This is a genomic window from Mesorhizobium sp. M0045 (assembly GCF_040323385.1).
Taxonomy (GTDB): Bacteria; Pseudomonadota; Alphaproteobacteria; order Rhizobiales; family Rhizobiaceae; genus Mesorhizobium.
Window position 1 is genome coordinate 1 of the sequence record NZ_JAMYUY010000026.1, and the last position, 56,588, is coordinate 56,588.

Sequence of the window (56,588 nt, forward strand, 5' to 3'; positions counted from 1 at the left end):
AAAGTTCGGGTTTTTTGTGTGCTTCTTTTTCATAAATTGGGGGGGTTTTGGGGGGTCGGGGGGGGGGCCCGCCGCGCCCCCCCGGTGTTTCGGGGCGGGGCGCACCCACGGCGGTGCTCAGGCGGCCAATGCTCTCAGGCTCTCCTTCTTGTGCTCGCGCAGATGATCCATGTTGAGATAGCGGGTCGCCTCGAGCCAGTTCTCGTGGATCTCGACCGCCAATGCCCGAACCAGCCGCAGGCAGCTCCGCGGGTTGGGGAAGATGCGAACGACCAGGGTGCGCCGCTTGATCTCCTGGTTCAGCCGCTCCAGCATGTTCGTCGACTTCATGTGCTTGTGGTGGGCAAGCGGCAGCCGATAGAAGCTCAGCGTCTCCTCGATGTTGTCTTCCACCCAGTTGACCAGCTTCGGGTATTTGGCCTGCCATTTGGCGATCCACTGCGCCAGGTCGCGTTTGACCTCGGCAAGGTCGCGCCGGTCGTAGAACCATCTGAGCTCCATCAGGCAATCGTCGTCGACCTTGCGCGGCACGTAGTCGAGCGCGTTTCTGAGGAAGTGCACGTAGCAGCGCTGCCAGACCGCTTCGGGCAGCACTTCGCGGATTGCCGCCCTGAGCCCCGGATGGTCGTCGGAGACGACGAACTCGACGCCGGCGAGCCCGCGATTCTTGAGCCCCGTCACGAACTCGCGCCAGCTCGAATGGCTCTCCCGGTTGGCCAGCTCCACGCCCAGGACCTGGCGCCGGCCCTCCCAATCCACGCCGATCGCCACCAGCACCGCCTGGCTGGCGATCACGCCCGCCTCGCGAGCCCGTTCATAGCGCGCGTCCAAGATGAGATACGGATAGCTTTCCTCGAGCCGCTGCGTGAAGAACGCCTTGAGCGCCTCATCCAGCCGCATCGTCGCCTCGCTCACCGTCGAGGCCGAGAAAGAGTGGCCGCACAATTCCTCCGTCACCGCCTTCACCTTGCGGGTCGAAACGCCTTGTACGTACATCTCGACCAGCGCCGACACCAAGGCCTTCTCCGAACGCTGATAGCGCTCAAACAACTCCGTCGAGAACCGGCCCGTCCGATCCTGCGGAACGCGAAGTTCCAGCACCCCAACCCGCGTCACCAGCTTGCGCTCGTAATACCCGGACCGGTAACTCACCCGCTCCGCTGTCCGCTCGCCTTTCTCGGCCCCGATCGCCTCCGTCATCTCGGCTTCCAGAGCCTCCTGCACGACAGTCTGCAATACCTGGCGAAAGCCGTCCTCATCCGACAGCAGCAACGCTTTCAACTCGCCCCTGCTCAGTTTAACTTCTCGATTGGTCATGGCACTTCCCCTTCCACGGGAATCGGTGATTGCAACGTCACCACCGTGCCATGGCCGCTCGCCCTTCAGAGCAAGCGCCGTTCTCTCTCCAAAACTTTTTGCAGAACCTTCAGCACACTATCCCGCATGGCGCCGGACGAGCGCCTGGCGTTGCCGGGATGATGTACGCGCGGTCCCGGCGGGTTCGACCCGATAGGCTTGATCCGGCCCCGCCCCAACTCCACTTGTATGAACGGCCGGGGCCGGCCCTTTTCGAAACCAGCCCACCGCCGCGTGACGTTGTGCAGGATGATCGTCTTGACCCGTCTCGCATCTGAAACGGGTGCAAGCCTGCCGACATCCCGGCTGCTTGGTCATCCAACCTGGCTGCGAGGCATCGCCACCGTGGGGGGTGATCCGGCGGCATTGCGGATGTGGCTGGCGATGGCGGCCTGAGTTCTTGTCCATCTGCCGCATAGCGGGTGGTCAGGTGCTGGTCGCGTTTCCGGCGAGCCGAAGCATTTGTCTCTCAAGGTCACCCTTTGGAAATCCAGCACCAGCGGCTTGTCGGGACAAGATAGATGCTGTTGGGATTGGGCCGCCGCAGCCGAGAGCATCGCTTCTCCCATCCCATTGACGCCTCGGGCATTCAGCATTTCACCAGCGTTCTGAATGTCGCGCACCTCTTTGTTCTGGCTGAGTTTTGATTTACCAACCAGGCCGGTGATCTCGATCTCCAGGGCGACGATCGCCTTAACCATCGTGTCAATGAAGTCCTTCGGCGCGTCGCCCATCTTCCACGGGGCAGGCTGCGAGGCTTCATGCATGTGAGTGAGCTTCGCCACGTTACGGCGCACATAGCGCTCATCATCCCGGACAGTAATGCGTCCGTGGGCGTGGACGACGAGATAGTTCCACGTCGGCACCTGCTTATGGAATTCATGCTTGCTTGGATACCAGTTCGGCGAGATGTAAGCGTCGGCCGCACGGAAGAAAACGAGGACTTCATCGCCATTGGCAACTTCCTCCCAGACTCGATTTTTGCGTGCAACATGGCAATTGAGGAGGCCTTTGTCTCGCTTCGAGCGGTCAAGCTCGAAGGGAATGTGGTTCGCGTCGAGTGTGCCTTTGCTGTGGGTGACCAGGATACCGAGCGGATGTCTCTCGATTAGGTCAAACAGGGTGTTCTGATCGGGGACGGCAAAATGGGGCGGAACGTACAACGGTGGATCTCCTGTCGCGAATGGGCGGTCGTTAGCGAGCGGCGGTGTCTTGCGGAACGGGCCCGGGCATCTTTGTTGCCGGCGAAGAGGGCCCCGGATCTCGCTGTCCACCACGCTCAAGAACTGCCATCGAGAAGTGGGCAGGCAGATCAGATGCCGCCGCGTATGAGTGCGGTTGGTCAGTGACAAGCCGCACGCTCTCGCCTTGGCTCAAAATTACTGCGTGGGTACCCACCACGACACTTAGGGACCCCTGAGTCACCGAGATCAGCTCGCGCGTATCCGGACTATGAGCATCTGCGGAAAACACGTCGCCCGGCATAATGGCCCAGCTCCACAGTTCGAACATCGTTCGTCCCGAGATCGATGAATGAAGTTGTGCAAAGCTTCCTTTAGCGCTTGTCCAAAGCGTTCTCGTCTCTGTCCGCTCAATAGGAAGGCGAACTGTGGAAGGATGGTCATTCAACAAATCGGCCACCGAAAGCGAAAACGCCGCCGCCAGTCGGCAAAGTATGCCGATGCTGGGGTTCGCCTTGCCTTGCTCCAGCGTGACGACCGTTCCCTTGGATAAGCCGCTCAGTTTTGCCAGTCGATCCAGGGTCAGGTTTTGGTCGCGCCTCAATTGTCGGATCCGAACCGCTATCGCTTGGCCAAGCACCCGCTCGGGATCCAACGCTGTCGTAACATCGGTCATTATATTGACTTAGTGCCTCGGCTCACTTATTACGGTCAATATAATGACCGGCCTGAAATTGTGCAACTGCCCCGTTAGCGAGGAAATGACCGATGCGTTTTGAAACGAAGGCGATCCATTGCGGCCGAGCTGTCGACGCTTCCACGGGGGCGGTGTCCCTGCCGCTGCACACCAGCACGACGTTCCAACGTAGCATCGACGGCTCGTTTCCTTCCGGATTCGAATACACCCGGGATGGAAATCCGACACGCAACGCGTTCGAAATGGCCATTGCCGCGCTCGAGGGCGGAGAAGATGGCATTGCCTTCGCGTCGGGCATGGCTGCAATCGCTGCAGTCTTTGAGAGCCATCCGTCGACGGGTCGGATCGTTCTGCCGGATGACATGTATTTCGGCATTCGTTCGCTGATTGACGAGACCGACATTGGGTCTCGCTTCGACTTTGCGGCCGTCGACATGCGCGATCTGGATGCCGTGCGCGCCGCGGTCACGTCGAAGCGGACTGGCCTCGTCTGGGTCGAGACGCCGTCAAACCCGATGATCCGCGTTGTTGACATCTCGGCCATCTGCAAAATCGCGCACGAGGCTGGCGCCTTGGCCGTAGTGGACAACACGTGGGCAACTCCAGTGCTTCAACGGCCCCTCGAAGTTGGGGCGGACGCGGTCATGCACTCGGCGACAAAGTACATCGGCGGCCACTCGGACTTGATGGCGGGCGTCGTCATTGTCCCGCACTCGTCACCCCTCGGTCGCCCACTGCGGATGGTCCAGAGACACAAGGGCAGCGTCGCAGCGCCATTCGACTGTTGGCTGGCATTGCGGGGCCTGCAGACATTGTCGGTACGCATGCGCGCGCATTGCGAAGGCGCCCAGAAGGTTGCTGAGGCTTTGGCGTCTCATCCGCGTGTCGAAAAAGTACTTTTTCCTGGCCTGCAAACTGATCCGGGACACGATCTCGCTAAGCGGCAAATGAGCCATTACGGAGCGATGCTATCCTTTATCGTCAAAGGCGGAGCCGATGCTGCGATGGCCGTGGCCGGCCGCCTCGAGGTTATTGCCAGGGCGACAAGCCTTGGCGGGACGCACTCTCTGATTGAGCATCGCGCATCCGTCGAGGGTGCCAAGTCCAAGGCGCCAGGCGGATTACTGCGAATGTCAGTGGGACTTGAGCATCCTCAGGACATTATCGATGATCTGATGCAGGCCCTAGGCGGAACCTTCAAAGCGGCAGCCGAATGACGCGGGTGCAAGAACTCTGGCAGCGCTTTACGTGGCGGCTGGCGCAGCAATGCGGCCTGCTACGGCTGGGCGCCTAGATCAGGCAAAGCATCTTCGACGATGCTTAGATTTCGATCAAAAATCTCGGTCGGATGCGTTGGCGCGGAGAGACCGCACCTTGTTCAGGATCGCCGCAACCGCCGCTTCAGGCCTGCGATGCGGCTCGACCTTTTCGAGGAAACCGCCGGTATCAGCTCGGCGATCTTCTTGCGCGCGTCGAAACGGCCGAGACCGTCGAGCTCGTCCCAGACCGCCTGGCGCTCCGGCGTCACCTCCAGCCCGGCGAGAAAGTCGTCATTGTCCGTGAGGGTGACCGCCGCATTGACGGTAAGGATGTTGACCGCCGGCAGCCGGTGGCGCTTGTCGCGGCGGTGGATCTGATTTTGCATCAGCTGGCGCTCGACCACCATCTGCGTGGCGATGCCGGCATGGTCCATGCCCGGCTGCCACAAGACGTTCTTGCCGCGCATGCGCTCGAAGCGCACCAGAATGTCCTGCAGCGTGTTGTTGAGCGCATGACCCATATGCAGCAAGCCGGTGACATTCGGCGGCGGTATGACGATGGTGAAGGCTTCAGCCCCTTCCTCGGCGCCTGCGCCGGCACGAAACGTCTTTTCAAGCGAATTATGTTTTTTTGCATAGACCAACGAGTTGAACGGCGGCCCCATAAATCGCCGATGTGATAGGTCGGGCAAAGGCGTCCACCAGCTCGTACTTGTCAAGACGATGCCACCCTTGATCTTGCACCCGCCTCCGATACCAGCGATCCGCTGCGTCGTATGCTCATGCCTGTCAGGATGGGATGGGCGCTGCTAGCACCGTGGCAGTTTGACAACCCGGCCATCGGGGCGGTAGCACCGTACAAGGCCAAGAGTCGCAGGGCAGACCGCACCCCATCGGGCTGCGCGACCCAGACCAGCCGACGCCCAACTGGCACACTCATCGCGCATCAGCACCGTGGATGCGACATCTACTTTGTTGCGAGCGCGATATCGGAACTTGGTTGTGACGCAGCTGTGCGTAAGCGCACCGCTGTCAGCAAGTGAGTGAGCGAAAGAACTACGTGGTGGAGGTGAGAAGTCATGCGGCGTCAAGATTCCCCGCCCTTTGCGGCAAACACACTGATCCCTCTTCAGAATCCGGTCTTTCGTTCGATCTGGACAGCCACGCAGATATCCAGCCTTGGCTGGCTGGTGCAGAGCGTGGCTATAAGCTGGCTTATGGCAACGATTTCAGCCTCCGATCTGATGGTTGCGCTCGTGCAGGCTGCATCGACACTGCCCGCCTTCTTCTTGTCGATCCTTGCTGGAGCGATTGCAGACAGCTTCAGCCGCCGCGGCGTGATGCTTGCCGGACATTGCCTGATCGCACTGGCATCCACGGCGCTGGCTCTCTCTGTTGGGCTGGGCTTTGTCAGTCCATGGCTGATCTTGGGACTGAGTTTCTTGGCGGGATGCGGCTTTGCCTTGAATGATCCAGCCTGGCACGCCTCGGTCGGCGACATCCTGGAAAAGCGCGACATACCCGCTGCAGTGACGCTGATGTCGGTGGGGTACAACGTGGTTCGGAGCATAGGACCGGCGCTGGGCGGTGTAATTTTGGCTTTGCTGGGCCCCCTTACGGCTTTCGCCTTCGCTGCGCTGACCGACCTGGTCCCATTGAGCGCTGTCCTGCGCTCCAAGTGGCAAGTTCGTTCTTCGCCTCTTCCGCGCGAGCGGATGACGACGGCCATTCATGATGGCATGCGCTTCACGGCAATCTCCTCGGAGATCAGAGTGGCGATCGTGCGTGCAACCCTGTTCGGGCTGTCAAGCATCTCGATCCTTGCTCTGCTCCCCCTCCTGGTTCGCGACCAACTGGCGGGGGGGCCAATTGTTTACGGCGTCCTGTTGGCCGGCTTCGGCACAGGCGCCTTCATCGCGGGCATTGGCAATAGCTACTTGAGACGCATCACGTCCCAAAATCGATTGATCACGCTCGCGTCCGTTGCTTGCGCAACGTGTTGCCTTTTACTGGCTCTCACATCGTCGGTGGCTGTAGCAGCGATCGCGCTTGCAATCGCTGGCGCAGGCTGGGTTGTCACCTGGACCGGAACCGACGTGTGTGTGCAGTTGGCAAGCCCAAGGTGGGTCGTTGGTCGCACCCTGTCGATCTATTACGCCCTGACCTACGGCGGCATGGCAGCGGGCAGCTGGATCTGGGGTGCTGTCGCGCAGTACTATTCCCTGACGTGGGCTTTGGAAGGTGCTGCAGCGGCGCTGTTGCTGGTTGCAGCTGTGGGAAAGCTATTGCCGGTACGGCTATGGGAGGAATCGGATCAAGGGGCCTTCGACTTCAGGCCACCAGAACTGGCCCTCGATTTGAAGCCCAGGAGCGGCCCGATCGTGATCAAGGTGGAGTACTCGATCCCCGAGGAGAATATCGAGGAATTTCTGAGCTGCATGCGCGAAAGGCGGCGCGTTCAGAGCCGTGCCGGTGCGCGGGACTGGACCCTCCAGCGCGATCTTCAGAACTCGACTCTTTGGACCGAGACATTCCGCACGCCGACATGGACGGACTATCTTCGTCTAAACCATCGGCTAACGGTGACTGACAGGGAGGTAGGCGAGCGCCTTGCCGCTCTGCAGGTCGGTGATTCTCCTCCTCGTCTCTCACTTTCGATCGAGCGGTCGACAAGCCCCGCCCCCGGCAGCCAAGTCCAGCCTGTGCCCTTTGTATCGCGCCCGTAAGGAAACCAGTAACTTTTCTGGGCTCGGACACGGGAATGGCCGAGACCTACTCCTTCTTTCGTCGGGTCAGCCCGGATTGCCATACCTTGCGGCCGGTTAGGCGAGCATGAGGATTTGTGTGGCACGTATGTCCACCACGGGCCCATGTCCAGCCCCACCGCCTCTGCCATCAGATCGGCTTGGGCACGGGTTCAGGTCGCCTGTCCCCCTGCATCGCGGCGAGCAGCGGGGAGCAAGGGGGGCGGAGGGGTCTCCCCGGTCTGCACGGAGCGAAGCGGGCAGACGGAGGAATCCGCCAGCGGCGGCTTGCAGGGAGAGGGCCGCGCGCCTCTTTCCCCTCCCTGACAAAACGTGCCGCCAAGCACGTTCACGTCGGCGCAGCCGTGCCGCAGAGGCGGCCGCAACAAAGAAGCCCTACAAGGCGGAAGCATCGAAATGTCCGCCAGCGGCACCAATTCAGTTCGGTGCTGGAGAAAGCGGTTCAACAGGGCGGCCGTAGGAGCACCAGCATAGCGCCGCCGTCAGGCGCGATGCGAACCGACAGCCCCGACGAAGGGCGCTGATTGATCGACTGAAATTGAATCGGGTCATTTTACCAGCTGACATAATCCATGAATTTTTCACGATGCTTCAGCGCGCGCCTGGATTTTCTGCATTTAGCTGCAGCGAAGGTCCCGGTGGTGCGGTGGAAGCGAACCCGGGGCATCTTGGATTTATTGATGCAGCCATCCAGGACTGCTGCATTGCCACAGCAATGGCCACAACCTGCTAGGCGGGCTTCGAAAGCTCATGGTGGCGACTCCCGCACGCGCGCAGGACAGCCGGCATTCGCGCATCTTGGCGGTCAATCCTGCCATTCGGCCCGTCGTCTTCTTTATTCCAATCGAGATCGCAATCAGGTCCGGCCGGTCACGCGGTGAAGTGTTCTCCCTTCGAGCAGCCAGGTTGGCGCCGCTCAGCTCTTCGACGAGCGCGCCAGGACAGCATCGATCTCCGCAAATTCTTGCCAGCAGATCGTCCTCACATCATCATGCCCTTGGCTTCAACCGGGCTGGTGCCCTCCCCTTCCCGGCTTTTTGTCCCGACGCTCGGGTCGCACCTTCCGGCCGGTCAAGGCTAAAAAACTCGTTGGGGCTGAGCGCCCACTCCGGCTTCTGCCACATATTCGTCGGCGGGTTCGCAGCACCGCGGGCGCACGGGTGAGCTCGTGGGTAGGAGTGCGGATGGAAGTAGGATGCACATCGTCACCAGCACCTCAGATTGTGTGAGGTCCATGGCTCGCTCGTTTCCGCCGACGGCGGCGCGTATGGCGTCGGTATACGCACGGGGGGCCCGTCGCCTTGGCCTCAGTTTCGGGCCAATGGCAAGCCCCGGTCCGCGCGGCGCCGAGTTGGGCGGAAAGATCGACGGCGCGCAACGCCGGGCTCCTACGCGACGAGCAGGTTTTTCCCCCGGTCTGAACCCGGCCTCGACTCCAGATGCCGCAATGACCGTCGCGGCCCGGCGCGATTGATCGGGTCTCATGCCCAAAGCTGCCTCGGTGCCCAGTAGCGGCACCGCATGGCCCCACCCAGGCGCTGCGCCAGTAAAGCGTCGGCGAGCCAGCATCCGACGGTGCGTTCGAAGCGATCTCATTCGGCGGCCATGATCGCGCACGTCACCATGCCGCAGCGGAAAGCTGCCGAAGCTCGTCTGGCCAGGTCGCTGACCGCCTCGTCGTCGCGGGCGACGACCGAAATCTTCCCCACCGCAGCGAGGTTTCTCCCGTTAGAAGATCCTCAGCGGGATAGGCTGCCAGTTCACGCCCGGTCAACAGCATCCGGCCCGCGGGGGTCGACCTTGTCTCCCGGTCGTGTGAGCAGAAGAACATCACGAAGTGCGGCTTCATCCTCGACGCCGCGAGCCTGCTTCGCCGTACCACGGCCGCCGAAAGCCCTAGGCGCTGTCACCAGGCGCCAGCCCACCTCTCTAGCTGGCGGACTATCTCATCGAGCGCGCCGAGGGCCGCACCGTCAGTGATTGCAATGTCCTCAATGCGCCGCAACTGTTTGGGTCCGGGGCAGCCCTGCGCAACCAGGCCGGCACCGCCGCGTCGGCGCGGCTTCCGTGGCACCGGGAAGAGTGCCGTGGTGGCGCAGGAGGGTTTTGGCTCAGAATCATGGAACACGATGAATCATCGCGGCGCTTTTTGTAGAGCGAACGATAAGTCTTGCACGACCAGCCATTTATCCCTCGCGAGATCAATGCCGCGGGCAATTAGCAGGCGAACTCCGTCCGGACTGAGTACCTGTTTCAACGCGGGCAAAAGAAGTTGTGTAGCCATGTCACGAAATGCTTGGTCCGCTTCTCTGCCGGCCGATGGTCCATGAAATCCCCTCTGCACGCACGACGCCGGAAACCTCCTTGCCGATATGATGCTCAAGCACCGGCCGCCATGGCACCAGCGTGAACTCGCGCGATTTCTCGATGACAGCGTATTTTCCGCCGGCGAGCTCGACGGAGCGGCGGAGCGTGCCTTCTATTCGATCGCCACTCTGGGCTTCAGAATAAGGCAGACCGAGTTCGTTCGACAACTGGCCGGCCACGCGGTTCAACTCGCGTTGGCGCAGCATCGAAAGCATGTTCGCGCGATAGATGACCCGATCCTGCTCTTCCCGAGCAAGACCTTGCGCAATCAGCCACTGCCGTCGGCGGCCTTGCGCCTCTCGGACATCGCGGCCGAAACCAGAGCTGTGCAAGGCCTCCGGTGTGTCGGAAACCAGCTCTCGATCGAGCCAGGTGGCGCCGTCGAAGCTGACTTGGCTCTCCAGCAGCATTGATGAGAGCTTGTCGACGACAACAGGCTCGGCCCTCGCTCGCTGACGCTCGTAGCCCGCGACGCGGTCGAGATGGTCCGGCGCGATAGTCCATGTACCGTCCGGCTCGCGCTCGACACCACCGGTCGCCCGGCGGATCGCCTCCAGTCGCCGCACGTGCGTTTCGGCAAAGCGTTCGGTGGCCGACGGGTCATGCTTGAGATGGATATCGATGCTGTAGCGCCCGTCATGGGCCGTGGCGATCTCGGCAATTGTGCGGTCGACTTGCCTTGGCCCGGTGTCCCTCGGCGTGACCCGCACTATGCAGCCCTCTGGCGCCGGTTGGGTGGCCTCGCCTTTGCCGATATCGACATAGTGGCTTTTGCCGTCCACGCCGTCGACGACGAGGTAATGGCGGTCATTGATTTCGTCGGCCAGGCCGCGCGCAACGATGCGGCCGACGACAGGCTGCCTCTGCTCTGCAGATCGATCATGGATAACATAGTCGGCGGCACTGCGGGCGAGCCCCTTGCCGGTCAGTTCGCGGTGCATGGTCTTGATGATGTCGCCCCGCTCGCCGATGCGGCGCAGCGTCGCTTCAAGCTCGCCATCAAGGCGCCAGCGGCCCGAGCCGACTTCCTCAGCCAGACCCATCCGCTCGAGCTTGCGCAGGCGGCCCTGGTGCAGCGTCTGGCGAAACGTATCTCGCCTGGCGGGTGAGACATGCCCCTCATGGTCGCGGATGCGGAGCAGCTGCCGATCGATGCTGGTGAAGCGTTCCCGCTCCATTTCCTGGCGCAGGCGTTGCTCGATCTCGCGGTCCGTTCTCGGGCCAAGGTCGAGGCTGACCAGCTCGGCCGCCCGTTCACGGATACCAGACGAGATGTAGTCTCGCGCGATGACAAGATTTTCGCCGCGGTCGTCCTTGCCGCGGACGATAATATGGGTATGCGGATGACCAGTGTTGAAATGATCGACAGCGACCCAGTCGAGCCTGGTGCCGAGGTCTTCTTCCATCTGCGCCATGAGGCGCCGCGTGAGCGGCTTCAAGTCATCATACTCGATGCCGTCTTCAGGTGCGACGATGAAGCGGAACTGATGCCGGTCGCCATCGGCACGATCGATGAAGGCCTTGCCATCGACGCGGTCGCTGTCGGCGCTATAGAGCTCGCCAGGGTCGCCTTCGCGGGTGACGCCGTCGCGCTGGAGGTAGCGAAGGTGTGCACGTGCCCCGTCAACACCCTTGCCGGCCAGCTTAACGATACGCGCCTTGACGACGGCGCGCCGCTGCCGAAACGCCGCGTGGGGGTCGCGCGCTCTGAGAACGGCGGCAGCAGCCCCGCCGCGCCCCGCCCGGCTTCCGATGAAGCGGCCACGGCGACCGCTGCCGCCGCCGGCTCGGTTGATCGCGGCGCGGATCTGGCCGGCGAAACGCTTGCCTGCCTTCGAGCCCCGCGATCCGATTTTGCCCAGGCTCGGCTTGAACTCTTCATCCTGCATTGAGTCTCCTAGCAATCTTAAGCAAAATCAAAGGTTTGTCGGCAGCAGCTCTCCTGACTCTGAAGGCAGCCTCCATGAAAAACGATGTGCAGACAAAGACTTCGCCGCCTCCAGGAGGCGATGCCTTTATCTTGCCTTCCGCGGACCTGCCTCCCTGCCTCCCTGCCCCGCCCGACCCACGGTACCCCTGCCCTCACCTGCGATCCGGCCGGCCTGACCTTGCTCGCTCCGATCCGAGCGGCACCACAATTTGGCCATTCGGATCGGTCGCGGAAACACCGTTTCGCAGGAAAAACAGCGACTGCCCGGACGGGATTTCCGGCGCTTTTCCGGAACGGGATTTGCCGGTGAACGCGTCCATGTCGGCGGCCGAAATCCCCGCAGCCTTGAGCTGTTCCAGATACGAAACCGTCTCGCTGGGCAGCGGTCGCCCACGCTGCAAATGCTGTTCGTAGCGGTCCGGCCCAGCGTTATAGGCGGCAAACAGGCCGGGAAAGCCGAAGCGGTCATACATGGCGCGCAGATAGGCAGTGCCTGCCAGAATGTTGTCGCGAGGGTCGTGCGGATCGGCTCCCAGGCCAAGCTCTGCGCGCATCTCCTCGTAGGTGCCGGGCATCACCTGCATGAGGCCAATGGCGCCGGCGTGTGACGCGATCGGCCGTCCGTCCACCATTGTCTGCCCCCGGCTTTCGGCATCCATGACGGCATAAATCCAGGGCTGTGGAATGCTGAATCGCCGGCTTGCTTCGGCCACCAAGGGCTGCCATCGTTGGAGCTGCGGACCACGGGAGATGGCGGCCGGCTGAGCGTCGGTCGCGGCGGAACAGGCGCATGGCGCTATCGCGACCATGCCCAGCATCAGGAGGGTTACTCGGTCCATAGCGGCACGAGCCTCCCGGCAATATTTTCGGCCGGCACCGGCCCGAAATAGCGGCTGTCGAAGGAGCGGTTTCTATCGTTGCCGAGCAGGAAAAACTCGTCGGCGGCGAGCTTGCGGCAGGCATTCCACCAAGGCAGCGGACGGTGCTGCGTGTCGGTTGCCAGCCGGCGCGCGACAATCTCGCCGCCGATGATGATGGCGTCGCCGAAGGCGCAGACATGCTCGCCAGGCAGCGCGGCAAGGCGCTTGACCAGCGGCACATTGCTGGGCAGATAGAAGCGTTCGGCGGCGAGATCGGCGACCGGTTTTGGCGGGCGGACGAGCACGAGGTCGCCCCGAGCCGGTGATCCGGACGCGACGCGATAGAGGCCGACCGGCGCACTGGCCGAGGCGTTCCAGACCAGCCAGGGCGATGGGTTGTCGAAAGCGGCGAAGCCGATCAGGCTGAGGCCTATTGTGGCCACGGCGATCGTCTTGCGCGCCCGAATGCGCCGCAGATGGCTGCCGATCAGACGGATAGTGGGACGCCGGCTCATGAGCGGCCTCCCTCACCGGCCGAGCCGGAATTGTGCCCGCCATCCTCGGGCCTGGTCTCCTGCGCGCGTCCCTTCGACCAGTCGTCGAGCTCGTCGATGTGATAGCGGACATAGCGGCCGTGCTTGCGAAATTGCGGGCCACCGCCTTTGAGCCGCATCTTTTCCAGCGTGCGCTGGGACAGCCCGATATAGAAGGCTGCCTGCGCGGTGTTGAGAAACGGACTGCCCTTCTTCGCGCGGGCCGCGCGTTCGTTTTCGTCGTCCATGATGATCCTCGTTTCGTTACGGACAAGCGAAGGCGAGGATCGGCGAGCGAGATCGTTTCGGGGACGGGCGAAGAGTGGGGGGCGAGTTTTCGCCGCCCCTTCTTGAGAAGAGCCCCGCGCCGGTTGCGGCGCGAGGCTCGAAGCTGGCCGTTCAGTCGACCGGGTTCCAGATGATGGCGTATGTGTCGTCATCGTCCTGGCCGGCGGCGCGGCCGAGATTGGCGTAGAGCTTGCGCGGGCCGAACTCCGGGGCGGCAATCGACAGGCTCACATAGTCCTTGCCGGAGGTCTCGCCGGTGCGGATCCAACCGGCCCCTACTTCGACCCCTTGCGTCAGCACCCGGAAGTCGGGATGGGTGTCGGCGCTCTTTGCCTGATTGGGCACGATGTCGATGTCGGCGCGGACGCTGAGCGTCTTGAGCTGGCCCTTGTAGCCGCCGTTTTCCTGTTTGGTGACGTATCCGATCGCGGTCATTTTCAGTCTCCTTTTGGTGCTCGCCGGGGACCATTCCCCTGCGATGGCGGACCGTGATGGGCGTGTCCGGACCGCCGGAATCGGGACGGCCGCAGCGATAGCGGAGGACCCGAGCGGGCAGCTTTTTTGAAGCGAAGCGGCGCGAGGAAGCCGCCGCAGGCGGCGGGGAAAAAAGCTGCTGGCGAGGGTTTCGGGCGGGCCGGATCCGCCCATAGGTCGTCAAGCCAGCCGCAGGGGAATGGTCCCTGAGACACATGGAGACAGGTGGCGCGATCGGTGACACAAGGAGCCGGCGGCAATGCAGGGCGCCGGCTGCGCGGGCTCTGTCGGCAACCGGATCGGACAATTGGCCCCATGCGCCTGGCGCCTCGGCAAGCAACCCGGCGTGGTGCAGGGCTGCCGAAACGGGGGCGAATTGGCGTCGGGATTTCTCGCGCGCGGCACTGGCTCGACAAGACGACCAATCGGCAGCCGGCGCGCCGCGGCGCGGCGCGCGCGACCTGAGCGGCGGCACTCGAGAGAACCGCCGCTCGGGCCCTGATCGACTATTCGCGCACGAACAGCGGCTGCACTTGTGCCCACTGATCGGCGGTACGGAAGCCGCCGCGGCTGGTGTAGCTTTCGGCCGGGAATTTCATCCAGCGCGGCAGCCAGCTCTCGACCTTCTGGCGGCCATTCTCGCCCGCCAGGAAGTCGCGGATTATCTTCTTTTGCGTCTTGACCTTCTCGGCGACATTGCCGTCCGCGACCAGCTTGCCGCCGACCTCGGCGAGCATCGAATTGGCGATTTCCTTGTCGCGCAAGAGGTCGAAGAAGGCATCGTCCGGTTGCCACCATGTGCCCATGTCGACGTTCAGATGGTTGCCGAGCGCCTCGATGACGGCGCTGCCGGCTGCAAGCGTCTCGGCCATGACAAGGGTGAGAACGCGCATGACATCGTCGTCGCAGAGCGCCAAGAGGCGCGCGAACACGCCAGCGGTAGCAAAGGCGTCGCCATTGCCGCCGGCGACCACGCCGTCCTCATCCGGTGATCCGAGCAGGGCCAACACTTCGCGCCGTTTTTTGCCGAATGCAGCTTCAGCCTTGCAGCCGGCAAGGCTGGCAGTCACCGTCTCGTTGACTGCGCGCTGTGGCTCACGGCGCACCTGCCACAGGCCGGAACCGGTGAGGGCGTGCGCCACCACGAGGCGCAGCGCCACGGCGGGATGGTCGAGCATGGCGGCGCGCACGGCAGCATGGCGATGCAGATCGACATAGTTCTGCATCGGGCCGGTGAGTTCGGGGCGCGGCGGCTTGGCGGCTGTTTCTTCTTGCTCACCGCCCTCGCGGGCGCGGCGGGCTTCCTTGCGTGACAGCCAGCCCTCGTGACACTCGACCTCGCCGCGATGCGAGACAGTGATGACGACCTTGCCGCCCTTCTTCTTCGGGGTCTTCTCGTGGTCCCATGGGTGGAAATACTGGCCCGGCTCCAGCAGCACCACCTCGCTCCAGCCGTCGTTGAGATAGGTGTCGCGTCTGGCGGCAATCGCTTCGTTCTGCTTTTGCCAGAAGAGGTCGGCATCGGCGAAATAGCTGTCCTCGCCGAACAGGTCCGAGGTGATCAGGCCGGGATATTCGTCGATGGCAAACAGCGCCACCTTGGTGGGAATCGACTGGCCGCCGAACAGCCATTGCTTCAATTGAAAGCCACGCGGCGCGTATTGATCGGGATCGGCACAGAGTGCCAGCCAGTCCTTCTGCTGCGCCTTGGACGCCATGGTGAGATGGCGCACCGTCTCGGCGTCGATCTCCTCGCGGCGATAGGCTTCGCGGATTTTGGGCAAGAGGTCGCCAAGCGCCAGAATGCGTTTGACCTTCAGGTCAGTGATGCCGAAGGTCGCAGCGATGTCTGGAACGGTGCGGCCTTGCCTGACGAGCCGCGAAAACGTCTCCCATTGCGATACTTCGTCAGGATCAAGGCGGGCGAGGTTTTCGATCAGCGAGGCTTCCAGCGCATCGGCGTCGTCACCGTCCTCCATGATGGCGCAGGGCAAGGGATCGCCTTCGCCGCGCTCGTCGGCAATCGATTTCGCGGCGAAATAGCGCCGCCTGCCGGCGACGATCTCGAAGGCTTCCGGCTGGCCGTTGGGCCGCACAAGGAGAGGCACCAGCACGCCGCGCGCACCCACGGATGGCAGGATATCGGAAATGTCGGGCGCGCGTTTTCCATGGCGCATGTTGAGCGCGGAAATGTTGAGCCGGATCCAAGGGGATGTGGGCAAGCTGCATGGTTACTCTCCTTCGCTTTGGTTGAGGTTGTCCCGCCGCAGAGGCCGAAGGCCGGCGCGGCGGGACGGTTTTTGCGCCTATCGGCGCTGCTGTTCCGCCGTGTCGGACGGAAGCTCGGAACGGGGCTTTGAAAGGGCGTCTGCTGCCTGCCGCAGAAGTCGCTCGGCCTCGGTGATGTGGCGGCAAATACGGGCGGCTTCGGCATAGACGGAGAGCGGAAAGCGCGCCTGGAAATGCAGGTCGCGCTCTATGCCGAGGCCAAGCGGACCTTTTACGGATGCAAGCTCGGCCAGACTGACGCTGCCGAGTTCGGGGAAGCCGAAGCCGAGATCGCAAAGGCCGAACAGCGTGTCGCCATCGGCGTCGAGTTCGGTCAGAAGCCACGTGGCGGCACCTGTCGGATTAAACAGTTTCACAACGGGAAAATGGTCCGTTTCGGCGTCGGCGGCGCCATTGGCGAGCAGTCGTGCGCGCAGTGGATCGGTGATCAGGATCATGGAAAGACTCCTTGTCAGAACAGGTCGAGTTGATTTCTGCTGGCTTCATCGAAGAGGCCGATATCGATCGGCTTTTGCGCCGCGCGCGGACACATCGGCGCGTTCATCAGGAGGGTGAGCCGATCGCGCGTGGTGATCGGCCGGACACCGGGAATGAGCATCTGCTCGCCTTGCGGCGTCGGCTCGCTCGCGGTCAGTTGAGGATCGCGCATCGTCATGCCGCAATCCCTTCCTGCGCCTCGCCTTCGGCATCGGCCTGAAGGCCAAACAGGAAATCGGCGGCCTTGGAGGCAAGACTGGCGGCACGGAAGATCGCGCGGTTGTCCTCGCGCAGCACCTTCAGCCATGAGCCGATGTAATCGGCATGACGCACGGTCGGCTCGATACCGAGATTGCTGCACACGAAGGCGGCAGTGATTTCGGCGACCAATTCTTCACGCGCGTAAGCCTTGGAGCCGAACGAGCCGGAGAGGTCGCGAGCAAGCCGCGTTGGGTGGCCGGTCCAGTGGCCAAGCTCGTGAAAGCAGGTCCGGTAATAGTCGATCTGCTGATGGAACGCCGGCTGCGGCGGCACCTGAATGTGGTCGCTGCCCAGCATGTAGAAAGCGCGATCGCCGCCGACCCTGAAATCCGCACCGCTAGCGCGAATGAGCGTCTCGGCCTGCGGCACGATCTCGCACTGAGGCAGCGGCTCGGTGGCGGCATAGAGGTCTTCCGGAAGATTATCGCACTGCGCGACATTGAAGACGGTGAAGCGCTTCAAAAAAGGCACGGCCTGTGGTTCATCGCCCTCGTGGCGTGCGCGCTCCTTCTCGTCCTTGGGGACAAAGCGGTCGGCATGCACGATGGGCGTGCCGCGCTCGCCCTTCCTGACATTGCCGCCAAGGACGAGCGCCTGCCGGAAGGTGAGCCAGTTCTGGCTGGGATAGCTGCGCTCGATGACCGCGCCCCACAGGATGAGGATATTGATGCCGGAATAGATGCGCCCAGAGGATGCATTGCTCGGCAGGCCAAGGCCTGCCTTTGCGCTGCCCCATGGCTTGACCCATGGCACGGTGCCGCGCTCCAGCTCCGCAATGATGCGGTCCGTGATCTCCTGATAAAGGCTGGCGCCGGGGCGCCCGCCCTTGCCTGCGCCAGCCTCTGTGCTGGCGGAACGCTTGCTGTTTGCATGCATCGTCTCATCCTCCGCTCGCCAATCGCCGCGCCTTTCCCCGGAAGCGGGGTGGGCGGCGAGTCGCGACCGGAAAGGCCCGCCGTAGGAGGCGGACCGCATCCGAAGGACCGGAACGAAGAGGAGGACCCTGAGCGGCAGCGAAGGGTTGCGGGCTGCCGCGGCGGGCCTAGAAGGGAGTGCCGCCCACCCCGCGCCACCGGGAAAGGCCAACAGCAAACCCCGCCGCCCGCAAGGGCGGCGGCCGTCTCAGCCCGAAGGGCTGCCCACGCCAAGGGGCGAAGCCGAATGGCCGAGACCGCCTGAGCTTGCCGAAGAAAAGCGGGCTCGGTTCACGAGCACCTGGTGCGCGTCGTCAGGCGCGCGGGCGCCCGCCAGGACGGCAGGCCGGACAGATTTTTCGCACGGATCATCGTCAAGCGCCGCAGTTACGTCGAGAAACTCGACGACATCACCGCCGTGGCGCGGCTTCCTCCGAACAAAACCAGCGCTCGCCTTTCAACAGGTTGAGGCGCGTATCCCAGTAATATTCCTGTCTGGGATCATGATAGACGCGCTCGCCCGTTTTGTGGCTTATATTGGCTTTGATGTTGCGCTGACAGCGGCAGGGTCGATTCGAAGGCAAGAAAGCCAGCCAGGAGTTGTCTTGATAGCGATGATTGCCTACGCCCCCTCCCTCCGAAGAGAGAATGCGACGTTTGCGTGATATCCTTCACCGTCTTTAACAGCGCTTCATGGGTGCGTTGGAGAGGCCGGTAATGGTTGCTGGTGGGTGATAGAAGCGGCTGGACGATGCTCTTGTGCAGCCGTTCCGCCTCCGCCAGAAAGCGCTCGATTTCAGCCTGTGAAAGCTGCTTGGAAAGTTTGGTCCGAGCCATTGCGATCTCCGTTGAGGAATCGCCCCACCTAGGATTATCATCCCAATTGTATACTTGACGTACCAATGATCGATTCGATAAAGCAGCCGGGCAGGCCGGTACTGAAAACGAGATTACGCCGCTGATGGTCGAAGCGAGCATTTCCGTTCGTCTGGGTGCCCTCACACCGCCACGGGAGACGTTGTCGACCAAAGGATGGGCGCCAAGATTTACTCATCTATGGCAGTGGTGGGAGCAGCTTCCGTAGAGCCTTAGTATTGGCTATCAGGGTTTCGACATGGTGGTTGATGTCATGCGCTTTGACGGGCTTGTTCCTGCCCTTGTTTTCGGCGGCGCGGAAATTGAACACAACAACTTGGCCTGTTGTCTTTTCCTTGCTCCAGATTCCGTGAACCCAGTTGTTGCGCGTGCCCGACATGCCGCTGATTTTCTCAATTGCCTTTGAGATGGCGTCTCGATCGGAAGACGTATCCCACTCGGGGATCATCGCTAGGAGGAACTTAACTCGGGCTTCAAAAGTTGGAATACGATAGTAGCCGAAATGCGCCATGTTGGTCGACATGTTACAGATTGAACACATGGCATGCATGAGTGTGGTTTCAGCGTTCGCCCAAGCGACGACCATATCGCCCAATGCGGTTGCGATGTCCGAATCACTACTTAGGTTGTTGAGATCGTTGTAGGTAGCCATGTCAGAATCCCCCAAAGACAAAGACCAGGACAAGGGCGACGAGATTTTGCGACGCCTGTTGAAAACCCCTCCCGATCATAAGACCGGGAAGGGCAAGCAGCCTGTAGCGCCAGATGGCTCTAAGGACAGTGAGGGAGTGCCAGCAGGTTATTCGGCTCCACGCCGTCAGGCTCCGTCTTAAGATACTTCCGTCCGTTCGAACGCTGGCGTACGACAATCCACACGGACTCTCCTGTCGGCGCTACCGTCCAGTATTGCTCATTTTCGTTTTCGACGTTGTTTATCATCGTATCGATGTCTCGATACCAGCCGCCATCGGCAGGGCCGCCGAGGCCCTGAAGACGACGGTCTTTGTCGGCGTTATCAGGCTTGTGACAATTTACTCGGAAAGTTCCGGCCATGTAGGCCTCCTGTGATTTGCGCCACAGGAGGGCTTGACGTGAATCGCGTAACGCGCAACTTAATGGACGTGATCACTAACAAGCCCTCCAACGGCTTGGTTTCAACTTAAAGGCGACCGTGGTTCAGACGGTCGCCTTTTACGTTCTGGCGAAACTTTGATTCGCACAAGATCGTCAATCTCGTTTTGTTCTCTTTTTTCTACGTATCCACAGGAGTCGTCGCGCCTTCTGCTTAGGCGTGACCGGCTTCACCAATCCGCCGATAGATAAGGCGCTAGTCGCGGGCCATGCGAAGCAAATCCTCGGCGCGTTCTGCATCTGAGACTTTCAGAGCCATGCGGCGATGGCAGCGGAAATCAAACTCGGCAAGGTAGCGATGCAAATGCGCCTCGCCGCAATGCTGGTAGACGCCGATCATGCCGCGCTTGAAGACTGAGAACACGTTCTCAATGGTGTTCGAATGGATGGCGATCCCGTCCTCGTAGCGGACATATTCGCCGTCCGAATGCTTCGTGGTCTTGTGGGTAGCGACTCGCCGCCAGTCTCTGTGTAGAGGTTCGACGCATCGGTGTAGAGGATGGTATCTCGCGACACGTTGCGCACCAGCACGTCACGGACGGTTGCCTTGGTGGCGTCGTTCAAATGGAACATGCGAGCCTTGCCGCCGCGCTCGACCAAGCCGACGACGATGCGCTTTTCGCGACCGCCGCCCTCGCCTTTCTTGGTGAAAGGACGACCCTTACGTTGGGCTGATACGCGAGGCGTCTCGCGCTTTCCGATGTAGGTTTCGTCGGCCTCAACAGTCTTGCCGTTGCCGCCGATAGGACCAGCAGAAGCAACACCCTCTTGCATGGCTTCGCGGATGCGGTGCGCCATAAACCAAGCGGTCTTGTAGGTGACGCCAAGCATACGATGCAACTGATGGCACTCATGCCTTTCTTGGACGAAGCGTAGAGATGCGAAGCCAGCACCCATCTATGCAGGCCGATCTTGGAACGCTCAAAGACGGTGCCGACCGTGACCGTGAAAGGCAAACGGCATTCGTTGCATTTGTAGACGCCGGGGCGCGTGGACTTGCCCGCCAGCTTCGTGATGCGCTCGGGGTTGGCGTTGCCACAATGCGGGCAGAACGGGTCATGAGGCCAATGGATAGTCTCCAGATGCTCGCGGGCCTTGTCAGCGTCGTGGTAAATTTCGTTGGTCAGGTCGAAAATTGGCGGTAGCTCCTTGCATTCATTGAAAATTCGGCTTGGTACGTCAAGTATATAATTAGGATTATCATCCTATATCGGCATGGCTTGGTAAAGACCCACCCGCAGCGGAATGGCAGCTTGCCGAAGAAAAGCACGCTCGGTTCACGGTACCGGCGCGAGCCGTTAAACGCGCAGGCGCCCGTTAGCCCGCAGGCTGGACAGAATCTCGCACGGATCAGCGTCAAGCGCCGCAGTTAAGTCGAGAAACTCGATGACGTCGAGACGCCGCTCTCCACCCTCGTACTTGGCCACGAAGGATTGGGGACGATCAAGCTTCTCGGCCACCTGCGCCTGAGTCAGGCCTTTGGCCTTGCGCAGGGCAACCAACTCGGCCAGAAACCGCTGGTGGCGGGGCGATCGAAGAGACTTGGGCATGTAGGCGAACCGGTCGGGTAAAGACCGGATCAGCGACTAATCCCGGTTTCGGATTATCCCATTTTGGGATATGCTGCGTGCGCTCAACATGCGAGGTTCGCAGGCATGAATCGACCAATGGGAACAGATGAAAGTCGAAGCTCAACGTTGAGCGATGAAGTCCCCTGGTCGGAGAACCTCACGAGCTACGACAGGGAGCATTTCACGATCTACCTGCGGATCCTGGATGCCTGCGCCGACAATGCCAGCGAAGAGGAGATGGCTGATCTCATTCTCGGCATCGACCCGGCCCTTGAACCGGTCCGCGCCCGCAAGGCTCTTCGCAGCCATATCGACCGGGCGAACTGGATGGTGACGACTGGCTACAAAGAACTGTTCGCCGGCTGACGCACAGCACGGACTGTCATGCTCTTCAAACAAGGACGTTCAGATACCCGCCATTCATGAGCGCACGGCCGCGAGAGACAGCGCGGCGGGAGCGGTCACAACTGGTTGGCGTGCTGTTTGACTGCCATTTCTAGTGCTTGGCTCAGAGGCACCGCCTTCGAGAACAGGAAGCCCTGAGCGGTCCTGCAGCCAAGCTTGTGCAGGGTTTGCCGATCCGCCTCTGTTTCGACGCCCTCGGCCATGACCTCGATCCCGAGCATGTTACCGAGATCGATGACCGATTTGACAAGCAGTCGGTCCTCTCGGGACTTGGCCAAGCCGCGAATGAAGCCCTGGTCTATTTTCACCTTGCGTATCCGACTGTCCTTGAGCGATGCCAACGTGGAAAAGCCGGTGCCGAAGTCATCGAGCGCAATGGAAATGCCGGCATGTGAAAGCCGTCCGAGCTTTTCATCCACTCTGTCCGGGTCCACCGGGGATTCTTCGGTAATCTCGATCTCGAACATCGTTGCAGGCAGACCTCTTGCCGCCAGACCATCCAGAACCATGTCGTCGATATCGCCGGCTTCCAGTTCGCGCGGTGAAACATTCATCGCCACACGGAGATCACGACAGTCAGCTTTCACCAAGCCGTCGATAAAAGCACAACAATCGGCGAATACGGTTTGCGTCAGCAGCTGAAGCATACCGGTTTCGCGTGCAGCTGTGATGATTTCGGGTGGAGAGATGGCACCATGAGTCGGATGGGACCACCTCAGCAAGGCTTCAAAACCGACCACGGCCTCGGTGTCGAGTTTCACGATCGGCTGGAACCAAGGTTGCAAGCTTCTCGTCTTTATCGCCGAATGAAGGTCCCGTTCGACGGACTGGCGGCGTTGCAGTTCCCTGTCGAGTTCGGCATCGAACAGGCAAAATTCGTTCCTGCCACGACGCTTGGCCGTATAAAGGGCGATATCCGCCCGCAACAACATTTCGGTCAGGCCCGGGCTTTCCGCCAGGTATATTCCTATTGATGCCCCGACGCGGACGGACGCGACCTCGATATAGGGGCGGGCAATTTTGGCTATGATATTGGAGGCGAGATCACTGGCAGAAAGCGAAACCCTCGTTGAGGGAAAAAACAGCACGAATTCATCGCCGCCGATACGAGCGAGCGTTGAGCCTTCCGGTGCTTCCTCCTCTATGCGGCGGGCGATCCTGACAAGCAGTTCATCACCGGTCCTGTGACCGTAGGTATCGTTGACGGATTTGAACCCGTCCAGGTCAACCAGCATTGCCACGAAGGGGCCATCCGCGGTCTCGAACCGTCCGATAGCGTCTTCGAGGCCACGCCTGTTGAGAAGGGCCGTCAGGTGGTCCTGCCTGGAACTGGCCTTCATCTCCGCCGCAAGCCGCTCGGCCTCATGCCTCAGGCGGCTCGCTTCGCGGAACCGTGCTTGGCCAACAAACGAAGCTCGAACCAAGCCGCCCATGAAGAGCAGAACGGTAAAAGCCAGAATGTAGTCTTCAAAATTGCCTTTCGCCAAAAGGCAACCCACCGTGATGAGGAGCGGAGGTGTGATGAAGTTGGTCGCCGCCGCGGCATACGAACTGCCGTATGTAACCGCACCAGCGGAAATGCCCGCCAGAATGACCAGATGCAGCGGTGCTTGAGGTGTCGTGTATCCAACAGTCAGGACGGCCAGGAAGGACCAGGCAAACCCTGCCAGAAGAGCAAGGATGCCAAACCAGCGAAGCCGCGGCAAAACCCCCACTAAACCGTCATGGCGCCCCGTTTCCTTTAGCTGATAACGCGCGAGTGCAACGCGGGCGGCATTTATCGCATTGACGACCAGGAACCAGATTGCAGCGGCAAAGCCGCTGCCAGAAAGGGCGTGCACCGCCCAAATCAGGCCTGACAGGATAGCGCTTATCGGCATCGACACGAAGAGGCCGGCCCTCAGGTCAGCAAGCTGATCCTGACGGATTTTGGCCTCCAGCGTGTCTTCATTCTTCGGGGCCATGGACGGACCGGCTTGCTCCCATCGTTGTTCGCGACGACAAGCTTACGCAAGCCCACTGAAGGACGGGTTAACTATCCAGCGGGGGTAACCAGTGCGCTCACCATGGCTCCGGGTCGCACGTCTGCTGTTAGGATTGCCGGCTGACCATCGAGATCTTGACCGTGCTATGCCTTGATCCGAACCATCCCAGGATCGGCATCGTCACCATGGAAGCAGCCTTACGAACGGCATCAAACGCGCCCGGCGAGACAAAAGGAAGCCGGGCCGAGATAGCGTTCCAGAGCGGCAGCGCTGCCTGCGATTCACCGCCTGAGCATGGCCGAAATGCCATGGCGGATAAAAGGAAGATATTGGGCAAAGCGAAGCCCCGCATGTCTTGCAAGCCGTGCCGCCGGGTGCTCGCCTGAGTAGAGAGCGACAAGTACATTCGTAGCATGATAGAGCGGTGCCGCCGACAGACGCAGCCGGCTTTCGTATCTGCCGAGCATGTCGGGATCAGCAATGTCGCGGCGCTCGCGACATGCCGCCAGGATTCTATCGGCGAGTTGCTTCTGGCCACTGAGGCCGATGTTGAAGCCATGCGCGGTCACCGGGTGCATGCCGAGGGCAGCATCGCCGATCAGTGCCGCACTCGGAGCCCAGAACTTGTGCGCCCAGGTCGTGACCAGCGGATAGGCATGGCGGGTGCTTGCCAAGGTCATCTCTCCGAGGCGTCCTCGACACCGGCTCGTCAATTCCATCAGGAACAAATCGTCGTCGAGAGCAAGCAGTCTGTCGGCCTCGTTTGAGCGCAACGTGAGAAGCAGCGACGACACGCCTTCCATGAGCGGCAACATCGCTATCGTCTGATAGTGATCGAACCATTCGACCGCGATCTGGTGATGGGCGCGCTCGTGCCTCACCCGGCAAATCAGCATGGAGTTGCCAAGCCGATTGATGTCGGCCCCAATGCCGAGCAGGTCGCGCGTCGCGGACAGACGCGAATCCGCTGCAACGAGCAGCCGAGCGGCCAATTGCCTGCCATCACAGAGCCTTATGACTGCTTCTTTGTGGCTGGTTGTTGCATTGACGACCGAGCGGCCGCACAGCAGCTGGGCATGATCCTGGAAGTGGACAAGCTTGAACAGGGCGTCGCGGATCCGAAAATTTGGGACCAGAATTCCGAGTGGTTCCCCAGATCCGCTGGGAGAGTCGAAGCTCAGGGCGAAAGGGCTCGATCCGTTGAGCACGCGCGCGCCTTGTAGCGGTGATTTGTCCGAAGCGGGGATGGCATCCCAGGCGCCGAGCTCGCGAAGGATTCCAACCGATGCGTGGGTCAGCGCGATCTCGCGACCGTCGAAAGCCGGATTCGCCAGGCTTTCGAGCGACTGCCGTTCAACCACTGCCACCTTGAGTCGGCTCTGGGCAAGCGACGCGGCGAAGGAAAGTCCGACCGGCCCGGCTCCGACCACAATAACGTCGAATCTATCGACAGAGCCGGCCATCAGCGTGCCGCCATTGCGTCGGCTATCTGCGACGAAGGGCACTGGAACGCATCGCAATCGATCCACGGTTTGCGGCTCATCTCCCCAAGCGTCTCCACGCGACCTAACCGTCCGTTAGACATCCGTTCTCCGTTCAAAAATGCTCAATGAAACCATGCCGATGAAGAGATAACCCTGATGTGGATCAACCAGGCTCGATAAACGCGGCAACGGCGGGTTCACGGTCGACTGGTCGATCGCCACGCCATGGTCTGGTCAGGTCATCATGAAATGGCCGGCTTCCCGTTCGGTGCGGCCCTTTCCTGGCCGAAAGTTCGGCAACGTATTCTGGCTGATCCGTTCGCACCCGTCGCGCGCCGAAATCGGCATGACGCGAAGCAACCGCGGAAAATATCCGAGCGAGACGTCGCAGGGCTGGCTGGGTCAACTGCGCGGCTCGTCGCGGTCGATCAGGATCCGCTCGGCGGCGCCATCGAGATCTTCATATTGGCCGCTCCTCAAGGCCCACAGGAACCCGGCCAGCCCAAGCCCTCCGAGGAACAGGGCCACAGGTATGAGGTAGGCGAGCGTCGTCATGACGATTGTGCCAGTGCGCCAATGTCGGAGCGCCTGTCATGTCGGGCATCTTGCACCGATGCATGTGACACGAAACCTTGCAGGCGTAGCGCATTGCCGATGACCAGGAGGGAGGAGGCGGACATCGCGACCGCCGCGATCAGTGGCGTAACGTGCCCCAGAATGGCGACCGGCACGGCGATGCCATTGTAAACGATCGCGATGGCGATGTTCTGCCGGATCAGCCGTCCGGCCTTCCGCGAAATGTCTAAAGCAAGTGGGACCGCCAGAAGACTTCTACGTAGGAACACGAAATCCGCGGCGTTGCGACCGATATCCGCCGCCGTGGCCGGAGCGATCGAAACGTGTGCGGCGCCCAATGCAGGCGTGTCGTTGAGCCCATCGCCGACCATCAGCACCTTGTGGCCAGTTCGCGTCAATGCTTCGATGTGTTCGACCTTCCCGGAGGGAAGCAACGCGGGAACGAAGCGCTCGACGCCCAGCGCTTCCGCGACTTCGCCGCAGGCAGCTTCTGTGTCGCCCGACAGCATCTCCACCGACACGCCGGCGCCGTTCAGTTGCTCGATGGCCGCCTTGGCATCGGCACGCAGCTCATCCTCGAAATCGAAAGTCGCGACAATGACCCCGTCCTTCGTCAGAACGGTTCCGCCATAGCCTTGTTTGCCTTCGCCGCCGGTCCGGGCTTTCCACTCAGCCCATCCGCGGCGACCCAGCCGCCAGGTACTGCCCTCGGCGATGGCTTCGATGCCGAAGCCCGGATGCTCCCTGACGGACGCGAGTTTCGGCTGGCCGGCAAAGGCTGCATTGCCAGCGATTGCCTTCGAAAAGGGATGGCGGGAATGCGCTGCCATCTCGGCCGCCATGGCGAGCATCGTCGGATCGATGGACGGCGCATTGATCAGCCTGGGCAGTCCGAGCGTAAGCGTGCCGGTTTTGTCGAACAATGCCGTGTCGATCCCGGCCAGGCGCTCCATGGCGGAGCCGTCCCTGACCATGACGCCGCTTTCAAACAGCCGCCGCGCAGCGACCACCTGCACGATCGGCACGGCGAGACCGAGCGCACACGGGCATGTAATGATCAAAACGGCGATCGCGATTGTTATTGCCCGGTGCCAGTCGCCGGTCGCCGCCATCCAGCCGAGGAACGTCACAAAGGCGGTGAGGTGGACCACGGGGGCGTAGAGCGCGGAGACGCGATCGGCGATCCTGCGATGGCGGGCGCGGCCGCCCTCTGCCGCTTCCATCAGCCGAACCATTTCGGCCAGGAAGGAATCCTTCGCGGCGGCCGTCGCCTCGATGGTCAGTGGACCGGTGAGATTGAGTGTACCGGCCTGGACCTGCGCCCCCGGGCCCACCGTTCTGGGCGTGCTTTCCCCGGAAACCAGGGAACAGTCGAGATCCGACGCCCCGCCAATGATCCTGCCGTCGATGGGCACCCTCTCGCCGGCCGCGATCAAGAGCTCCATTCCCGGTTCGATCTCGCCAACCGGCAAGTAGTCGCGCGAACCGTCCTCGCGCAGCACCATGGCGCCGCGCGCCGCCAGCCGAGCCAGTCCGTTCACGGCCGTCCGTGCTCGTTCCCGCATCACGTGATCCAGCGTGCGGCCGATCAGCAGAAAGAACAGCAGCGACACCGACGCGTCGAAATAAGCATGGTCGCCATGGCTGATCGTCTCGTAGAGGCTCATGGCGTAAGCGAGCGATACCCCGACCGCGATCGGCACGTCCATGTTCATGCGGCTGTGGCGCAGCGCATTCCAGGCCGAGCGAAAATAGATGCCGCCGGCGAAAGCGAGCGCAGGAATGGCAATCAAGGCAGAGACCCAATGGAACAGGTCGCGGGTCGCGCCTTGCGCGCCGGACCAGACGGAGACTGATAGCAGCATGATGTTGCCCGCCGCAAAGCCGGCGACCGCGACGGCGCGGATCAGTTCCGAGAGCATCTTGTCCTTCCCGTCAGCCTCGGGATCGAACAGGTGCGCGCCATAGCCCAGCCGTCCAAGTGTGGCGACGAATGGCGGAACCTCCTCGCCGCGCCACCGGACCGAAACACGTTTCGTCGAAAGATTGACACGAGCGCCTTCGACGCGATCCAGCTTGCCGATCGCCGTCTCGATCGTCTGGATGCAGGCGGCACAATGCACAGCCGGCACCGAGAGGTCGGTCTGGCGAAGATTTTCGCCAATCGAGCGGCTCGCCAGTCTGATTTCCTGGCCAGAAGGCAGGACCAGTGTGACCTTTTCCAGGTCCAATGCGATTTCGGCGCCTGGCGCGCAGCAGCTCATTGCAGCGCCCCGTGGGAAATCATGATCCGGCGAGCGTCGCGATAGGGTTCCGCAAGGCTCGCATCGGCGTCGATTTCGACGATCCAGACGCCATCGTTGGGCATGTGGTGCGCGGCGAATATCTGACCGGAGGCAGCCTCAAGAGTGACGGATTTGTCCTCGGCCTCGTAGGCGGGATGACGGAACAGCACCTTGACGCCATGCAAGGCAACCGGCTTGCCGACAGCATCGGTGAGGCTGTAGCGGACCTCACCGCCTGCGATGGTCAGTTTGCCAGTCCAGCCGAGGGCCGCCTGAGCTCGCCCTTGCTCGGCCTTTTCGTTGAATTGCTGGCTCGCCACATAGGTGTTTTCGACGACAAGGCCGGTCCAGCTCGTGTTGGCGAGCGTCGCCATCGTCAGATTGACCGCTATGACCACGCCGAAGAAGCCAAGGATGGTGAACAGCATATGCCTGCCGGTGAATTCGCGGGATTGTCGCGAGGTGTCGGTCATCTGGCGATCTCCGGTGCGTTGAAAGTGGCCGTGTATTCGTCCGACTCGAACGTTGCCTTATTTTCGACCCGGAATTTGAAGCTTTGCGCTGCACCCCGAACCTGATCTGCCGGCTGACGCACGAAAACCTTGAGCATCTTCAGCCGGTCGGGTTCGACCGGGATGGCAAAGGAGCGATCCGCCGGCAGGTCGATGCCGACAACGCTCATTTCGGCTCCATGCAGGCCCTGCATCGTGACAATGATCGTTCTTGGTTCGGGGATCATGTTGAGCAGCTTGACGGTGTAGCCATTGCGGATCGAACGGTCGGACAGCGTCACGAACTGCGGGTTGCGATCGTGCAGGACATTCAATTCGAGCCGTGCGCGGGTCAGCAGCGAATAGAGCAGCGCGAGACCGACCGCCGACCAGGCGCCCATGTAGATGAAGGTGCGCGGGCGAAAGATCTTGCGGATATGGAAACGGGCCACATTGTCGGAGAACAGGCCGTCAGCGTTCCTGACCAGTGACGGGTTGACTGAACCGGAGCCGCCTGGGGTCGCCAGCATCATATTGGCGTTGTAGTCGGCCAGCGTCGCATAGGAAATCAGTCCGCGCTCCCTGCCGAGCTTGTCCATGATACCGTCACAGGTATCGATGCAGAGCGCGCAGGTGATGCATTCAAGCTGCTGGCCATCACGAATGTCGATCCCCATCGGGCACACCGCGACACAGGCATTGCAGTCGACGCAGTCGCCGACGGGCTGCCCGGCGGCAAGGACCCTCTTGGCGTGACGCGAGCGCGGTTCGCCGCGCCAGTCATTATAGGTGACGGTGAGGGAATTCTCGTCGAGCATGGCCGCCTGGATGCGCGGCCATGGGCACATGTAGGTGCAGACCTGCTCGCGCATCAGCCCGCCGAACGTATAGGTCGTCGCCGTCAGCACGGACACGGTGATGTAGGCGACGGGGGCGGCGGTGCCGGTGAAGAGTTCCCCAAGCAGCGTGGGGGCATCGGCGAAATAGAAGATCCAGGCGCCGCCGGTCAGCACCCCTATGACCAGCCAAATGGCGTGTTTCGATGTTCGCACCACGAGTTTGCGCGCAGTCCAGGGACCGGCATCGAGCTTGATGCGCGCGTTGCGGTCGCGCTCGATGGCTCGCTCGACGACCAGAAACAGATCGACCCACACGGTCTGCGGGCACGTATAGCCGCACCAGGCCCGGCCGACGGTGGATGTGATCAGGAAAAGGCCGATACCGGCCATGACCAGCAGGCCGGCGACGTAGTAGAATTCCTGCGGCCATATCTCGATGAAGAAGAAGTAGAAGCGGCGGTTGGCAAGATCGACCAGCACGGCCTGGTCCGTGGCAAATGGCCCGCGATCCCACCGCAGCCAGGGCGTCAGGTTGTAGATCCCCAGCGTGATTGCCATCACCGACCACTTGAAGCGGCGGAAACTGCCAGAGGCCCGGTTCGGGAAGATCTTCTTGCGTGCGGCATAGAGCGGCTGACGGGTCTTGGCCGAGTTGACCGCATCGGCTTCGAGCCGTTCTATTTGCGTGTTATCGAGCACGAAAGCTCCAGTCATCAGCGACGATTTCGCCGGAAGCCCGACCCATCGGTTTCTGGATGATGCCGAGGCCCGGCTCGCGCCGGGCCTCGTCGCTTGGCGGTGGGGGGAGGACGAGAATAGGCTTGCGCACCTATTCTCCGCCACCAAGCGAATGGACATAGACCGCGAGTTCCTTGGCCTTGATCTCGCCGAGACGGCCGATCCAGGCCGGCATGACGCCGTGCTTCGGCGCGCGGACCTGCGCGGCGATGGCTGTTTCGCCAGACCCGTATAGCCAGATCGCGTCGGTCAGGTCGGGTGCGCCGAGCTCCCTGTTGCCCTTTGCATTCTCACCATGACAGGCCGCACAATTCTCGGCGAAGATATTGGCGCCGGGTTCGATCAGGCTTGTGTCCTGAACAGGATCGGAGAGGCTTGCGACATAGGCGCCGACCTGCTTGATCTGATCCGTCGTGATGATGTCCCCAAAAGCAGGCATTTCCGACAGGCGCGTATCCGGGTCTGATGCGAAGCGGATGCCGTGCGCAATCGTCTGCTGGATCTGTTCGGCGTTGCCACCCCACAGCCAATCGTCGTCGTTTAGGTTGGGAAAACCCTTGGACCCTTGAGCGCCCGAGCCATGGCACTGCACGCAATTGACCTTGAACGCGGCGCCACCCGCGGCGACGGCGAATTCGCGTAGCGTATCGTCGGCAGTAATCTCGGAGACGGTCTTCGCCTGAATGGCAGCGACATATTTACCCTTGGCCACTTCGGCCGCCGCCAGTTCATTCTTGACGTCTTTGCGGCTCGAATACGCCAGCACACCCCTGGTCGCGGAAGTCAGCATCGGCCATGCCGGATAGACGACGGTGTAGCCGATCGCCCAGGCAATGGTGATGTAGAAGGTGATGACCCACCAGCGCGGAAGCGGGTTGTTGAGTTCCTTGATGCCGTCCCACTCATGGCCGGTCGTCGAGATGCCCGAAACCTCATCGATATGCTCGCTGCCCATGATCAGTCGCCCTTGAGAGGAATGTGAGCGGCTCTCTCGGCTTGCCTGCGGCTGCCGGGACGAAGTGCAAAGGCAACGCATCCGAGGAAGAAAAGCGCCATGGCAAGCAGGCCCCAGCTGTCGGCAAACTCCCGCATGAAATTGTAGGTCATCGCCATTCTCCTCAGCGGTAGCCGGCGGCTTCGTCATAGGTCCTGAAATCGATCAGCGTGCCGAGCATCTGGAGATAGGCGACCAGCGCATCCATTTCGGTGACCTGCTGCGGATCGCCGTCGAAGTCCCCAACCTTGGCTTTCGGATAGCGTCTCTCCAGGCCCGATGTGTCGGCATTCGCATCGGCCTGCGCCATGAGATCGGCATTGGCATGAGCGATCATGTCGTCTGAATAGGGCACACCGACACGGCGGTTGGCGATCAGATGCGTCGAGAAATCCTTCACCTCGATGGGCATGTCCTTCAGGAACGCGTAGCTCGGCATGATCGATTCCGGCACCACCGAACGCGGCTCGGTGAGATGCTGGACGTGCCATCCGTTCGAGTAGCGGTCGCCGACCCGGGCGAGATCCGGCCCGGTGCGCTTCGAGCCCCACTGGAACGGGTGGTCGTACATCGACTCGGCGGCCAGGCTATAGTGGCCGTAGCGCTCGACCTCGTCGCGGAACGGCCTTATCATCTGGCTGTGGCAGAGGTAACAGCCCTCACGTACATAGATGTTGCGCCCGGCGAGCTCGAGCGGCGAATAGGGCCGCATGCCTTCCACCTTCTCGATGGTGTTGTCGAGATAGAAGAGCGGCGCGATCTCGACGATACCGCCGATTGTTACGACCAGCAGGGACCCGAGGAGAAGAAGTGTGGCGTTCTTCTCGATGACCGCGTGTCTGTCCATCAGGCCCATTTTCTGGCTCCTGATCGCACAGGCTGGAGGGCGGGGATGGAGCGCGGCATCGGATCCTCCTCGCGCTGGTAGCCGAGGATGGTCATGGCGATGTTCCAGGCCATGATGAGGGCGCCCGACAGATACATCGCGCCGCCGATGGCACGCATGATGTAGTAGGGATGCATGGCGGCGACGGTTTCGGCGAAGGAGTAGACCAGGAAGCCCTGCTCGTTGTATTCGCGCCACATCAGGCCCTGCATGACGCCGGAGACCCACATCACCGCGGCGTAAACGACGATCCCAAGCGTCGCCAGCCAGAAGTGCCAGTTGACGAGCCGCAGCGAATAAAGCCGGTCGCGATTCCATAACTTCGGGACCATGAAATAAATCGCGCCGAACGAGATCATGCCAACCCAGCCGAGCGCGCCCGAATGGACGTGACCGATGGTCCAGTCGGTGTAGTGCGAGAGCGAGTTGACGGCCTTGATTGACATCATCGGGCCTTCGAAGGTCGACATCCCGTAGAAGGCGATGGCCATCACCATCATACGGATGATCGGGTCGGTGCGCAGCTTGTCCCAGGCGCCCGAGAGCGTCATCAGGCCGTTTATCATGCCGCCCCACGAGGGCATCCAGAGCATGATTGAGAACACCATGCCGAGCGTCTGGGCCCAGTCCGGCAGGGCGGTGTAGTGGAGGTGGTGCGGACCGGCCCAGATGTAGAGAAAGATCAAAGCCCAGAAGTGGATGATCGACAGCCGGTAGGAATAGACCGGTCGGTTGGCTTGCTTGGGCACGAAATAATACATCATCCCGAGGAAGCCGGCGGTGAGGAAGAAGCCGACGGCATTGTGGCCGTACCACCATTGCATCAGGGCGTCCTGTACGCCGGAGAAGGCTGAATAGCTCTTGGAGCCCAGGAAGGAGACCGGCATCGACAGGTTGTTGATCACATGCAGCATTGCGATGGTCACGATGAAGGCAAGGTAGAACCAGTTGGCGACATAGATGTGCGGTTCCTTGCGCTTTAGGATCGTGCCGAGGAACAGGATGAGATAGGCGACCCAGACAATGGTCAGCCACAGGTCCACATACCATTCGGGCTCGGCGTATTCGCGGCTCTCGGTGATACCGAGCAGGTAGCCGGTTGCCGCCATGACGATGAACAGCTGATAGCCCCAGAACACGAACCAGGCGAGATCGCCGCCGAACAGCCTGGCACGACAGGTCCGCTGCACGACATAAAGTGACGTGCAGATGAGTGCATTGCCGCCGAAGGCAAAAACCACGCCGGAAGTATGCAAAGGCCGCAGTCGGCCGAAATTGAACCAGGGCTGGATGTTGAGATCGGGGTAGGCGAGCTGCAGGGCGATGACCACGCCGACCAGCATGCCGACGACGCCCCAGAATACGGTGGCGATGGCACCGTAGCGGATCGGCCCATCCATGTAAGCGGCGGGGTCGATCGGAACTGCCGGCTTGAACTCCGTGTTGCGCAACAGAATCGCAGTGAAGCCAGCCAGGGCGAAGAACAAAACCCACATATGCCGGCGAAAAGGTTCATCTACGCCGAAGCCGGCAGCCACCAGGGCCGCAAACGCAAACAGGCTTAGAAGGACGATCTCTGTGCCGAATTTCATCGCAAGCCCCGATTTCCAATTCCGGCGGGCGCCAACCGCAGTGCCTTATTGCGCAGCCGTGGCCTGCTCGCCCTGATCCATGTCAGAGCCGCACGATTTTGCTTCGAGCAGCATCGAGTTCGGTGCGATCAGACTGTGGCGATCGAATGTGGAAGCGCAGCACCGGCCGCAACGCTTACGGACAGGCCCCGCGTCCCCGGTCGGGCCGGGTATGGAGGCGATCGCGGGCGTGTGGGGAAGCGCGCCTTCTGTGACGCTGGAAAGTAGGCCGATGCCTTGCCGAACGTCGATCGTTTCAATGCCTTGGGACAGCCAGCGCCAGCGTTGCGCTGCCTTCGTGACATTCATGGTTCGGGGAGACGGCGATTTTCCCCTGCGTATGAGGCGTATTGACTTCGGCCGAGTGCAATCCTGCCTGGAACAGCCGGTTGCACGTCGAGCACCTCGAGGATGGATGCTTCGCCGACGAGTTGGTCGAAACACACCTGGCTCAGGCGATCGGATGGAGAGCGGACTGTCGCTATGCGGCTTCTTCTAAGCCCAACGCGAGCATGCCCTGCCCCGAACGAAATAAGTGACGTAGGCCATGCAGCTTCGGTGTCATTCAAACGGCGGTTGCGCCTCGGCCGCCGCAGCGCCGTTCCAGCCGGCTCATGCTGTCCACGGTGACACGGCGGTTGTTCTCGATCCGAATCACGCCGTCCATTCTCAGGCTGGTCAGCTGACGGCTCACGGTCTCGTTTGTAATTCCAAGGAAATCAGAGATGTCGGCACGCGTCATCGGCAGCTCGAAGCACGCCGACCTAGCCGCCGGGTCAACACTGGAATCGATGTTCCGGGCGATCATGAGGAGAAAGCTCGCCACCTTCTCCGGTGCGGTCTTGCGCCCCAGAGTCACCATCCATTCGCGTGCCTCGTCGAGTTCGTTCAGCGCCTGCTTGAACAGGCGATGCACAAATTCCGGTGATTCCTTCATCAACCGTTCGATGGCCGCTCTCGGAAACGAGCATAGCGAGACAGCTGTTGCCGCTTCCGCATTGATCGCGCTTTTCATCTTGAAGGGCCGTCCCAGAAAATCCGGCGCGAACTGGAGACCGACGATCTGCTGGCGGCCGTCCGAAAGGCTCTTCGTGAGCTTCACCACGCCTGAAAGCACGTTTGAATAACAGTCGACCGCCTCGGCGTCGCCGATCAGTTCGACCCCCGGCTCGATATTGTGCCGCGACGACGTCTTGGCGAGCTGAGCCAAATGGTCTGGTTCGAGCGCACCACAGACACCGCGGTGCCGTGCCTCGCAAGACAGGCAAAGAACGGGAATGCCGGAACTGTGACTGTCCTGCCGTAATGTCATTCGATCGCTCTACCGGTCCAGTGCGGGCAGGATAGCAATCGACGGTAGAAAAATCCTTGCGGCAGTTTGTCCGTGCTGAAGGTTGATCGAAATCAGGGCTTAGGCTCATCCAAGCATCCACAGTTCCGGCGACGCAAACACGGTGGACCACGACATGCGACTGGAGCTAGCTGCCAGACTTGGCGAGAACGTCCCGCGCTATACCAGTTATCCGACCGCGCCGCATTTCCATGCGGGGGTCGATGCCGTCGTTTACCGAGGCTGGTTGGAGGCGCTCGAAGGTGGTGACGAGATCTCGCTCTATCTGCACATCCCGTACTGCGACAAGCTTTGCTGGTTCTGTGCCTGCCATACCAAGCAGACACGCCACAAAGAACCGGTGACCACATATCTGCGCTCACTGCATGCCGAGATCGCCACCGTCGCCGGTCTTGTCGCAGGCAAGGGCCGCGTGCGTGCCGTCCATTTCGGCGGCGGTTCGCCAACGATGCTCAAACCGGAAGATATCGTGGCGCTGGGAACCGTCCTGCGCAACAGCTTCACCTTTCTCCCCGGTGCAAAGATCAGCGTTGAGATCGAACCCAATGATATGGACGATGCCCGCCTCGATGCACTTGCCGAAATCGGCATGACAAGGGCGAGCCTCGGCGTCCAGGATTTCGACCCGAAGGTGCAGAAAGCGATCAACCGCGAGCAGAGCTTTCTGCAGACCAAGACGGTTGTTGATGGCGTTCGTTCGCGCGGCGTCGAATCCGTCAATCTCGATCTGCTCTACGGCCTGCCGCATCAGACCAGGGAGAGCGTCGCCTCCACGGTTGCACAGGCACTGACCCTGGAACCGGATCGGATAGCGCTTTTTGGCTACGCCCATGTGCCGTGGTTCAAGAAACATCAGACGATGATCGACGAGGCATGGCTGCCGGGTCCGGCAGAGCGGTTTGCTCAATCGCAATTGGCGGCGCGGGCGATCGTGGACCAGGGATACGAAGCAATCGGGCTCGACCATTTCGCCAAACCGGGCGATGCCCTCGCGCTTGCCGCCCGCGCCGGAACACTGCACCGGAACTTCCAGGGCTATACCGAGGATCGCTGCGAGACATTGATCGGCCTCGGCCCGTCATCCATCAGCCAGTTTCGCCAGGGCTATGCACAGAACATGCCTTCGACCGCCGAGTATGGGCGCATGGTCGAGAACGGTGGGCTGGCTGCGGTCCGTGGCATTGCGCTTTCCGAAGACGACCGTGTTCGCGGCTGGATCATCGAGCGGCTGATGTGTGACTTCGGCTTCTCGGCGATCGTACTGGTGGAGCGCTTTGGCAAAGCCGGCCAAAGACTTCTCGTCCGAGCGAGTTCCACGGCCCTCCAAGATCCTGCGCGGTTGCTTGAACTTGATGGTGACCGCTTCGTCGTGCCTGCGGAAAGCCGGCCCTTTGTCAGGAGCATCGCGGCAAAGTTCGACAAATATTTCGAAAGTGGAACGGCCAGGCACTCAGCGGCAGTCTGAGCACCGCAGAGGAACGGTCATGGTTCTCAGTCGATCGTGAACCGATTGCGCTATGTTTTTCACTGTTGATCGGCGACCGTCGTGTCGAAACAGGATTCGGAGCGGACCAGACGCGTCTTGGCATAGTGACGATATCGTCCGGTCGTGCCTTCCGGCGCCGTATTCCATTTCGCAGTCCCTGAAGCGCCACGTCGAGTCCGGCCTCTTTTCTGTATCGGAAGCAGTCGACAATCGTCCTGGCCAGATCATGGTTGTCGGCCGACAGCTCCCTTCGGCCTTGCAACAAGAATACGCAAGGACCGTGCCAGCTGCAGCAGGCGCCGCCGCATCGCACCACCATACTATCCACCCGTGGCTCGCGCTAACCCTTTGATTGGTTCGCGCCAGGGACGCCCGTCGAAACCGAGCCTCGGCAACAATCCGAGTCGTAAGCGGCTGGCCACGCTCTTGGTGCCGGTGGCAGAAGTCCGCAAGCACCCCGGCAGCGCCGTCAAGCGTGGGACAACCCGTCCACCCGAATATCCGCCGGCGCAGTTTCAGTGAAAAGCGGGCCTAGGCTAGACGGCTCTCTTGTTAGCCCAGAGCATAACGTGCAGCTGCGGCAGCACACGGGCTTCGAACCACCTGTCGCGGGTCACGCTATCAACCAGCCACTCCATCCGCTTCAATATTCCGTCAAGGTCGACAGGCGCGTCTTCATTTGCGAGGCGTGGCGGCGTGTGATTGCCGGGTTGCAGATAGATCGGAAGTCGCGGAAATCTCGCAGCGGCGTCTTTCGCGTAGGCGTAGTCCCTTTCGTCGAAAACAATGAGCTTGAGCACGACTTGCGGCCTGCCTTGTGCCGCCTGAAGGCAGGCCTCGAAAGCGGCCCAATCGGTCGTCATTTGGCTTGACGGCGGCTTTGGGCTGAGGACTAGCACGTCAAGGTCGGCAAACCAGTCCCTGGCCACCGAACCTTGGGTCTCCAGCGCAAAACGGTAACCTTCACCATGGCCTCGCTCGATGAGCGCGCCGAGCGGCTGGATGGCCGGATTGCCGCCTGACAGCGATACCATCAGCGGGCGGCCACCGGAAAGCGCAAGCACGTTTTGCCACACCGCGGCAATGGACATCATCTCCCATTCATGGCGGAATTGATTGTCCACCGCATGCAGGCTGTCGCACCAGGAACAGCGATAGTCACACCCGCCGGTTCTGACGAAGACCGTCGGCAAACCGATGAGCACGCCCTCGCCCTGGATCGTCGGCCCGAAAATCTCACTCACGCGGATTGCGGGATGCGTATCGGTCATGGCCGGTATTCCGCCCAGGTTTTCGGCGTTTCGCTCACCCGCACGGCCGAGGTTTCGGGCAGGCGTGCCTTGCACCATTCATAAAAATGTCTGGCCAGATATTCCGCCGTGACTTGCTCATGTCCCAGCACGTCGTTGAGATGTCGGTGGTCGAAGCTCTCGTCGATGTAGCGTTTGAATGGCGCCAAATCGTGATAGTCGCGCACGAAGCCGTTCTCGTTCAGTCCATTCGCTGAAAGCTCCACTTCAACGATGTAGTTATGCCCGTGCAGGCGCGCGCATTGGTGATCGGGTGGCAACGAGGTGAGCTGATGCGAGGCTGAGAAGTGGAATTCCTTGGTGATGCGGAACATTACGCGGTCCTCCTTCGCAGCGCATCGAGCCAGAAGTCGGAGTCCTCGTAGTCGGTGGGGTCCGGCTGCCCAGAGAGATGAAACGCCTCGCGCCGCTCGACACAGGTCCCGCACCTCCCGCAGTGACGCTCGGCGCCCTTGTAGCAGGACCAGGTCTGCGCAAATGGCGTGCCGTATGCTGCTCCATTCCTAACAATGTCCGCCTTCGTGAGATTCACATAGGGTGCATAAATGCGAATCTTCGCGTAGCCGTCGAGCGCGTGGTCCTGCATCATCTGGAAAGCGTCGATGAAGGCCGGACGGCAGTCGGGATAAATGAAATGATCCCCACCATGCACGGCCGTCGCCACCGCGTCAGCGTCGTGCGCTGCGGCGAAGCCGAAGGCAATGGCCAACATGATGGCGTTCCGGTTCGGCACCACCGTGACCTTCATCGTGTCTTCGGCGTAGTGCCCGTCGGGCACGTCCACATTATCGGTCAGCGCGGAGCCGGAAAGGCCGCCGCCGATCTCGTGGATGTCGATGATGCGGTGCGGGACGCTCAGTCGCTCCGCACAAAGGGCGGCGAAGCCCAATTCCTTCCTATGCCGTTGGCCGTAATCGAAAGATAAGAGGCCGGCGAGTTCGTGCTCCGCTGCCACCTTGTGAGCAAGGGTGACGGAGTCCAATCCGCCGGAGCAGACGACGAGAGTCTTCATTGTTGGGTCCTTGTTTTAACCGGGTAGGCTGCGACCGGAGATTTCTCTGCGCTCCCAGTACTTCAGGAAATCCATTTTGTGAAGTGAACGGGGGACGAGTTTCATGCGCTGACGTGCCGCTGTGTGCAAGGCGCCCTCGCGGTGAGCCTGCAAGGAACACGGACTAGCGAAACGTCACGCTTCAGCGGAATGCTCAAAGGCGAGCGCACCGGAATATGCTCTGCAGGAGGTCCGGACCTTCGTAAACAAAGTTCTCGACGATCAAGCGCCCGGCGGTCCCGAGTTTCGAGGGACGCCACCGCGAGGGTTTCAGGTACAAGACGGCCCGAGGATGGGCTTGCCGCAAGAGAACGGACTTACCAGTGGGATGTTCAGCGACGCCGATGCAGATGTCTGGAATGATCACGACATCAATTGTCGCGGCAACTTTGGCTGGCCTGCTCCTCGGGTTCCGTAGATCCAGCGCATTCCGCTTCAGGATCGGTTCGAACCGGAGCACGCCCTCGGTCAATGGACTGACCGGCAAACCCTGAATGATCGGTCGTGAGCCGACATCTGTGAACAAGCGGTGTGGTCGATTGCTATCACCCATGTGTTGCGCGCAGGTACCTTATGGCAGTGGATGAACTGGATTTGATGGTTTTACGGCTGGCGGTCGAAAGCGTCCGCTCGCTCTCCTTAAGCTTCGCTGAAAAGGCCGCCGAGGTAGCCACCAGGAGCCGCGGCATCCTGCTTTTCGACGTGCGGGTCGACGGTGACGCGGAGGTCCAGCGGGTCGCAGCCATCCGATATCAGGGCGACCAGATCGGCGTGCTGGCGTTGGACAGACAGGGTCTTGTTACCCACCAGTGCATCGTCAACGGTACGTTCTCACATTTCACTACGCCCTTGGAGAACTGGCACAGCATGCCCCTGTCGATGCAGGCCAAGATCGATGCCAACGGCCATGCCAGTCTCTTCCTAGGGGCCTTGCGAAATGCCGGACATTTGCTGGGCAGCTAGCATTTGGCTAGAATGCATCTGTGAATTTTTGCATGCGCATCGCTGCCGCGGCGGTCGCGGCAAAGCGATCGCCGCGATGATGGCGATCAACGCGCGGGCGTTGCATCGATGCGCGATCGTTTAGACAGAGGTCTCCGCCTGGCATCGAGCAACATGCACGGAGGACGCAAAGCGCAAATGCATCAAGTATTTGAAGGGACGAGCCCCTCGCGCAAATGGAGCTTGCGCTGCCGTTGTCATTCCATCGTGCCGCCGAACTCGGGGGCGTGACGATCGACCACGACGGCCTATTTTTTTGCAAAGCCGAATGTCCCGATTCCGAAGCCACGAAAAAACTCCGATCACAGCGAAGAATAGTAACAACACGGGCGACGCAAGCCGCCTTGCCGTAGCAGGGGAGGTGCTTGCGGTGCTCTCACCGACACGAGATCGCAAATGGCACATGGGTGAGCACCAGAACTGGCGACACCCATGGTGATCGGCTTGACTCGCTGGAGGAAGCACAAGGCTCAGCGGGCAGAGGCGCAAGCGACGGTCGGACACTAGCTGGCTGCTCGGGATCTGATCGAGGCGTAGTCGGACAAGGAAGCGTAGTGCCCTACCTCGATGTTCCTAGAAGCGCGCCGGCAGCCTGGCGGGGGGGCTTGGGGTTAGACTGCCGGCGCACGCCACTCATGAAGAGCGGCCCCTTTTTGCTGTTCCGACACCCATAGTCAACCCGGCAGCGTCTGGATGCCCGCTGTGCTCTTTTCAGAGCGGCGCGCGATGCCGGCCATGTCGGCCGATCCTGCCTAGTCTAGTTTCCATCCATAAACGGCAACTGTTTGATTTTGTTTAGTGAATCGTAGCTTTGCGCGAGCGAGGCCCGGCGGTTTCAGGTATCTTGGATCATGCCACTGAGTCCAAATCCCTGCCACCGCCGGAGCCGACAATGCGCCAAGAACGCACCGTCCAAGCCAATATATTCGATGTTTTCGCCACGCACGAGATCGGCCACGAGTTGAAGGCGATGTCGCGATGGCTGGACGAGCATCGCAATCTGCTTGGCTTGGTGGCCCGCGATTTGGTCCGGGTCGGCGTCAAGGCTACGGGACGGCAGGGCCTGCCGGCCGAAGCGGTGTTGCGCTGCGCGATCCTCAAGCAGTACCGGCAACTAAGCTACCAGGAGCTGGCGTTCCATCTTGAGGACTCCGCCTCGTTTCGCGCCTTTGCCCGCCTGCCATGGTCGTGGAGCCCACAGAAGTCGGTGCTGCAAAAGACGATCAGCGCGATCCGGCCCGAGACCTGGGAGGCGATCAATCGGACGCTGCTGTCGAGCGCGCGGCAAGCGAGGCTGGAAGATGGCGCGGTGGTGCGGCTGGACAGCACCGTGACCTCGGCACTCATACACGAGCCGAGCGACAGCAGCCTGCTTTGGGATGCTGTGCGGGTCATGGTGCGCCTGCTGAAGCGGGCCGATACCTTGGTCGGCGGCTCCGGCTCATCATGGTGCGATCATTGCCGCGCAGCCAAGAAGCGCAACCGCAAAATCCAGTTCACGCGCGGTCGGCCCAATCGGGTCCAACTCTACCGCGAGCTGATCGCAATCACCCGCGCGACCTTGGCCTATCTGAAGCAGACGAGCGAGCGACTGGTAGTGGCGAGCACTCCGTCCATCGCACTGTGGCAGGCTCAGGTTCGTCACTTTCGGCCGCTGATCGAACGCATCATCAGACAGAGCGAGCGGCGGGTGTTGGCCGGCGAGCCGGTGCCAGCCGGCGAGAAGTTGGTCAGCCTGTTCGAATCGCATGCCGATATCATCGTCAAAGGCAGTCGCGACACCGAGTACGGCCACAAACTCAACCTGACCACCGGCAGGAGCGGCATGATCCTCGATCTGGTGATCGAGAAAGGCAACCCGGCCGACAGCGACCGCTTGCTGCCGATGCTGGAGCGTCACATCGACCTCTATGGTCAAGCGCCGCGGCAAGCGGCGGCCGATGGCGGCTTCGCCACCCGCGACAACCTGGCCACAGCGAAGGCGTGGGGCGTCTCCGACATGGCCTTCCATAAGAAGGCCGGCCTCAGGATCGAGGACATGGTCAGAAGCAAGTGGGTCTATCGCAAGCTCCGCAACTTCCGCGCCGGCATCGAAGCCGGCATCTCTTGCCTCAAACGCGCTTACGGCCTGGCACGCTGCACCTGGCGCGGGCTTGACCACTTCAAGGCCTACGTCTGGTCCTCGGTCGTGGCCTACAACCTCGTCCTCTTCACTCGTCTCAAGTCAACCTGATTCCGCGCAAGGTATCGCGCTTGCGTCGCGCCGGCCATTTGCCGGCCCTCATGGCGTGCGCCTGATGTGCCGATGACATCATTTTCTCGACAATCAGCGCTCCCAACCCTGACTATGTCCGTCAAAAGGCCTATCCAGTACGGCACAAGCCATTGTAAACGCTGCAAAATGCGCTCGTTTGTGGACGGAAACTAGTCTAGGATGGGGGGCCACTCTCGTCGGCCGAGTTGATGCTCCAGCCAGTATCGCCTTGCCGACCAGCATGAGTTCGCTGTTAGCAATCCATCGTCGCGAGCCGATGCTATCGTGCACGTGTCGCAGCACTCCGGGCGGCTATATCGCCTAAGACAGCATGACGAAGCGTTCCAACTTCGTGTTCGGCGAGCCCGTGTGCAGTTCCATCGGACAGTGGACGAGAATTCTCTTGGCGGTACTGCGCCAGAAGGCATTCGCGTCCAACGGAATCAAGCGACGACTATCAGCCGCAAACTTCACATCACAAGAGCGGTCTTCCACCCATTGCAGATTATCCGACTGATCAGGCGGCGTCCGATATGTCCGCCTCTGCCTCAAGAATTCCCACAGGTATGGACAGCGATCTTGCTATCCGATCCCGATAGCCCTTGTTGTACCTCACACCCCGCTCGATGTTTTGGATTTCCTCAGCGGCAAGCCCGCACGCCACCGCGAGGTCCTCGATTGAATACCCAAGGTGCTCACGATAAGCGCGGATGATGTGGGTCCCCTGCGACATAGCCGTCAAGACTGGCTCGGGAATGCGCGAATCCTTCATAAACATCTCCAAGAAGATGGGAGCGCCTGACAAATCGGGAGATTTCCTCCCCGACCCTGGCGCACACCCAGCAAATCAAAAAAATGGACGTCCATTCGGCCGGACCGGCCTCATCCATGGAATGGGCCACTTGAAATTGGCAGCCGGGTCGGAATATGGCGGCTCACCTGCTTCTGATCAAGTTCTAAGAACCTGCCCACCCTGAGATGGCCTGATCGGCTGTAGCGCATTCGACCTGCGATCCTACACGACTCACTCTCGCCGATGGCTTCTTGAACAGCAACTCGAACTCCCCCTGACGCCTCCAGTGGCTATTCGCGGCACCGTCCACCCAGCCTCGCGGACGCTGATACCTTCGACCAATTTCCACCGCCGATGCAGCGAAAGACGCGCTTGTGCTTGAATCACACATCGATCACCGCTGTTAACGAAATTTTTTAAGCCGCCGATGCTTGTTCGGAGACCGAAAGGATGGGGCGCCCGAGGAAACAGCCGAAAGGGCCGCGCGCTTTTGTGCTGACGTCGGCTTGAGCAAGCTCGATCCGGCTGCCCTGTGCAATCGCCCGACCGGCCGAAAAAAGGATGGCGATTGTCATGATGCGGCGACGGCGAGTTTCCCGAAATTGCAGCAATGGTCATCTGGTTCATCCGGGCTTCGGATCCAGACAGGGGGTAGCGCTTTCGATGGACGAGCATCGCCACCTATAAAGGTTCGCAATCATTCGACCGTGACCGATTTTGCGAGATTGCGCGGCTGGTCTACATCTGTGCCCATGAAGAGCGCCGTGTGGTAGGCAAGAAGCTGTATCGGCAGCGAGAAGATCATCGGCGCGATAATCTCGTCGACAGCCGGCAGCACGAGCGTGTGCATAGTGTCGAGTTTCGATGCGGCTGCCCCTTTTTCATCGGTGATGAGGATAATCCGCCCTCCACGGGCAGCCACTTCCTGCATGTTGGAGACGGTCTTGTCGAAAAAGCGATCATGGGGCGCGATGACGATCACTGGCATGTTGTCGTCTATCAATGCGATCGGACCGTGCTTCAATTCACCCGCCGCATAGCCCTCGGCATGGATGTAGGAAATCTCCTTGAGCTTCAGCGCACCTTCCATCGCTAGCGGGAAACTGGTGCCACGGCCGAGATACAGGACGTCACGACACTTTGACAGTTCGCGCGACAGGAACTCGATCTCCGGCTGGATGCTGTTGAGTACCTGGCCCATTACGCGCGGCACTTCGGCGAGGCTCCTGACGAGCGCCTGCAGCTCGTCTTCGGTTACGGTCCCGCGGGCTCTGGCGGCGCCGATGGCGAGTGCGGCTAGAACGGCAAGCTGGCAGGTAAACGCCTTGGTGGAGGCGACGCCGATCTCCGGTCCGGCAAGGATCGGGAAGACCGCATCGGCCTCCCGAGCGATGGTCGATTCGCAGGCATTGACGATAGCGCCAATTTTCAGCCCACGCTCCTTGCAGTACCTCAACGATGCGAGCGTATCGGCGGTTTCGCCGGACTGCGAAATGAAAAGAGCCGCCGACTGCGGCGACAACGGGATCTCGCGGTAACGGAATTCGGACGCAACGTCGATTTCAACCGTCAGGCGCGCGTAGCGCTCGAACCAGTATTTTCCGATCAGTCCGGCGAGATAGGCGGTCCCGCAGGCCGAGATCGCCAAGCTCGGGATCCTGGCGAAATCGATGCCAGAAACCATGTCGGCGCGATTCTCTATGATGTTGCTATAGTGACGGAGAGCATGAGCGATGACTTCGGGCTGCTCGCAGATTTCCTTCTCCATGAAGTGGCGATGATTGCCCTTGCTGGCCAGATCGGCCGCGGCCGTGGAGGTATGGCGCGGACGCTCGACGGGGTGGCCGTCGAAATCGAAGATATGGGCGCCCGAATTGCCGACAACGGCCCAGTCGCCCTCGATGAGATAGGTAATTTCATTGGTGAAGGGAGCGAGCGCGATCGCGTCGGAGCCCAGGAACATCTCGCCGTCGCCGTGACCGATCGCCAGCGGTGGTCCGTTGCGCGCCGCCATGATGGTCGACGGATCATCTTCGAAGAGGACGGCAAGCGCATAGGCGCCCCTGACGCGTTTCAGCATGGCACGCATCGCCTCTTGCCGCCTCATGCCCTCCCGGCGGTGTCTTGCCAAGAGATGCGCGACGACCTCGGTGTCGGTGTCGGTCTGGAACTCGGCGCCAGCCGCCGCCAATTCCTCCTTCAGCTCGGTGAAATTCTCGATGATCCCGTTATGGACGACGGCGACACCGTCGGTAAAGTGCGGGTGCGCATTGCGTTCCGTCGAGGCCCCATGGGTTGCCCAACGCGTATGGCCGATGCCGATGTTGCCGCTCAGCGGCTCTTCCTTCAGTCTCCTCTCGAGATTGACGAGCTTGCCCTCGGCGCGCCGGCGGTGCAAGGCACCTTCGGTGATCGTCGCAACGCCGGCGGAATCATAGCCGCGATATTCCAAACGCTTCAATGCGTCGACCAACCGATCCGACACCGGCTGTTGCCCAACGATGCCAACAATCCCGCACATGTTCGTCTTCCCATTGTTGCCGGCAGCTTCAGCCCACGCGAGACGGATACCCATCCGGCCGCTTTCATTGGGGATCTTGTAGTAGTATTCGGTAATATTGGTACAATTGATTGTAGGGATAACTATCATCCAGCCCATGGATGAGCCCCTGATCTAAACTTCTCGTTGCGCCTGACGCCCTCATGATCGAAAGCAAGCCCACACCCCGCGGCACGAAGGAACAATCGGCCATGCGCGACCATCCCGGCTACGCACCTGACACGAAGCGCCGCCGCTCGTGATCACGCGGTGATCGGCATGATCACAAGCACTGTAGTTAGGCAGCATCAGCGACGCATGATCGGCATCATCATCATCGGCAGCGTCGGCGCCGTCGGCATGATTCACGTGTTCGTCACGTTGATCATAATCATCGTCGCCGCCGATCCAGTTTCTGATTGCCTGCCGCTGTTGACGCGGCTTTCGCCGGTAGAGCTTAGCCCGCGATGGCCTATCAATACGCTGTTAGTCGGCATGGCCGAAACCGAGAGTCAGGCGGCGCACGCCACAGAGCACGTTCAGCGACCGTTTCACTCAACGCCGGCTTTCTTGGGGTTCGTAACGGTCAACAGGATTCTCGGGGCATGAATGCACTATCACGAAAGCGTTGGTTCTCAGTGCTTCGTCCGTCTTACTCAAACCCGATTCCCGCAGCGGAAGAACTAGCCGCCTTGATGCACGGCGATAAGCTTTTGACGGCCTGAAGCGACGTTGTGGTCGTCGTTGCGGTGCTTTTCCACGCGCCTCGTCAGGCGCCGGGATTGCTCCGTTGTGATGGCAGGCGGGGGTTTGCAGGTTGCGGTCGACGGGTTCGTTTCGGGGCGTCAGCGCCCCATCGTTATGTCGCGAGTTGGGGGATGCGATCGAGGACGATGCGCAGGATGCGCTGGTCGGGGCAGAATGTCGGCAGGTGCAAGCGGATTTGCGTCTTCATCTCGACCACCCGCGCGGCGATCTTGATGAGGCGCAAACGCAGCGTGTCGAATTGGGCGACGGCAAAGCTGGAACGCTTCGGCATCGCGGCGCGCAGGCTCCACATCATCCAGTAGGCGCCGGCATGCAGAAGCCGGAACTGGTTGGCTGTGGCTCTGGTGCAGGATGTGCGGTCGGCGGCGAGATGCGTCTTCCACGATTTGATGTGGTTCTCGGCCGCTCCGCGCCGGCAGTAAAGGTCCGCGTAGAGCGCCTTGGCCTTGCCACCGGCCAGATTGGTGACGATGAAGCGGGTGTCAGTACCTTGGGCACTGACCTCGACGCGGGCGATGATGCGCTCGACGCGGCTCCAGCTGGCGGCGCCGTCAAAGAACTCCTTGAACCTGCGGACCTTGCCTGTCTTGGCCGACGCTTCGAAGCGCGCCGTCGTGCTGGCCTCCAGATCCGCGACATGCTTGCGCAGGGTCGTGGTGGGCGCGAGGCCAAAGATGAAGTCGACGTCGTTGGCGCGGCACCAGTCGATGACCTGCGGGTTGCAATAATGGCTATCGCCGCGGAGCAGGATTCGAATGTTCGGCCAGTTGATCCGGATCGCCCGCACCAGACGGCGCAGGTGGGGGCGGATCTCAGCCCCACTCGGCCGCTTGGCCGGTCGCAGGATCGCGCTGACGAACCGTCCCGCACCATCGAACACGACGATCGGCTGGAAGCCGTACTCGTCATGGTGGGCATTGAACAGGCGAAGCTGTTGGCCTCCGTGCACAGCGTCGAAGGTATCGTCAATGTCGAGTACGATCCGCTTCGGCACCTGCCGGAACGAGGCGCAATAGAGATCGACCATCGCCCGTCCCATCGCGACCAGCTCCCGCACGCCGGGTAGGTTCTCCAGCCGGCACAGCGTCGATTGCGACGCCAGATCCCGACCCGACGGCAGCGCATCCTGGGCCATCTTGAAGACCGGATCGCGGCGCAGCCGGTTGGCGTCGAAAGCCGATCATGTCCGCCAGGCTGTAGACGACCTGGTCCGGGCAGCGCGGATCGTCGATGCAACGCGCCAGACGCTCGGCCACCCGCAACCGCTTTTCCACCTCGGCCAAGGCCAGAACGCCGCTGTTGGACGACAGCATGCCGCCGTCGAAACGGGCGACGACGGACTTGCCGCCGACTGATGACAAACCGCTCAGCGGCAGCGCAAGATCGTTCATGGTAGGTGTGGTCTCCGGGAAATGGTTCGGATCGGCTTAAGCAACCAAATCCTACGTCATTTCAGCGGCTTGCGCCACATCCACCAACCCCCATGAATTTGGTTAGGTTGATGCGGCGTGCCGCCGCCGTGAGGCCGCGCTCGCTCAGCAGCGCGTCGAGAACGACGAGAAGATTCAGATCGAGCCCTTGAAACGCATGTCTTAGCTATCCATAGCGTGGATGCATTTGATTGGAACAAACGATTTTACCAATTTTCCGGAATGTCGCATGGACTTGGCAGGACCTAACGTGCGCCGATCACTGCCTCTATCGCGTGGCGAGTCCCTTGAGAAGAGCCCGAAAGAGGAAATCTGTCGCGTGCGGTGGAGATTGTACTGGGAATGAGAGGCAGCGCTCCGATCATGTCGAACTCTCCGACGAATGGTGGACCGGTACAATGGTTGATCGCAATGGTCCGGAGCTATGAAACATCTCGATTACATATGAGGTGCCGAGTGAATACGCTGACAGCACCCACCGTCGCAGCGTTTAGCTGACGTTTGACGACGGTTCCTATCCATTTACACGCAGATTCTTGATGTGCTGCAAAAGCGGGAGGCCGGCGACTTTTCTTCCTCATCGGGCTGACGCCGCAGAAGCCGGAACTCGTCCGGTTCCTATGGGCATTGGGCTTGGTCGGTCGCACAGGCTCTATGAGGGGCAATTTTGGCAACGCGACGCGACTCGGGTTTTGAACGACGCCGAAAACGCAAGCTGGAAAGGAACAAGATGGCAGATCAACTCGCCAACGAAATAATCGCCATGATCAAGAAGCGCGCCGCGTCGGAGGGCGGCATAGCGCCTGCCACGGGCGGCGAGATAACGGCTGCCACGGGACTGACTTCGCTCGGTATCGATTCACTGGGATTGGCGGACGTTCTCTGGGACCTGGAGCAGGCCTACGGCATCGAGATCGAGATGAATACGGCCGAGGCATGGTCGGATCTCCAGAATGTTGGGGACATGGTGGAAGCCGTGCGCAGCTTGCTCGCTAAGGGGGTGTGAATGGACAGGCGCGTCGTGATTACTGGGATTGGCGGAATTTGCGGGCTTGGGACCAACGCCGCCGCCATTTGGAGAGAGATGCGAGAAGGCTGCTCCGCCATCGGCCCAATCGTCAACTCCGAGCTCCATGAATTGAGGGTCAGGATCGGTGCCGAGATCAAGGCGCTGCCGGAGCATGACATCGACGGCAAGCAACTCATCTCCATGGACCGCTTCAGCCTGCTCGCTGTGCTTGCGGCGCGCGAAGCCATGCGTCAGGCCGGACTTTCCTCCAAAGAGGGAAATAGCTATCGCTTCGGTGCGACGGTGGGCGTTGGCGGCTGCGGGTGGGATGCGATCGAGCAAACCTACCGCGCCATCCTTCTGGGCGGTAAGCGTGCCGCTCTCTTGACTGTACCCAAGGCGATGCCGGGTGCCGCTGCCGGCCAGGTCAGCATGAGTCTCGGCCTGCGCGGGCCGGTCTTCGGCGTCACGTCCGCCTGTTCCTCGGCAAACCATGCGATTGCCTGCGCGGTGGACCAGATCAGGCTCGGCCGGGCCGACGTGATGCTTGCCGGCGGCAGCGAAGCGCCGCTCATATGGGGTGTGCTGAAGGCATGGGAAGCGATCCGCGTGCTTTCGCCCGATACTTGCCGGCCATTCTCGGCCGATCGCCAGGGCCTGTCGCTTGGTGAAGGCGCCGGCATGGCGGTGCTGGAAAGCTACGAGCATGCCCTGGCTCGGGGCGCCACCATCCTTGCCGAAATTGCCGGTGCCGGCCTTTCCGCCGATGCGTCCGACATCGTCGCGCCGACTGTCGAGGGGCCGGAGGCAGCAATGCGGGCCTGCCTTGCCGATGCCAGGCTGGACGCCGAGGATGTCGACTATCTCAACGCGCACGGCACCGGCACCAAGGCCAACGACCAGATCGAGACGGCGGCGATCAAGCGCGTCTTCGGTCAGCACGCCTTCTCAATGTCCATCTCTTCTACCAAGTCCATGCACGCGCATTGCCTCGGCGCGTCCGGCGCGCTCGAGTTGATCGCCTGCGTGATGGCTATCCGCGAGAGCGTCGTGCCGCCGACTGCCAATTATCGTGAGCTGGACCCCGATTGCGATCTCGACGTCACGCCCAATGTGGCACGCGAGCGCAAGGTGCGCGTGGCACTGAGCAACTCCTTCGCCTTTGGCGGCACGAACGCGGTTCTGGCGTTCAGGCAGGTGTAGAAGCCATGAGAGATGCCTCCGGCAACATTATCTCTCGCATCCAGATGCTTGCCGGATAACTATTGTGAAGGGCGGGTCATTGACCGCCTCGGCGAATGCGGGAAGTGGCAGCGGAAGCTCGACGATCCGGGGGTATCGTCTTTGCGAAATTCTTAACTGTTGAAGCGGCTTGGACGTACCGCCGCCCCGTAAAAGGTAAGCGAGGCCCTGCGGGCTCGGCTTGAGGGTCTGAAGCTGTACACGAATGTCTGGAAGCCGCAGGGTCGGCTCTGCGCCCGTTATAGTCGCCTGAGTGCTGCCGGCAAGAAGCCACCGGTGGTCATGGCCGAGATCGTGCATGAGATGGCCCCTTCTTGTGGACCATCGGGCGAGAGGTTTCACCATCATAGCGGTCTCGAACCAACGTGCGGCACAGCGCCGGGGGCGGAGCCACGGTGGGGAACTCCCGTCGGTGGTTATGTGGCCGAGCCAGTCCGCGCGGCGCCCTCTCCGATAGGGTTAGAAGGGTTCAGCTAGGGTCAGGACCCATTAATTTGTTGAATTGATCTCTGTTGGGTGATTCAAGGTGGCAGGAGGTGCCGCCTTGAGTGATTTGCTGATGTTGACGCCGGAGCAGATGCGCCGGATCGAGCCCTATTTTCCTTTGTCGCATGGTGTGCCGCGTGTAGATGACCGCCGGGTGCTGAGCGGCATCCTGTTCGTGATCCGCAATGGTCTTCGCTGGCGAGATGTCCCTTCCGACTACGGTCCGCACAAGACCATCTACAACCGCTTCATCCGCTGGAGTCGGCTGGGTGTGTTCAACCGCATCCTGGCGGAACTGGCCGCGCAGGGCGGCGAAACGGACAATCTGATGATTGATGCCACCCATCTCAAAGCGCATCGCACTGCCGCCAGCCTCCTTAAAAAGGGGCTCTATCCCGATGTATCGGACGCAGCCGAGGCGGACTGACCACCAAGCTGCAAGTGGTCTGTGACGGCAAGGGACGTCCGCGGCTGCTGCATCTGAGCGAAGGGCAGGCCAATGATCACAAGACTGCTGCGGCAGTGATCGAGGATTTGCCCGCCGCCAAATCCCTGCTCGCCGATCGGGCCTACAGTTCAACGGCCTTCCGCCAGGCGCTCGTCGAGCGCGGTATCACGCCATGCATCCCACCCCATGCCAAGCATCGTGTTCAGCACAGCTACGATCCTGTCCTATACCGACAACGCCACAGGATCGAGAACATGTTCGCACGCCTCAAAGACTGGCGACGCATCCACACCAGATACGACCGATGTGCTCACACCTTCCTGTCGGCGATCGCCTTCGCTGCAGCCTTCATCTTCTGGATCAATGAGTCCTGACCCTAGCTAGGCGCGTGTCACGTTTTGTATAAGGCACAATAGCAGTGAGAAATGGAGATTGATGCCTGCGCGTTTTCGAATAAGACAATCACTAAGCTGTCAGCGGAATTACATCAGGAATTGTCTATAGCCGCCGCCCATCAGGTAGCGGCCACGTTGGATGGCGCGACGCACCTGATCGCGAAGATGGCTACCTGGATGAGACCAATCTTCTTCGACACGGCGTCTCCCGAACAGGGCAATGGCGATCTCCTGATGAGATGCTCCCGCAAGCGAGCCATCCAAAGCCTGGAGCACGAGACGCAGACGCGCTCCGCGGGGCTCCGGCGGAAAGCAAGCAGCTGCCAGGCGGCCGCAACCATTGATGTCGTTCAGGAACTGAAGGGCAGCGACATGGAACTTCAGGTGCTGCGGCTGCACGATCGCGTCGACATATAGCCGCAACGGGCGGAGAACGGATGCACCGGAAAGGGCGATCTGCAGACTCCGGCAGTCCTCCCTCAGCAGCACGTGCTGCACGCCGGCAGGTGTCAGCAGGATGTCCTTGCAGCATGAGAGCGAAGAAAGATCAAGCGGTTCAAAATCGCGGTCGAGCCCAACCGGCTCCGCGGCCGCTCGTAGGATACGGGCGCAGTCGCGCGGATCCCAAAAAACCCTTGCCGACGTAGCGTCCGACTGTGGCGCGTCCGCGAAAAAGGAGGCTCCATTGTCTTAGGAAAGATGATCCTGTCGTCAACTCGATTATCTTCATGTCGGCCTGGGCTCCGACAATGCAGGCGGACGGTGCCATTTTGGCGTGGTCGCGCTGGAATTGTGGATTGCGCCGAAGAAACTCCCAGGCCCAGGCAGTGCGCGGCAATCGTCTGGCGTAGTGGTAAGCTTCGTGACGACGCCAGTCCGGCCAGCATTCAAGACCGACCGTCGCTTCCTTGGGCAGACCAGCATCCTTCACGGCTCAGGTGTCCACAATGCCGACGGGCCTAGAACCGGTTGCCACAGTACCGGTCCGCTCAGACGTCCCCTGCTGCGGATGCGCAAAAGGCTCGCGCGGGAAATCTCGAGAAACCCGGCCACCGCCTCCGTTTTGCCGACGGACTTGGGTTGTCCGATGCGCGACAATGGCCACGTCGCGAGGCGAAGGATCCGTTCCATGCGCGTATCCGTCACCGTTACTATCCGGGTCAGATCCTTGGCCAAGCCGAACTCGATCATGCCCGCGAAGAGCTCGTAGGTTGCCTGGGCCAGCCCGCCCGCTGCCTTGGGCGCCGACGGAGGGAGATCGAGCGCGAAACGACTGCTCTCCCATATGTCGGCAGTCGAGGGCATGACGTCAGCACCCAGCAGCACCGGGAACGTGTCGCGCAACATTGTGGGTCCGGTGCTGGGCAAAAGACGCACGCAACCGCGAATTCGCCAGTCGGATCCCCTGAGGAGCAGATAGACAGGCTTCAGACCATCAAACGGGTCTGTTTCCATCTGGTCTTCGGTATCAACTTCCCAATCGAGCCTTTCCTTGAACACCCGAAACCTGAGCCCGTGCATCTCTTTGAGCTCGCTTGCGAACTCGTTGTAAAGGTCTGGTGTTATCAGCTGCATCATGGTCGCCTCCGTGCGGGATGTGTTCCCGCCATCGAAGGGCAAAGCTGGCAACGATGCAGCCTGTAGAAGTTTACAGCTATCGTGGCAGAAGAATCAGGATCTCGCCTGGCCGGAGGCAACCAGTCGTGCAACGGCCTGGTTGATCGTTCGAACGCCAAGCTTTGCCTTGGCGTTTTCCAGATGAAAGGTCACGGTGCGCTTTGAGACGCCGAGAAGCTGGCTGATAACCCAAGCCGACTTGCCGCGCGCCGCCCATTTCAGGCACTCGAACTCCCGCGGGGTGAGCGTTACACCATCCACCACGCGATCGTCGGCGAGCCTGCGCCGGACATGGATATGAAAGTTGATGGCCACCAGCTGCAATGCTTTTTCGTAACGTGTCAGTGACCGCAACAGAGGCGGGCGGGACTCGTCGGAAGCAAAGGTCAGGGCAGCAAACCGGCCGCAATGATCATGCATGGATATCGTCAGGCCGCCGCGGATGCCAAACTCAGCCGCACTCTCCAGAATTTGTTGCTGCGAATTCGGCAGACAGTGCCGAGCGCGATCCACACCCCAATCGAAGGTATCCCAGCCTTGCAGCCCGCGCAGGATGACCGGATCAAGACTGTGGTACCGCTGTTGCAGATAACGTGATGTCCAGGATGATGGATAGTTTGAGATCAATTGCGGGGCGTCGCCGGAGGCCGACGGGTAAGTGAAATAGGCGAATAGCGGAAAATCGAAGCCGGCTGCAGCGGATGCCATTGCCTCACGGAGATCGGCAGCATCAACACTTGCAGACAGTTGCTCGACGAAGTTCTCAAACACGCGATGCATTTGAGCTTTGCGTAACCTCCGTGATCGCTCGATGCCAGGCAGAGACCTTGTTTTAAACAATCCCGGACGGATACAGGGCGTGCCGAGGACCCCGTTAATCTGGTGAAACCCGTGATATTCTGACGTTGTCTATGAGACGTGTGCCGCCGAGCCAGGCCGCGACAAGCAAGCGTGCCGGTTGGTCAAGGCTTGTCATCGGTCGCAGATCTGCCTCGTCGCGAAGTTCTAGGTATTCGACCTCGCGATAGCCTGCAGCCAGAATTGCTGCGCGCGCTTCGGCAAGCGTTGGCAGGACGGGCGAGCCGCGGGCAAGCCGCTCAGCCGTCTCGAGCAAGACCGATGGTAGCTCGGGGGCAACAGCACGCTCTGCTGGCGAGAGCCGGACATTGCGCGATGATAGTGCAAGACCGTCGGCTTCGCGGATTGTCGGACAAGGAACAATGGTGATTGGAATATCCAGGTCCCGGGCCATACGCCTGACTAGCTGAAGCTGCTGAAAGTCCTTTTCGCCAAAGAAGCCGAAGTCAGCGCTGGTCTGCAGGAAGAGCTTGGAGACGACGGTCGCCACGCCATCGAAATGTCCCGGCCGGAAGGCACCGCACAGACCCTCGCTGACACCGGAGACCGAAACGGTCGTGGCGAAGGCCGCCGGATACATCTCCTCTGCATCCGGCGCATAAAGCAGGTGCGCGCCAAGCGGTGCCAGCTTGGCGGCATCCTCGTCCTCAGTGCTCGGATACGCGGCGAGATCGGCCTGGCTGTTGAATTGCTTCGGGTTGACGAAGAGCGTCACGATCACCCGGTCGGCCTTCACGAGTGCCGCGCGCACCAGGCTGAGATGGCCCTCATGCAGGACGCCCATCGTTGGCACGACGGCAATCCTCACGCCCTCGCGGCGCCATGCGGCGACGATTTGGCGAAGCTGGGCAACGCTCCTGACAATCGGCACGCTCACGCTGCTTCTCCGCTCTTGGTGGCGTCCGCGTCGGCGGGCTTGGGCGCATCGGCAAACACGTGCTCGGCGGCCGGAAACTGGCGCTCCTTCACTTCCCGCGCATAGGCCGCGATCGCAGCCGCAGCGGCCTCCCCCAGTTCAGCGTAGCGCTTGACGAATTTGGGCCGGAAGTCGCCGAAGAGGCCCAGCATGTCGTCGACGACGAGAATCTGGCCGTCACAGGCTGCCGAGGCACCGATGCCAATGGTCGGGGTCGCCACCTCCCCGGTAATCCGGCGGGCGAGCGCCTCGGGAACCTTCTCCAGCACGACCGCAAAGGCGCCCGCTTCGCTCACCGCAAGCGCGTCGCGCCTGATGCGCTCGGCATCCCCGCCTCTGCCCTGCACGCGGTAGCCACCGATGGTGTTGATCGCCTGCGGCGTCAAGCCGACATGGGCCATGACCGGCACGCCGCGCGCGGCGAGGAAGCCGATCGTCTCTGCCATCGTTTCGCCGCCTTCGAGCTTGACGGCCCCGCAGCCGGTCTCGGCCATGACGCGCGCGGCATTGCGGAAAGCCTGCTCGGGGCTTTCCTCGAAGGAACCGAACGGCAAGTCGACGACCATCAGCGCCTGCTCGAGGCCACGGCGCACGGCCTGGCCGTGCGTGATCATCATCTCCAGCGTCACACCGAGCGTGGAGGGCAGGCCGTGGAGAACCATGCCGACGCTGTCGCCGACCAGCACCACATCGCAATGGGGATCGACGAGCCGGGCGACTGGCGTCGTGTAGGCGGTAAGGCAGACGAGCGGCGTCCCACCTTTACGCGAACGAATATCCGGCGGTGTGATCGCCTTGGTGTCACCAAACGCACTCAATGGAACCTCCTTCCCCAACGTTACCAACCGCGGGTGTCGCGTTTGCCACATTTTTGTGCAAGTGCGAAGAGCTAAAAATGGCCGTGCAGCTTTGCGGTGTTGACGTGCTGACAGGCGCGCTTACAGTTAAATCGATTCAGGCGCCCCCGAGCTGGCCAACCACTTTCGCGAACATGGACGATCAGGCAAAAGGACCCAGGAAAGACAGAGCCGCCGTCAAGGCCGACGAAGTCAAAGTGGACCTGATCGCCTTTGTCGTCGCCGTAAACGACGGTGAACCCTGTGTCCTCACCATCGGCCAGGCGGACACCCTGCCCTCCGGACCATTTGCGCTTGAGCACCGATCGCTGCAATCCGGTTTGAGGGGGTGGGTCGAGCAGCAGACCGGCCATCCGCTGGGGTATATTGAGCAACTCTACACCTTCGCCGATCGGGATCGCATCGGCGCCGAGCGCCAGCAGCGCGTCATCTCCATCAGCTATCTCGCATTGACCCGCAAGGAACAGGCAGCTGGCTCGCCCAAGTGCGGCTGGCAGAGTTGGTATGAATATTTTCCATGGGAGGACCACCGCTCGGGCACGCCTCCGGTCGTGCTGGACGTTCTGCGACCGCGCCTGATTGAATGGGCAGACGGCGTCAGCGACGCGGCCGCGCGACGTGAACGCTGGCAGCGGGCGACGATAGCCTTCGGCTTCGACGACCGCTTTTGGAACGAGGAACTCACGCTTCAACGCTATGAGTTGGTCTACGAAGCAGGCCTGGTCCAAGAGGCCGGAAGCGGACGGGACGCGACGCCGCCTCCGCTGGTGCCCAGCAAGTCTATGGTCGCCGATCATCGCCGCATCGTGGCGACCGGCATTGCGCGGCTGCGCTCCAAGATCAAATACCGGCCGGTCGTCTTTGAGCTGATGCCGCCGGTCTTCACGCTTTTGCAGCTGCAGCGAACCGTGGAGGCGCTCGCCGGCAGGCTCATCCACAAGCCGAACTTTCGCCGCCTGATCGAGCAGCAGGAGCTGGTCGAAGAGACCGGAGAGGCCACCACGGAGACCGGCGGCCGGCCAGCGAAGCTTTACCGGTTCCGCCACGCCGCTCTCGACGAGAGGGTCATCGCCGGGACAAAATTGCCGCTGGCGCGGGGTTGACATCCCTTATACTCACAGCAAGTATATGCTGGTTATTTTCAACTAGAGTATAAGCTGGAGGGGTCGATGAGCGCCATGCTGCCGACGGCCGCGTTTCTCTACGAGCGCGTCCGACGAGTGATCCCGCCGA

Annotated in this window: 52 protein-coding genes and 5 pseudogenes (1 of these 57 running past the window's edge); 13 read left to right on the forward strand and 44 right to left on the reverse strand. The window is 61.2% G+C overall.

From position 1 onward, the window contains the following. Window positions 1-117: 117 nt before the first annotated feature. From NKJ72_RS27400 to NKJ72_RS27410, 3 genes are all read right to left on the reverse strand, one after another. On the reverse strand, window positions 118-1,317 hold the full coding sequence (locus NKJ72_RS27400; RefSeq protein WP_023718475.1) for an IS256 family transposase: 1,200 nt from the start codon (window positions 1,315-1,317) through the stop codon (window positions 118-120). A gap of 353 nt (window positions 1,318-1,670) precedes the next feature. Then, entirely contained in the window at window positions 1,671-2,519 is an 849-nt protein-coding gene (locus NKJ72_RS27405; RefSeq protein WP_352480246.1) for an FMN-binding negative transcriptional regulator, read from the reverse strand. A gap of 31 nt (window positions 2,520-2,550) precedes the next feature. After that, the gene (locus tag NKJ72_RS27410) at window positions 2,551-3,213 is read right to left on the reverse strand and encodes a helix-turn-helix domain-containing protein (RefSeq protein ID WP_023722008.1); all 663 of its coding nucleotides are present in this window, start codon (window positions 3,211-3,213) and stop codon (window positions 2,551-2,553) included. Between the two features lie 92 nt (window positions 3,214-3,305). Between NKJ72_RS27410 and NKJ72_RS27415 the strand changes: the two genes are divergently transcribed. Next, window positions 3,306-4,451: a trans-sulfuration enzyme family protein gene (locus NKJ72_RS27415; protein WP_352480247.1), complete on the forward strand. Its 1,146-nt coding sequence runs from the start codon at window positions 3,306-3,308 to the stop codon at window positions 4,449-4,451. Between the two features lie 416 nt (window positions 4,452-4,867). Here the strand turns inward: NKJ72_RS27415 and NKJ72_RS27420 are convergent. Beyond that, window positions 4,868-5,098 (reverse strand): annotated as a pseudogene (locus NKJ72_RS27420) (class I tRNA ligase family protein); the annotation flags it as partial. Between the two features lie 474 nt (window positions 5,099-5,572). Between NKJ72_RS27420 and NKJ72_RS27425 the strand changes: the two are divergent. Next, window positions 5,573-7,219, forward strand: a complete 1,647-nt coding sequence (locus NKJ72_RS27425; RefSeq protein ID WP_031194952.1) for an MFS transporter — start codon at window positions 5,573-5,575, stop codon at window positions 7,217-7,219. Window positions 7,220-8,452: 1,233 nt separating this feature from the next. Here the strand turns inward: NKJ72_RS27425 and NKJ72_RS27430 are convergent. From NKJ72_RS27430 to NKJ72_RS27475, 10 genes and pseudogenes are all read right to left on the reverse strand, one after another. After that, window positions 8,453-8,542: pseudogene (locus NKJ72_RS27430) on the reverse strand (SMC-Scp complex subunit ScpB); the annotation flags it as partial. Window positions 8,543-9,543: 1,001 nt separating this feature from the next. Further along, complete coding sequence (gene rlxS / locus NKJ72_RS27435) at window positions 9,544-11,514, reverse strand: relaxase/mobilization nuclease RlxS (RefSeq protein ID WP_352480248.1); 1,971 nt, start codon at window positions 11,512-11,514, stop codon at window positions 9,544-9,546. Between the two features lie 193 nt (window positions 11,515-11,707). After that, on the reverse strand, window positions 11,708-12,394 hold the full coding sequence (locus NKJ72_RS27440; RefSeq protein ID WP_352480249.1) for a lytic transglycosylase domain-containing protein: 687 nt from the start codon (window positions 12,392-12,394) through the stop codon (window positions 11,708-11,710). Continuing rightward, the gene (lepB, locus tag NKJ72_RS27445; RefSeq protein WP_352480250.1) at window positions 12,382-12,930 is read right to left on the reverse strand and encodes a signal peptidase I; all 549 of its coding nucleotides are present in this window, start codon (window positions 12,928-12,930) and stop codon (window positions 12,382-12,384) included. The genes NKJ72_RS27440 and lepB overlap by 13 nt, the downstream gene beginning before the upstream one ends. Beyond that, window positions 12,927-13,196, reverse strand: a complete 270-nt coding sequence (locus NKJ72_RS27450; RefSeq protein WP_352453595.1) for a helix-turn-helix transcriptional regulator — start codon at window positions 13,194-13,196, stop codon at window positions 12,927-12,929. The genes lepB and NKJ72_RS27450 overlap by 4 nt, the downstream gene beginning before the upstream one ends. 151 nt (window positions 13,197-13,347) lie before the next feature. Further along, window positions 13,348-13,671 (reverse strand): DUF736 domain-containing protein, encoded by a 324-nt coding sequence (locus NKJ72_RS27455; protein WP_023672372.1) that lies wholly within the window; start codon window positions 13,669-13,671, stop codon window positions 13,348-13,350. 545 nt (window positions 13,672-14,216) lie between these two features. After that, entirely contained in the window at window positions 14,217-15,932 is a 1,716-nt protein-coding gene (locus tag NKJ72_RS27460; RefSeq protein WP_352480251.1) for a ParB/RepB/Spo0J family partition protein, read from the reverse strand. 84 nt (window positions 15,933-16,016) lie between these two features. Then, the gene (locus NKJ72_RS27465; RefSeq protein WP_352480252.1) at window positions 16,017-16,436 is read right to left on the reverse strand and encodes a DUF2958 domain-containing protein; all 420 of its coding nucleotides are present in this window, start codon (window positions 16,434-16,436) and stop codon (window positions 16,017-16,019) included. Between the two features lie 14 nt (window positions 16,437-16,450). After that, window positions 16,451-16,654, reverse strand: a complete 204-nt coding sequence (locus NKJ72_RS27470; RefSeq protein ID WP_352480253.1) for a hypothetical protein — start codon at window positions 16,652-16,654, stop codon at window positions 16,451-16,453. Continuing rightward, on the reverse strand, window positions 16,651-17,613 hold the full coding sequence (locus NKJ72_RS27475; protein ID WP_352480254.1) for an ArdC family protein: 963 nt from the start codon (window positions 17,611-17,613) through the stop codon (window positions 16,651-16,653). The genes NKJ72_RS27470 and NKJ72_RS27475 overlap by 4 nt, the downstream gene beginning before the upstream one ends. A gap of 342 nt (window positions 17,614-17,955) precedes the next feature. On the opposite strand from NKJ72_RS27475, the gene NKJ72_RS27480 reads away from it, so the two are divergent. Further along, complete coding sequence (locus tag NKJ72_RS27480) at window positions 17,956-18,120, forward strand: hypothetical protein (protein ID WP_352480255.1); 165 nt, start codon at window positions 17,956-17,958, stop codon at window positions 18,118-18,120. Here NKJ72_RS27480 and NKJ72_RS31045 read toward each other — a convergent pair. The 6 genes and pseudogenes from NKJ72_RS31045 to NKJ72_RS27505 all read right to left on the reverse strand — a co-directional run bounded on the left by NKJ72_RS31045 (window position 18,062) and on the right by NKJ72_RS27505 (window position 21,208). Continuing rightward, window positions 18,062-18,235, reverse strand: coding sequence for a sunset domain-containing protein (locus NKJ72_RS31045; RefSeq protein ID WP_502901907.1), 174 nt, complete (start codon window positions 18,233-18,235; stop codon window positions 18,062-18,064). The two genes, NKJ72_RS27480 and NKJ72_RS31045, sit on opposite strands and share 59 nt — an antisense overlap. Further along, complete coding sequence (locus NKJ72_RS27485) at window positions 18,153-18,488, reverse strand: hypothetical protein (protein WP_352480256.1); 336 nt, start codon at window positions 18,486-18,488, stop codon at window positions 18,153-18,155. The genes NKJ72_RS31045 and NKJ72_RS27485 overlap by 83 nt, the downstream gene beginning before the upstream one ends. Window positions 18,489-18,705: 217 nt before the next feature. Then, the gene (locus NKJ72_RS27490) at window positions 18,706-19,179 is read right to left on the reverse strand and encodes a hypothetical protein (RefSeq protein ID WP_352480257.1); all 474 of its coding nucleotides are present in this window, start codon (window positions 19,177-19,179) and stop codon (window positions 18,706-18,708) included. A gap of 119 nt (window positions 19,180-19,298) precedes the next feature. After that, complete coding sequence (locus tag NKJ72_RS27495) at window positions 19,299-19,580, reverse strand: DUF3892 domain-containing protein (protein WP_352480258.1); 282 nt, start codon at window positions 19,578-19,580, stop codon at window positions 19,299-19,301. 274 nt (window positions 19,581-19,854) lie between these two features. Further along, a pseudogene (locus NKJ72_RS27500) lies at window positions 19,855-20,794 on the reverse strand (IS1595 family transposase). A gap of 162 nt (window positions 20,795-20,956) precedes the next feature. Then, the gene (locus tag NKJ72_RS27505) at window positions 20,957-21,208 is read right to left on the reverse strand and encodes a helix-turn-helix domain-containing protein (RefSeq protein WP_352480259.1); all 252 of its coding nucleotides are present in this window, start codon (window positions 21,206-21,208) and stop codon (window positions 20,957-20,959) included. A gap of 105 nt (window positions 21,209-21,313) precedes the next feature. Here NKJ72_RS27505 and NKJ72_RS27510 point away from each other — a divergent pair, with 105 nt between their 5' ends. Continuing rightward, window positions 21,314-21,595, forward strand: a complete 282-nt coding sequence (locus NKJ72_RS27510; protein ID WP_352480260.1) for a DNA -binding domain-containing protein — start codon at window positions 21,314-21,316, stop codon at window positions 21,593-21,595. A 95-nt stretch (window positions 21,596-21,690) separates the two neighbouring features. Here the strand turns inward: NKJ72_RS27510 and NKJ72_RS27515 are convergent, their stop codons facing one another. The 11 genes from NKJ72_RS27515 to NKJ72_RS27565 form a co-directional block, all read right to left on the reverse strand. After that, on the reverse strand, window positions 21,691-23,598 hold the full coding sequence (locus NKJ72_RS27515) for a putative bifunctional diguanylate cyclase/phosphodiesterase (protein WP_352480261.1): 1,908 nt from the start codon (window positions 23,596-23,598) through the stop codon (window positions 21,691-21,693). A gap of 302 nt (window positions 23,599-23,900) precedes the next feature. Continuing rightward, window positions 23,901-25,082 (reverse strand): 5-demethoxyubiquinol-8 5-hydroxylase UbiM, encoded by a 1,182-nt coding sequence (ubiM, locus tag NKJ72_RS27520; RefSeq protein ID WP_352480290.1) that lies wholly within the window; start codon window positions 25,080-25,082, stop codon window positions 23,901-23,903. 423 nt (window positions 25,083-25,505) lie between these two features. After that, complete coding sequence (gene ccoS, locus NKJ72_RS27525) at window positions 25,506-25,658, reverse strand: cbb3-type cytochrome oxidase assembly protein CcoS (RefSeq protein WP_352480262.1); 153 nt, start codon at window positions 25,656-25,658, stop codon at window positions 25,506-25,508. Next, window positions 25,655-27,943: a cation-translocating P-type ATPase gene (locus tag NKJ72_RS27530; RefSeq protein ID WP_352480263.1), complete on the reverse strand. Its 2,289-nt coding sequence runs from the start codon at window positions 27,941-27,943 to the stop codon at window positions 25,655-25,657. The genes ccoS and NKJ72_RS27530 overlap by 4 nt, the downstream gene beginning before the upstream one ends. Further along, window positions 27,940-28,437, reverse strand: a complete 498-nt coding sequence (locus NKJ72_RS27535; protein WP_352480264.1) for a FixH family protein — start codon at window positions 28,435-28,437, stop codon at window positions 27,940-27,942. Before NKJ72_RS27535 ends, NKJ72_RS27530 begins: the two co-directional genes overlap by 4 nt. Then, entirely contained in the window at window positions 28,434-30,008 is a 1,575-nt protein-coding gene (gene ccoG, locus NKJ72_RS27540) for a cytochrome c oxidase accessory protein CcoG (protein WP_502901908.1), read from the reverse strand. Before ccoG ends, NKJ72_RS27535 begins: the two co-directional genes overlap by 4 nt. A 115-nt stretch (window positions 30,009-30,123) precedes the next feature. Next, a complete protein-coding gene (gene ccoP, locus NKJ72_RS27545; protein ID WP_352480265.1) occupies window positions 30,124-30,987 on the reverse strand; it encodes a cytochrome-c oxidase, cbb3-type subunit III in 864 nt (287 codons plus the stop codon). 2 nt (window positions 30,988-30,989) lie between these two features. After that, entirely contained in the window at window positions 30,990-31,139 is a 150-nt protein-coding gene (locus NKJ72_RS27550) for a cbb3-type cytochrome c oxidase subunit 3 (RefSeq protein WP_352480266.1), read from the reverse strand. A gap of 11 nt (window positions 31,140-31,150) precedes the next feature. After that, window positions 31,151-31,882, reverse strand: coding sequence for a cytochrome-c oxidase, cbb3-type subunit II (gene ccoO / locus NKJ72_RS27555; protein WP_352480267.1), 732 nt, complete (start codon window positions 31,880-31,882; stop codon window positions 31,151-31,153). Next, window positions 31,873-33,504 (reverse strand): cytochrome-c oxidase, cbb3-type subunit I, encoded by a 1,632-nt coding sequence (gene ccoN, locus NKJ72_RS27560; protein ID WP_352480268.1) that lies wholly within the window; start codon window positions 33,502-33,504, stop codon window positions 31,873-31,875. The genes ccoO and ccoN overlap by 10 nt, the downstream gene beginning before the upstream one ends. A 604-nt stretch (window positions 33,505-34,108) precedes the next feature. After that, entirely contained in the window at window positions 34,109-34,855 is a 747-nt protein-coding gene (locus tag NKJ72_RS27565) for a Crp/Fnr family transcriptional regulator (protein WP_352480269.1), read from the reverse strand. A 154-nt stretch (window positions 34,856-35,009) separates the two neighbouring features. On the opposite strand from NKJ72_RS27565, the gene hemN reads away from it, so the two are divergent. Further along, window positions 35,010-36,359, forward strand: a complete 1,350-nt coding sequence (gene hemN / locus NKJ72_RS27570) for an oxygen-independent coproporphyrinogen III oxidase (RefSeq protein ID WP_352480270.1) — start codon at window positions 35,010-35,012, stop codon at window positions 36,357-36,359. Between the two features lie 557 nt (window positions 36,360-36,916). Here hemN and queE read toward each other — a convergent pair. From queE to queC, 3 genes are read right to left on the reverse strand one after another with little or no spacing between them, the layout of a single operon-like run. Continuing rightward, window positions 36,917-37,651, reverse strand: a complete 735-nt coding sequence (gene queE, locus NKJ72_RS27575) for a 7-carboxy-7-deazaguanine synthase QueE (RefSeq protein ID WP_352480271.1) — start codon at window positions 37,649-37,651, stop codon at window positions 36,917-36,919. After that, a complete protein-coding gene (gene queD / locus NKJ72_RS27580; protein WP_023679623.1) occupies window positions 37,648-38,004 on the reverse strand; it encodes a 6-carboxytetrahydropterin synthase QueD in 357 nt (118 codons plus the stop codon). The genes queE and queD overlap by 4 nt, the downstream gene beginning before the upstream one ends. Further along, entirely contained in the window at window positions 38,004-38,702 is a 699-nt protein-coding gene (gene queC / locus NKJ72_RS27585; RefSeq protein ID WP_023679622.1) for a 7-cyano-7-deazaguanine synthase QueC, read from the reverse strand. The genes queD and queC overlap by 1 nt, the downstream gene beginning before the upstream one ends. Before the next feature lie 612 nt (window positions 38,703-39,314). Between queC and NKJ72_RS27590 the strand changes: the two genes are divergently transcribed. Both NKJ72_RS27590 and NKJ72_RS27595 read left to right on the forward strand, forming a co-directional pair. After that, window positions 39,315-39,704, forward strand: coding sequence for a hypothetical protein (locus NKJ72_RS27590; protein WP_023679620.1), 390 nt, complete (start codon window positions 39,315-39,317; stop codon window positions 39,702-39,704). A 931-nt stretch (window positions 39,705-40,635) separates the two neighbouring features. Then, window positions 40,636-41,976, forward strand: a complete 1,341-nt coding sequence (locus NKJ72_RS27595; RefSeq protein WP_352480272.1) for an ISNCY family transposase — start codon at window positions 40,636-40,638, stop codon at window positions 41,974-41,976. A 538-nt stretch (window positions 41,977-42,514) separates the two neighbouring features. Here NKJ72_RS27595 and NKJ72_RS27600 read toward each other — a convergent pair. Then, a complete protein-coding gene (locus tag NKJ72_RS27600) occupies window positions 42,515-42,769 on the reverse strand; it encodes a helix-turn-helix domain-containing protein (RefSeq protein WP_031212627.1) in 255 nt (84 codons plus the stop codon). Window positions 42,770-43,487: 718 nt separating this feature from the next. After that, complete coding sequence (gene glmS, locus NKJ72_RS27605; RefSeq protein WP_352480273.1) at window positions 43,488-45,311, reverse strand: glutamine--fructose-6-phosphate transaminase (isomerizing); 1,824 nt, start codon at window positions 45,309-45,311, stop codon at window positions 43,488-43,490. Window positions 45,312-45,647: 336 nt separating this feature from the next. Here glmS and NKJ72_RS27610 point away from each other — a divergent pair, with 336 nt between their 5' ends. Next, window positions 45,648-45,938: a hypothetical protein gene (locus NKJ72_RS27610; protein WP_352480274.1), complete on the forward strand. Its 291-nt coding sequence runs from the start codon at window positions 45,648-45,650 to the stop codon at window positions 45,936-45,938. Window positions 45,939-46,188: 250 nt separating this feature from the next. Here the strand turns inward: NKJ72_RS27610 and NKJ72_RS27615 are convergent. After that, a pseudogene (locus tag NKJ72_RS27615) lies at window positions 46,189-47,488 on the reverse strand (IS1380 family transposase). Between the two features lie 769 nt (window positions 47,489-48,257). On the opposite strand from NKJ72_RS27615, the gene NKJ72_RS27620 reads away from it, so the two are divergent. Then, a complete protein-coding gene (locus NKJ72_RS27620) occupies window positions 48,258-48,533 on the forward strand; it encodes an acyl carrier protein (protein WP_023679611.1) in 276 nt (91 codons plus the stop codon). Then, window positions 48,534-49,739, forward strand: a complete 1,206-nt coding sequence (locus tag NKJ72_RS27625) for a beta-ketoacyl-[acyl-carrier-protein] synthase family protein (protein WP_352480275.1) — start codon at window positions 48,534-48,536, stop codon at window positions 49,737-49,739. It abuts the gene before it with no gap. Here NKJ72_RS27625 and NKJ72_RS27630 read toward each other — a convergent pair. Continuing rightward, a pseudogene (locus NKJ72_RS27630) lies at window positions 49,726-49,890 on the reverse strand (LysR family transcriptional regulator); the annotation flags it as partial. The gene NKJ72_RS27625 and the pseudogene NKJ72_RS27630 overlap by 14 nt on opposite strands. 432 nt (window positions 49,891-50,322) lie before the next feature. Here NKJ72_RS27630 and NKJ72_RS27635 point away from each other — a divergent pair. Continuing rightward, a protein-coding gene (locus NKJ72_RS27635; RefSeq protein ID WP_352480276.1) for an IS5 family transposase occupies window positions 50,323-51,086 on the forward strand; the annotation gives its coding sequence in 2 pieces (ribosomal slippage) (window positions 50,323-50,662 and window positions 50,662-51,086; 765 coding nt in all). Between the two features lie 108 nt (window positions 51,087-51,194). Here NKJ72_RS27635 and NKJ72_RS27640 read toward each other — a convergent pair. From NKJ72_RS27640 to panB, 6 genes are all read right to left on the reverse strand, one after another. Next, window positions 51,195-51,605: a DUF2285 domain-containing protein gene (locus NKJ72_RS27640; RefSeq protein WP_084641649.1), complete on the reverse strand. Its 411-nt coding sequence runs from the start codon at window positions 51,603-51,605 to the stop codon at window positions 51,195-51,197. A gap of 58 nt (window positions 51,606-51,663) precedes the next feature. After that, window positions 51,664-52,038: a transcriptional regulator domain-containing protein gene (locus NKJ72_RS27645; RefSeq protein WP_352480277.1), complete on the reverse strand. Its 375-nt coding sequence runs from the start codon at window positions 52,036-52,038 to the stop codon at window positions 51,664-51,666. Beyond that, the gene (locus NKJ72_RS27650) at window positions 52,035-52,685 is read right to left on the reverse strand and encodes an acyl-homoserine-lactone synthase (protein WP_352480278.1); all 651 of its coding nucleotides are present in this window, start codon (window positions 52,683-52,685) and stop codon (window positions 52,035-52,037) included. The genes NKJ72_RS27645 and NKJ72_RS27650 overlap by 4 nt, the downstream gene beginning before the upstream one ends. Window positions 52,686-52,778: 93 nt before the next feature. Beyond that, the gene (locus tag NKJ72_RS27655; RefSeq protein WP_352480279.1) at window positions 52,779-53,504 is read right to left on the reverse strand and encodes a LuxR family transcriptional regulator; all 726 of its coding nucleotides are present in this window, start codon (window positions 53,502-53,504) and stop codon (window positions 52,779-52,781) included. A 94-nt stretch (window positions 53,505-53,598) separates the two neighbouring features. After that, the gene (gene panC / locus NKJ72_RS27660; RefSeq protein ID WP_352480280.1) at window positions 53,599-54,459 is read right to left on the reverse strand and encodes a pantoate--beta-alanine ligase; all 861 of its coding nucleotides are present in this window, start codon (window positions 54,457-54,459) and stop codon (window positions 53,599-53,601) included. Further along, window positions 54,456-55,316 carry a 3-methyl-2-oxobutanoate hydroxymethyltransferase gene (panB, locus tag NKJ72_RS27665; RefSeq protein WP_352480281.1) on the reverse strand — a complete coding sequence of 287 codons (861 nt, stop codon included), beginning with the start codon at window positions 55,314-55,316 and terminating at the stop codon, window positions 54,456-54,458. The genes panC and panB overlap by 4 nt, the downstream gene beginning before the upstream one ends. A gap of 173 nt (window positions 55,317-55,489) precedes the next feature. Between panB and NKJ72_RS27670 the strand changes: the two genes are divergently transcribed. Both NKJ72_RS27670 and nadA read left to right on the forward strand, forming a co-directional pair. Next, window positions 55,490-56,458, forward strand: coding sequence for an NUDIX hydrolase (locus NKJ72_RS27670; RefSeq protein ID WP_352480292.1), 969 nt, complete (start codon window positions 55,490-55,492; stop codon window positions 56,456-56,458). Window positions 56,459-56,524: 66 nt separating this feature from the next. Then, window positions 56,525-56,588 carry the start of a quinolinate synthase NadA gene (gene nadA / locus NKJ72_RS27675; RefSeq protein WP_352480282.1) on the forward strand. 911 nt of this gene lie beyond the right edge of the window, so 64 of the gene's 975 nt are visible here — the first part of the coding sequence; its start codon is at window positions 56,525-56,527; its stop codon lies beyond the right edge, outside the window.

Excerpts from the sequence above, each read along its gene's own strand:
- NKJ72_RS27400 (WP_023718475.1), bottom strand. The coding sequence starts at position 1,317 with ATGACCAATCGAGAAGTTAAACTGAGCAGGGGCGAGTTGAAAGCGTTG.
- NKJ72_RS27410 (WP_023722008.1), bottom strand. The coding sequence starts at position 3,213 with ATGACCGATGTTACGACAGCGTTGGATCCCGAGCGGGTGCTTGGCCAA.
- NKJ72_RS27415 (WP_352480247.1), top strand. The coding sequence starts at position 3,306 with ATGCGTTTTGAAACGAAGGCGATCCATTGCGGCCGAGCTGTCGACGCT.
- NKJ72_RS27425 (WP_031194952.1), top strand. The coding sequence starts at position 5,573 with ATGCGGCGTCAAGATTCCCCGCCCTTTGCGGCAAACACACTGATCCCT.
- rlxS (WP_352480248.1), bottom strand. The coding sequence starts at position 11,514 with ATGCAGGATGAAGAGTTCAAGCCGAGCCTGGGCAAAATCGGATCGCGG.
- NKJ72_RS27440 (WP_352480249.1), bottom strand. The coding sequence starts at position 12,394 with ATGGACCGAGTAACCCTCCTGATGCTGGGCATGGTCGCGATAGCGCCA.
- lepB (WP_352480250.1), bottom strand. The coding sequence starts at position 12,930 with ATGAGCCGGCGTCCCACTATCCGTCTGATCGGCAGCCATCTGCGGCGC.
- NKJ72_RS27450 (WP_352453595.1), bottom strand. The coding sequence starts at position 13,196 with ATGGACGACGAAAACGAACGCGCGGCCCGCGCGAAGAAGGGCAGTCCG.
- NKJ72_RS27455 (WP_023672372.1), bottom strand. The coding sequence starts at position 13,671 with ATGACCGCGATCGGATACGTCACCAAACAGGAAAACGGCGGCTACAAG.
- NKJ72_RS27465 (WP_352480252.1), bottom strand. The coding sequence starts at position 16,436 with ATGATCCTGATCACCGATCCACTGCGCGCACGACTGCTCGCCAATGGC.
- NKJ72_RS27470 (WP_352480253.1), bottom strand. The coding sequence starts at position 16,654 with ATGACGATGCGCGATCCTCAACTGACCGCGAGCGAGCCGACGCCGCAA.
- NKJ72_RS27475 (WP_352480254.1), bottom strand. The coding sequence starts at position 17,613 with ATGCATGCAAACAGCAAGCGTTCCGCCAGCACAGAGGCTGGCGCAGGC.
- NKJ72_RS27485 (WP_352480256.1), bottom strand. The coding sequence starts at position 18,488 with ATGGCTCGGACCAAACTTTCCAAGCAGCTTTCACAGGCTGAAATCGAG.
- NKJ72_RS27490 (WP_352480257.1), bottom strand. The coding sequence starts at position 19,179 with ATGGCTACCTACAACGATCTCAACAACCTAAGTAGTGATTCGGACATC.
- NKJ72_RS27495 (WP_352480258.1), bottom strand. The coding sequence starts at position 19,580 with ATGGCCGGAACTTTCCGAGTAAATTGTCACAAGCCTGATAACGCCGAC.
- NKJ72_RS27505 (WP_352480259.1), bottom strand. The coding sequence starts at position 21,208 with ATGCCCAAGTCTCTTCGATCGCCCCGCCACCAGCGGTTTCTGGCCGAG.
- NKJ72_RS27510 (WP_352480260.1), top strand. The coding sequence starts at position 21,314 with ATGAATCGACCAATGGGAACAGATGAAAGTCGAAGCTCAACGTTGAGC.
- NKJ72_RS27515 (WP_352480261.1), bottom strand. The coding sequence starts at position 23,598 with ATGGCCCCGAAGAATGAAGACACGCTGGAGGCCAAAATCCGTCAGGAT.
- ubiM (WP_352480290.1), bottom strand. The coding sequence starts at position 25,082 with ATGGCCGGCTCTGTCGATAGATTCGACGTTATTGTGGTCGGAGCCGGG.
- ccoS (WP_352480262.1), bottom strand. The coding sequence starts at position 25,658 with ATGACGACGCTCGCCTACCTCATACCTGTGGCCCTGTTCCTCGGAGGG.
- NKJ72_RS27530 (WP_352480263.1), bottom strand. The coding sequence starts at position 27,943 with ATGAGCTGCTGCGCGCCAGGCGCCGAAATCGCATTGGACCTGGAAAAG.
- NKJ72_RS27535 (WP_352480264.1), bottom strand. The coding sequence starts at position 28,437 with ATGACCGACACCTCGCGACAATCCCGCGAATTCACCGGCAGGCATATG.
- ccoG (WP_502901908.1), bottom strand. The coding sequence starts at position 30,008 with ATGACTGGAGCTTTCGTGCTCGATAACACGCAAATAGAACGGCTCGAA.
- ccoP (WP_352480265.1), bottom strand. The coding sequence starts at position 30,987 with ATGGGCAGCGAGCATATCGATGAGGTTTCGGGCATCTCGACGACCGGC.
- NKJ72_RS27550 (WP_352480266.1), bottom strand. The coding sequence starts at position 31,139 with ATGACCTACAATTTCATGCGGGAGTTTGCCGACAGCTGGGGCCTGCTT.
- ccoO (WP_352480267.1), bottom strand. The coding sequence starts at position 31,882 with ATGGGCCTGATGGACAGACACGCGGTCATCGAGAAGAACGCCACACTT.
- ccoN (WP_352480268.1), bottom strand. The coding sequence starts at position 33,504 with ATGAAATTCGGCACAGAGATCGTCCTTCTAAGCCTGTTTGCGTTTGCG.
- NKJ72_RS27565 (WP_352480269.1), bottom strand. The coding sequence starts at position 34,855 with ATGACATTACGGCAGGACAGTCACAGTTCCGGCATTCCCGTTCTTTGC.
- hemN (WP_352480270.1), top strand. The coding sequence starts at position 35,010 with ATGCGACTGGAGCTAGCTGCCAGACTTGGCGAGAACGTCCCGCGCTAT.
- queE (WP_352480271.1), bottom strand. The coding sequence starts at position 37,651 with ATGACCGATACGCATCCCGCAATCCGCGTGAGTGAGATTTTCGGGCCG.
- queD (WP_023679623.1), bottom strand. The coding sequence starts at position 38,004 with ATGTTCCGCATCACCAAGGAATTCCACTTCTCAGCCTCGCATCAGCTC.
- queC (WP_023679622.1), bottom strand. The coding sequence starts at position 38,702 with ATGAAGACTCTCGTCGTCTGCTCCGGCGGATTGGACTCCGTCACCCTT.
- NKJ72_RS27590 (WP_023679620.1), top strand. The coding sequence starts at position 39,315 with ATGGCAGTGGATGAACTGGATTTGATGGTTTTACGGCTGGCGGTCGAA.
- NKJ72_RS27595 (WP_352480272.1), top strand. The coding sequence starts at position 40,636 with ATGCGCCAAGAACGCACCGTCCAAGCCAATATATTCGATGTTTTCGCC.
- NKJ72_RS27600 (WP_031212627.1), bottom strand. The coding sequence starts at position 42,769 with ATGAAGGATTCGCGCATTCCCGAGCCAGTCTTGACGGCTATGTCGCAG.
- glmS (WP_352480273.1), bottom strand. The coding sequence starts at position 45,311 with ATGTGCGGGATTGTTGGCATCGTTGGGCAACAGCCGGTGTCGGATCGG.
- NKJ72_RS27610 (WP_352480274.1), top strand. The coding sequence starts at position 45,648 with ATGATCGGCATCATCATCATCGGCAGCGTCGGCGCCGTCGGCATGATT.
- NKJ72_RS27620 (WP_023679611.1), top strand. The coding sequence starts at position 48,258 with ATGGCAGATCAACTCGCCAACGAAATAATCGCCATGATCAAGAAGCGC.
- NKJ72_RS27625 (WP_352480275.1), top strand. The coding sequence starts at position 48,534 with ATGGACAGGCGCGTCGTGATTACTGGGATTGGCGGAATTTGCGGGCTT.
- NKJ72_RS27650 (WP_352480278.1), bottom strand. The coding sequence starts at position 52,685 with ATGATGCAGCTGATAACACCAGACCTTTACAACGAGTTCGCAAGCGAG.
- NKJ72_RS27655 (WP_352480279.1), bottom strand. The coding sequence starts at position 53,504 with ATGCATCGCGTGTTTGAGAACTTCGTCGAGCAACTGTCTGCAAGTGTT.
- NKJ72_RS27670 (WP_352480292.1), top strand. The coding sequence starts at position 55,490 with ATGGACGATCAGGCAAAAGGACCCAGGAAAGACAGAGCCGCCGTCAAG.